36 protein-coding genes (2 of these 36 only partly in view) are annotated in these 57,671 nt (G+C 63.7%); 18 read left to right on the plus strand and 18 right to left on the minus strand.

Annotation, left to right across the window (positions count from 1 at the left end):
* A protein-coding gene (locus OSC50_RS14010) for a TonB-dependent siderophore receptor (RefSeq protein ID WP_181077077.1) crosses the window boundary here: on the plus strand, positions 1–406 show its end. The gene continues 2,036 nt to the left of window position 1, outside the view; the window shows 406 of its 2,442 coding nt (coding positions 2,037–2,442); its start codon lies off the left edge, out of view; the stop codon is at positions 404–406.
* A gap of 144 nt (positions 407–550) precedes the next feature.
* Here the strand turns inward: OSC50_RS14010 and OSC50_RS14015 are convergent, their stop codons facing one another.
* Both OSC50_RS14015 and OSC50_RS14020 read right to left on the minus strand, forming a co-directional pair.
* Entirely contained in the window at positions 551–12,403 is an 11,853-nt protein-coding gene (locus OSC50_RS14015; RefSeq protein WP_267165218.1) for a non-ribosomal peptide synthase/polyketide synthase, read from the minus strand.
* A 3-nt stretch (positions 12,404–12,406) separates the two neighbouring features.
* Complete coding sequence (locus tag OSC50_RS14020) at positions 12,407–26,434, minus strand: non-ribosomal peptide synthase/polyketide synthase (RefSeq protein ID WP_266248928.1); 14,028 nt, start codon at positions 26,432–26,434, stop codon at positions 12,407–12,409.
* A 209-nt stretch (positions 26,435–26,643) separates the two neighbouring features.
* On the opposite strand from OSC50_RS14020, the gene OSC50_RS14025 reads away from it, so the two are divergent.
* Both OSC50_RS14025 and OSC50_RS14030 read left to right on the plus strand, forming a co-directional pair.
* Positions 26,644–26,895 (plus strand): type II toxin-antitoxin system HicA family toxin, encoded by a 252-nt coding sequence (locus OSC50_RS14025; RefSeq protein WP_034096965.1) that lies wholly within the window; start codon positions 26,644–26,646, stop codon positions 26,893–26,895.
* Positions 26,892–27,254, plus strand: a complete 363-nt coding sequence (locus tag OSC50_RS14030; protein WP_181077070.1) for a type II toxin-antitoxin system HicB family antitoxin — start codon at positions 26,892–26,894, stop codon at positions 27,252–27,254. The genes OSC50_RS14025 and OSC50_RS14030 overlap by 4 nt, the downstream gene beginning before the upstream one ends.
* A 148-nt stretch (positions 27,255–27,402) precedes the next feature.
* Here the strand turns inward: OSC50_RS14030 and OSC50_RS14035 are convergent, their stop codons facing one another.
* From OSC50_RS14035 to OSC50_RS14045, 3 genes are all read right to left on the minus strand, one after another.
* Positions 27,403–28,758, minus strand: coding sequence for an MATE family efflux transporter (locus tag OSC50_RS14035; RefSeq protein WP_181077068.1), 1,356 nt, complete (start codon positions 28,756–28,758; stop codon positions 27,403–27,405).
* Between the two features lie 150 nt (positions 28,759–28,908).
* Positions 28,909–30,102 (minus strand): hypothetical protein, encoded by a 1,194-nt coding sequence (locus tag OSC50_RS14040; protein WP_267165219.1) that lies wholly within the window; start codon positions 30,100–30,102, stop codon positions 28,909–28,911.
* 229 nt (positions 30,103–30,331) lie between these two features.
* The gene (locus tag OSC50_RS14045) at positions 30,332–31,162 is read right to left on the minus strand and encodes an IclR family transcriptional regulator (protein ID WP_253506786.1); all 831 of its coding nucleotides are present in this window, start codon (positions 31,160–31,162) and stop codon (positions 30,332–30,334) included.
* Between the two features lie 243 nt (positions 31,163–31,405).
* Here OSC50_RS14045 and OSC50_RS14050 point away from each other — a divergent pair, with 243 nt between their 5' ends.
* The 7 genes from OSC50_RS14050 to OSC50_RS14080 are packed head-to-tail and all read left to right on the plus strand — an operon-like array spanning position 31,406 to position 37,842.
* The gene (locus tag OSC50_RS14050; RefSeq protein ID WP_266248924.1) at positions 31,406–32,434 is read left to right on the plus strand and encodes an ABC transporter ATP-binding protein; all 1,029 of its coding nucleotides are present in this window, start codon (positions 31,406–31,408) and stop codon (positions 32,432–32,434) included.
* Complete coding sequence (locus OSC50_RS14055; RefSeq protein ID WP_181077063.1) at positions 32,431–33,276, plus strand: ABC transporter permease; 846 nt, start codon at positions 32,431–32,433, stop codon at positions 33,274–33,276. The genes OSC50_RS14050 and OSC50_RS14055 overlap by 4 nt, the downstream gene beginning before the upstream one ends.
* Before the next feature lie 4 nt (positions 33,277–33,280).
* Entirely contained in the window at positions 33,281–34,075 is a 795-nt protein-coding gene (locus OSC50_RS14060) for an ABC transporter permease (protein WP_266248922.1), read from the plus strand.
* Positions 34,075–34,365: a (2Fe-2S)-binding protein gene (locus tag OSC50_RS14065; RefSeq protein WP_181077059.1), complete on the plus strand. Its 291-nt coding sequence runs from the start codon at positions 34,075–34,077 to the stop codon at positions 34,363–34,365. The genes OSC50_RS14060 and OSC50_RS14065 overlap by 1 nt, the downstream gene beginning before the upstream one ends.
* Positions 34,362–35,705: an FAD/NAD(P)-dependent oxidoreductase gene (locus OSC50_RS14070; protein ID WP_266248920.1), complete on the plus strand. Its 1,344-nt coding sequence runs from the start codon at positions 34,362–34,364 to the stop codon at positions 35,703–35,705. Before OSC50_RS14065 ends, OSC50_RS14070 begins: the two co-directional genes overlap by 4 nt.
* A complete protein-coding gene (locus OSC50_RS14075; protein WP_266248919.1) occupies positions 35,702–36,799 on the plus strand; it encodes an NAD(P)/FAD-dependent oxidoreductase in 1,098 nt (365 codons plus the stop codon). Before OSC50_RS14070 ends, OSC50_RS14075 begins: the two co-directional genes overlap by 4 nt.
* 11 nt (positions 36,800–36,810) lie before the next feature.
* On the plus strand, positions 36,811–37,842 hold the full coding sequence (locus OSC50_RS14080) for an ABC transporter substrate-binding protein (RefSeq protein WP_266248917.1): 1,032 nt from the start codon (positions 36,811–36,813) through the stop codon (positions 37,840–37,842).
* Positions 37,843–39,146: 1,304 nt separating this feature from the next.
* Here the strand turns inward: OSC50_RS14080 and nadE are convergent.
* Genes nadE through OSC50_RS14095 form a run of 3 tightly spaced genes read right to left on the minus strand, consistent with a single transcriptional unit; the run spans position 39,147 to position 41,840 of the window.
* The gene (gene nadE, locus OSC50_RS14085) at positions 39,147–39,962 is read right to left on the minus strand and encodes an NAD(+) synthase (RefSeq protein WP_266248915.1); all 816 of its coding nucleotides are present in this window, start codon (positions 39,960–39,962) and stop codon (positions 39,147–39,149) included.
* Between the two features lies 1 nt (position 39,963).
* The gene (gene pncB, locus OSC50_RS14090) at positions 39,964–41,181 is read right to left on the minus strand and encodes a nicotinate phosphoribosyltransferase (RefSeq protein ID WP_266248914.1); all 1,218 of its coding nucleotides are present in this window, start codon (positions 41,179–41,181) and stop codon (positions 39,964–39,966) included.
* Positions 41,182–41,192: 11 nt separating this feature from the next.
* Positions 41,193–41,840, minus strand: a complete 648-nt coding sequence (locus tag OSC50_RS14095; RefSeq protein ID WP_266248912.1) for a nicotinamidase — start codon at positions 41,838–41,840, stop codon at positions 41,193–41,195.
* A gap of 145 nt (positions 41,841–41,985) precedes the next feature.
* Here OSC50_RS14095 and OSC50_RS14100 point away from each other — a divergent pair, with 145 nt between their 5' ends.
* Positions 41,986–42,678 carry an NUDIX hydrolase gene (locus tag OSC50_RS14100; protein WP_266248910.1) on the plus strand — a complete coding sequence of 231 codons (693 nt, stop codon included), beginning with the start codon at positions 41,986–41,988 and terminating at the stop codon, positions 42,676–42,678.
* Positions 42,679–42,697: 19 nt separating this feature from the next.
* Here the strand turns inward: OSC50_RS14100 and OSC50_RS14105 are convergent, their stop codons facing one another.
* Together OSC50_RS14105 and OSC50_RS14110 are read right to left on the minus strand one after the other, a co-directional pair.
* Positions 42,698–43,471 carry an L-iditol 2-dehydrogenase gene (locus OSC50_RS14105; RefSeq protein WP_181077044.1) on the minus strand — a complete coding sequence of 258 codons (774 nt, stop codon included), beginning with the start codon at positions 43,469–43,471 and terminating at the stop codon, positions 42,698–42,700.
* A gap of 16 nt (positions 43,472–43,487) precedes the next feature.
* On the minus strand, positions 43,488–44,792 hold the full coding sequence (locus tag OSC50_RS14110) for an ABC transporter substrate-binding protein (RefSeq protein WP_266249716.1): 1,305 nt from the start codon (positions 44,790–44,792) through the stop codon (positions 43,488–43,490).
* A 230-nt stretch (positions 44,793–45,022) separates the two neighbouring features.
* Between OSC50_RS14110 and OSC50_RS14115 the strand changes: the two genes are divergently transcribed.
* The 3 genes from OSC50_RS14115 to OSC50_RS14125 all read left to right on the plus strand — a co-directional run bounded on the left by OSC50_RS14115 (position 45,023) and on the right by OSC50_RS14125 (position 48,100).
* Positions 45,023–45,943 carry an AraC family transcriptional regulator gene (locus OSC50_RS14115; protein WP_266248909.1) on the plus strand — a complete coding sequence of 307 codons (921 nt, stop codon included), beginning with the start codon at positions 45,023–45,025 and terminating at the stop codon, positions 45,941–45,943.
* A gap of 172 nt (positions 45,944–46,115) precedes the next feature.
* Positions 46,116–47,063 (plus strand): nucleoside-specific channel-forming protein Tsx, encoded by a 948-nt coding sequence (locus OSC50_RS14120; RefSeq protein WP_266248908.1) that lies wholly within the window; start codon positions 46,116–46,118, stop codon positions 47,061–47,063.
* Positions 47,064–47,077: 14 nt separating this feature from the next.
* Complete coding sequence (locus tag OSC50_RS14125) at positions 47,078–48,100, plus strand: purine-nucleoside phosphorylase (protein ID WP_181077037.1); 1,023 nt, start codon at positions 47,078–47,080, stop codon at positions 48,098–48,100.
* A gap of 58 nt (positions 48,101–48,158) precedes the next feature.
* On the opposite strand, the gene OSC50_RS14130 is transcribed toward OSC50_RS14125, so the two are convergent.
* The 3 genes from OSC50_RS14130 to OSC50_RS14140 all read right to left on the minus strand — a co-directional run bounded on the left by OSC50_RS14130 (position 48,159) and on the right by OSC50_RS14140 (position 50,173).
* Positions 48,159–49,118: a quinone oxidoreductase family protein gene (locus OSC50_RS14130; RefSeq protein WP_266248907.1), complete on the minus strand. Its 960-nt coding sequence runs from the start codon at positions 49,116–49,118 to the stop codon at positions 48,159–48,161.
* A gap of 27 nt (positions 49,119–49,145) precedes the next feature.
* Positions 49,146–49,319: a DUF1427 family protein gene (locus tag OSC50_RS14135; RefSeq protein WP_181077033.1), complete on the minus strand. Its 174-nt coding sequence runs from the start codon at positions 49,317–49,319 to the stop codon at positions 49,146–49,148.
* A gap of 89 nt (positions 49,320–49,408) precedes the next feature.
* Positions 49,409–50,173 carry an AraC family transcriptional regulator gene (locus OSC50_RS14140; protein WP_266248905.1) on the minus strand — a complete coding sequence of 255 codons (765 nt, stop codon included), beginning with the start codon at positions 50,171–50,173 and terminating at the stop codon, positions 49,409–49,411.
* A gap of 115 nt (positions 50,174–50,288) precedes the next feature.
* On the opposite strand from OSC50_RS14140, the gene OSC50_RS14145 reads away from it, so the two are divergent.
* Together OSC50_RS14145 and OSC50_RS14150 are read left to right on the plus strand one after the other, a co-directional pair.
* Positions 50,289–50,531: a DUF6555 family protein gene (locus OSC50_RS14145; protein ID WP_181077030.1), complete on the plus strand. Its 243-nt coding sequence runs from the start codon at positions 50,289–50,291 to the stop codon at positions 50,529–50,531.
* Between the two features lie 16 nt (positions 50,532–50,547).
* The gene (locus OSC50_RS14150; protein WP_253506742.1) at positions 50,548–50,820 is read left to right on the plus strand and encodes a hypothetical protein; all 273 of its coding nucleotides are present in this window, start codon (positions 50,548–50,550) and stop codon (positions 50,818–50,820) included.
* A gap of 63 nt (positions 50,821–50,883) precedes the next feature.
* Here OSC50_RS14150 and OSC50_RS14155 read toward each other — a convergent pair whose 3' ends face one another.
* From OSC50_RS14155 to OSC50_RS14165, 3 genes are all read right to left on the minus strand, one after another.
* Entirely contained in the window at positions 50,884–51,054 is a 171-nt protein-coding gene (locus tag OSC50_RS14155; RefSeq protein WP_181077026.1) for a metallothionein, read from the minus strand.
* 89 nt (positions 51,055–51,143) lie between these two features.
* Positions 51,144–51,596 carry a DMT family transporter gene (locus OSC50_RS14160; protein WP_181077024.1) on the minus strand — a complete coding sequence of 151 codons (453 nt, stop codon included), beginning with the start codon at positions 51,594–51,596 and terminating at the stop codon, positions 51,144–51,146.
* A gap of 4 nt (positions 51,597–51,600) precedes the next feature.
* Positions 51,601–52,089, minus strand: coding sequence for a DMT family transporter (locus OSC50_RS14165; RefSeq protein ID WP_181077022.1), 489 nt, complete (start codon positions 52,087–52,089; stop codon positions 51,601–51,603).
* Between the two features lie 117 nt (positions 52,090–52,206).
* On the opposite strand from OSC50_RS14165, the gene OSC50_RS14170 reads away from it, so the two are divergent.
* Positions 52,207–53,139, plus strand: a complete 933-nt coding sequence (locus tag OSC50_RS14170) for a LysR family transcriptional regulator (protein WP_266248901.1) — start codon at positions 52,207–52,209, stop codon at positions 53,137–53,139.
* 1 nt (position 53,140) lies between these two features.
* Here the strand turns inward: OSC50_RS14170 and OSC50_RS14175 are convergent, their stop codons facing one another.
* Positions 53,141–54,460 carry an Nramp family divalent metal transporter gene (locus OSC50_RS14175; RefSeq protein ID WP_181077018.1) on the minus strand — a complete coding sequence of 440 codons (1,320 nt, stop codon included), beginning with the start codon at positions 54,458–54,460 and terminating at the stop codon, positions 53,141–53,143.
* Positions 54,461–54,501: 41 nt separating this feature from the next.
* On the minus strand, positions 54,502–56,055 hold the full coding sequence (locus OSC50_RS14180; RefSeq protein WP_266248899.1) for a DUF726 domain-containing protein: 1,554 nt from the start codon (positions 56,053–56,055) through the stop codon (positions 54,502–54,504).
* A gap of 291 nt (positions 56,056–56,346) precedes the next feature.
* On the opposite strand from OSC50_RS14180, the gene OSC50_RS14185 reads away from it, so the two are divergent.
* On the plus strand, positions 56,347–57,671 hold the 5' portion of the coding sequence (locus OSC50_RS14185) for a monovalent cation:proton antiporter-2 (CPA2) family protein (protein ID WP_266248897.1). It continues 484 nt past the right edge of the window; 1,325 of the gene's 1,809 nt are visible here — the first part of the coding sequence; its start codon is at positions 56,347–56,349; its stop codon lies off the right edge, out of view.

Below are 57,671 nucleotides of genomic sequence, written 5' to 3' on the forward strand. Positions count from 1 at the left end.
GGCCCCTGGCTGGCAGGTCCAGGGGGGCTACACCCACAAGATCGTGCGCGATGAAGACGACAAGAAAATCTCCACATTCGAGCCGGAACATCAGGTCAACCTGAACACCACCTACAAGCTCAAGGGCGACCTGGACAAATTCACCATCGGCGGTGGCCTGCGCTGGCAGAGCAAGGGCTGGTACGAGATCTACAACTCGCCGCTGGACCGAAACCAGGACATCACCCAGAAAGCCTACTGGCTGGTGGACCTGATGACCCGTTACCAGGTAACCAAGAGCCTGTCGGCGACCGTCAACGTCAACAACATTTTCGACAAGTCCTACTACACCAACGTGGGTTTCTATAATTCGGCCGCCTACGGCGAGCCACGCAACGTGATGTTCAGCACCCGTTGGGACTTCTGATGTAATGCCTTGATCGCCCCCAGTGGTCAAACCAAGCCCGATGAGCGCCTTGCTTTCATCGGGCTTTTTCATGCCTTGCGCTCGTCCAAACCAGACGAAAAAAACCCGGATCCAAGGACCCGGGTGTTTGGCTCAGTCGCAACGTTACGTCATGGCGGCCACCAGGCTGGCGATGAACTCAGCGCTGTCGACGATCCCGTCATGATCGGTCTCGATCATCACTGAACGCTCGACGCGCCCCTGGCCGTGGATGCTCGCCATATGTTGCTCGATCAAGTCCTTGCAACGACCGGCCCGGCTTAACGAGGCCCACCAGCAACTGAGCGGCGCGTTGATCGGCTTGAAGTCGGCGGCCAGCATGCGTTCACTCAGGGCGCGGTCCACTTCCCAGGAAATCTGCGCCTCATTGCCGCGTAACAGCTCTTGCTTGATCGCAGTAAAGGCCTCGCCCAATGTCTGCTCGGCCCAGCCCACGAACGCGTGCAATTGCGCGTGTTCATCGTCGGTAAGCCGCTGGCATCGCAGCCAGGCATCGTGGATCTGCTCGGCATACGCCGGGAACATCACACCGAGCAGGGCGGCGCGGCGTTCATGGGTCGATACCGGGCGTTCCTCCTCGGCTACTACAGCCTCCCAGTAGGCCTTGAGCCATTGCGGCGGCGCGGCGTCGATCCAGCCGACGAACTCGACCGCGCGCCCCGCCTGCTCCAGCCCATAAGCCACTTCCATCGCCAGATTACCGCCCAGGGACCAGCCTGCCAGGCGGAACGGCCCTTGGGGCTGGGCTATCAACAGCTGCGCGGTGTAGTCCTCGACCATTGCTTGCCATTCGGGCACCGCAGTGCCCTCTTCGGCCAGGGCACGGCACATCACGCCGTACACCGGACGCTGCTCACGCAGGGCCAGGGCAATCGCGGTGTAGCAGTGCACCGCGCCGAAGCTGGGGTGGAACATAAACAGCGGCGTGCCTTGGGCCTGGCTGTTGAGTTTGACGATCGTGGAGCGCCGCGCCTCACCGTGCAGGCAATTGACCTGTCCACGCACGGTCGGGTTAAGCATCAACTGGCTGACCGACAAACCGACGCCGCTGATCTTGCGCAGGCGCTCCTTAAGCATCAGCACCAGCAGCGAATGGCCACCCAGCTCGAAGAAGTTGTCGTTAAGCCCTACTTGCTCAACCCCCAGCACGTCACGCCAGATCGCCGCCACCTGGCATTCGATCTCACTGTGGGGGGCCTCGAACGCCTGTGCCGCGTGGACCTCAGGCTTGGGCAACGCCTTGCGATCCAACTTGCCGTTGGGGCTCAACGGCATGTGTGTCAGCAGCACCCACTGCGTGGGAACCATGTAGTCCGGCAAGTGCGCCGCCAGATGCGCGCCGATCAAGGCTTTCCAGTCTTGCGGCGGCTGATGCAGCACCAGGTAACCCACCAGGTGCGTGCCGTCCACCGCCAGCACGGCGGCTTCGCGCACCCTGTCGTGCTCCAGCAGGCGTGCCTCGATTTCGCCCAATTCGATACGCAGCCCACGCAGCTTGACTTGATGATCAATGCGCCCGGCGTACTCGATGACGCCGTTGTCGCGATAACGCGCCAGATCGCCGGTCCGGTAGAGGCGTTCGCCGCTGCCGAACGGGTCGGTCACGAAACGTTCGGCCGTCAACCCGGCACGACGCTGATACCCCCGCGCCAAGCCGGCACCGCCCAGGTACAGCTCACCCAGTACGCCTATCGGGGTCGGTTCCAGATTGTCGTCCAGCACGTAGCACGTCAGGTTGGCAATCGGCCGGCCAATCGGCACCGCATCGGCGCCGTCATCAACACAGGTCCAGTGGGTCACGTCGATAGCGGCTTCGGTCGGTCCATACAGGTTGAACAACCCGGCCTGGGGCAGCTTGGCGAACACCTGCTGTTGTGTGTCTGCCGGCAGTGCCTCACCGCTGCACACGATGCGTTGCAGGCTGTGGCACGTCACCGCCGTGGGGTCCTGCAGAAATGCTTGCAGCATGGACGGCACGAAGTGCAGCGTGGTGATGCCCCGGGCATTGATCAGGTTGACCAGCCTGGCCGGATCGCGATGATCCCCAGGCGCCGCCACGACCAGACGCGCACCGGTGAGCAAAGGCCAGAAGAACTCCCATACCGACACGTCGAAGCTGAACGGAGTTTTCTGCAACACACTGTCGCCGGCGTTCAGGCCATAGGCCTGCTGCATCCAGCACAGCCGGTTGGTGAGCGCCGAATGCCGATTGCCGGCGCCCTTGGGCTGGCCGGTGGAGCCCGAGGTGTAGATCACATAGGCCAGGTTTTCGCCGTCGACCACGACCTGCGGGTTGTGCGCCTGGCTGTCTTGCAACCAGGCATCGCCTGGCTCCAGCACCCAGTACTGCACGCCGTGGGGAATCGGCAGGTCCTCAAGCAGGTGCGCCTGGGTCAGCAATAGCTTGACGCCACTGTCCTGCAGCATGTACGCCAGCCGCTCGCGCGGATATTCCGGGTCCAGCGGCACGTAAGCGCCGCCGGCCTTGAGCACCGCCAGCAGGCCAACGACCATCTCGACGGAACGTTCCACCGCCAGCCCGACCAGGACGTCCGGCCCTACCCCGGCAGCTATCAAACGATGGGCCAGGCGGTTTGCCCGCTGGTTGAGCTGGGTATAAGTCAGAGACTGCTCGGCGAACACCAGGGCCTGGGCATCGGGTGTACGTTCAACTTGTGCTTCGATAAGCCGATGCACACTGTGGTGCAACGGATATGTCTCGTGCGTGGCGTTCCAGGCCTGCACCACGCGCTGGCGTTCATCCTGGGCCAGCGACGGCAGCGCGCCCAGACACCGGGACGCGTCTTGCGCCAGTGCTTGCAGTAATTGCTCAAAGTGCTCGGCCAGACGCTGGATCTGCGCCGCATGAAAAGAGTGCCGACTGTAATTGAACTCAAGCCCCAAGGTGTCACCGATGCCCAGCAGCACGGTCAACGGGTAATGGGTCTGCTCCAGGCTGTGCACCGCACCAAAGCGCAACCCCGACGGCGCACCCTGTTCCAGCGCTTCGGACACCGGGTAGTTTTCAAACACCAGGATGCTGTCAAACAGCGCCTCGCCGCCCAGCCCGGCCCAACGCTGGATCTCGAACAGGGGGGTGTGTTCCTGCTCGCGCAAGCGCACATTCTGGGCCTGGATGTGGTGCAACCATTGGCTCACCGTCATGCGTGCATCGGGCGTCGCCACCACCGGTAGCGTGTTGATGAACAACCCGACCTGTTGCTCGATCCCTCGCAGCTCCGCCGGGCGGCCGGCCACCGGGGCGCCGAACGCCACGGTGGCCTGCCCGGTGTGATGCCGCAACAGCAACAGCCAGGCCGCTTGCACCAAGGTATTGAGGGTCACCTTGTTGCTTTGGGCGAACGCCTTGAGATGCGCGGTGCGCGCGGCATCGAGCTGCAACCGATGCTCACCGTTCACCGTCAAGGCCGGGTCGCTGGCCAGGACCGCGCGGGCCAGGCGTGTGGGCTCTTGCAGGTCTTGCAGTTGCGCCTTCCAGAAGGCCTCGCTGACCGACCTGTCCTGCGCCTGCAGCCAGGCAATGTAATCGCGATAACGTCCCAGCGGTGCACGCAGCGGCTCACCCGCATAATGCTGCAACACCTCACCGAACAGCTGCGAACCGCTCCAGCCGTCCATCAGGATGTGATGATTGGTGTAGATCAGGTGGTAGTCAGACGTGCCGGTTCGCACCACCGTCAGGTTCAACAGCGGCGCCTGCTCCAACACGAAACCCCGCGCTCTGGCCGATTCGGCGAGATGATCGAGGGCATTGCCACAGTCGCTGCGGCCTTGCCAATCCAGCTCGGCGAACGGCAGGCGTACCTGCTTGTAGACCACTTGCAACGGCTGCTCCAGCTCGGTCTGCCAGAGGAAACCGCTGCGCAGGATCTCGTGGTTGTCCACCGCCGCCTGCCAGGCCTGGCGGAAGCGCGCTACGTCCAGCCCTTGAACATCGATCCGCATCTGGTTGATGTAGTCACCGCCGCCTTGTGTGTAAAGCGATTGGAACAGCATGCCCTGTTGCATCGGCGACAGTGGGTAAAGGTCTTCGACTTCGGACGCAGCCAGCGGCAACGCGTCCAACTGCGCCTGGGACAACTGTGCCAACGGGAAATCCGACGGTGTTACGCCGCGGTTGGCCGGTTCGCAGCAGTGCGCTATTACCGCCTTGAGTTCCTCGGTGTAGTCATCCGCCAAGCGTTGCACGGTCGCCTCAGCAAACATTTGCCGACTGAAACTCCAATTCAGCTTCAGTTCACCGCCGTACACCTGGCCATTGATTTCCAGCCAGTTGCCCAGCGGCGCGTCGGCGCTTTGCTCCGCACCGCTGGCGTCTGCGCACGGCGCGAATAAACCGGTCTCTTGGCCCGCATCAAAATTGCCGTCGAACTGCCCCAGGTAATTGAAGGTGATGCGTGGTTGCGGCAGTTCGCTCAGTGTTTGGCGAGCCTGGGGCGTGCCCAGATAACGCAGCGCACCGAAGCCCAAGCCTTTGTCGGGCACCGCGCGCAGTTGCTCCTTGATGTGCTTGAGCGAATCCGCCAACGAATCAGTCGGCACCAGTTGCAGCGGATAGAGACTGGTGAACCAACCGACGGTGCGGGTCAGGTCGATGTCGTCGAACAAGTCTTCGCGGCCATGCCCTTCCAGGCGTAATAACATTGACGACTCACCACTCCACCGCACGATGACGCGCGCCAGGGCGGTCAGCAGCAGGTCGTTGATCTGGGTGCGGTAAGCACTGGGCGCGTCCTGCAGCAAGCGGCGGGTGAATGCCTGATCCAGGTGCGTGGTCACGCTCAGTGCATGACGATTGCTCAAGCTGGCCTGCGGGTCGGCACCCGGTAAGCCGACCGGGCTGCCGTCCAACTGTGCCTGCCACCAGGCCAGCTGTTGCGCCAGTGCGGCGCTGGCTGCGTAAGTTTGCAGGCGTTCGGCCCAAGCCCTTGTAGCGCTGGTCTTGGCCGGCAGTACCGGCGTGCGCCCTTCGGCGATCTGGCGATACGCCGTCTGCAAATCCTCCAGCAGGATGCGCCAGGACACGCCATCGACCACCAGATGGTGGATCACCAGCAATAAACGCTGGGTGCCATCGGCCAGATCAACCAGCACCGCACGCAGCAGCGGGCCGTTGCTCAGGTCCAGGCTGCGCTGGGCTTCTTCGCCCAATGCATCCAGCTCATCGGCGCTGTCCAACGCGGTCTGCCACAGCACCTGTTCAGCCTGGTGCTGCTGCGGTTCGCGATAGGCAGCGGTCCAGCCGACCGGTCCCTGGGTAAAGCTGCAGCGCAATGCATCGTGGTGCACGATCAACGCCTGCAGCGCAGCCACCAGCAGCGGAGCCTGTAACGGCTGATGCGCGTGCAGCACCACCGACTGGTTCCAGTGCTGGCGCTCAGGAATATCATCGGCAAAAAACGCCTGTTGCACCGGTAACAGCAACAACTCGCCGCTCAGTGGCGACTGGTCCAGCAGGGTCACGCCTTCGCCTTGCCGGGCTACCGAAGCCAGGCTTTGCACGGTCTGGTGCTGAAACAGGTCTTTAGGCGTAAACCGCACGCCGGCCTGGCGCGCGCGACTGACCACCTGGATCGAAATGATCGAATCCCCACCCAGTTCGAAGAAGTTATCGTGCAACCCAACCTGGGGCAGGCGCAGCACGTCCGCCCAGATCGCTGCAATCTGCTGCTCCAACTCACTCTGCGGCGCCACATACACCTGCTGCATCTGGCTCACGTCCGGCTCCGGCAGGCCCTTGCGGTCGAGCTTGCCGTTGGGGGTCAGCGGCATGTGCTCCAGGAACATCAGGTGCGTGGGCACCATGTAGTCCGGCAGGCGCGCTTTCAGGGCCCGGCGCAGGTTCTCGCGGCAGGTGGCTTGGGCCACGGCGTCGCTCAGCAAATGCGCATCCAGCGGCACCACATAGGCGACCAGCTGCTTGCCGTGCGGTCCTTCCTGGGCCACCACCACGGTTTCGCCGACACTGTCCTGTTCGCGCAGGCGCGCTTCGATCTCGCCCAGTTCGATACGGAAGCCTCGGATTTTCACTTGATGATCAACGCGGCCCAGATAATCCACCACCCCATCCGGGCGGCCACGGGTCAGGTCGCCGCTGCGGTATACGCGGCTGCCGGGCTTGCCGAACGGGTCCGGCACAAAGCGTTCGGCGGTCAGCGCCGGGCGGTCCAGATAACCGCGCGCCACGCCCTCGCCGCCCAGGTACAGCTCGCCGGCCACGCCGATCGGTTGCAGGTTGAGTTGCGCGTCCAGGACGTAGCCGCTGCGGTTGCCCAGCAACGTGCCGATCGGCGCATACACCGCGCCGCAGGGGTCGCCTCGGCGGGCCTTCCATAGCAACGGCGTGACCACGGTTTCGGTCGGCCCGTAGCCGTTGAACAGGTAGGTCGGTTTGAGCGCGCGCCAGGCCAGGTCATAGCTGGCCTGGGCCACTGCATCGCCGCCAAAGCAGTACACGCGTACATTCGGCGGGTTGCCGTCGCGCTCGGCATGCTCGGCCAGCTGTTGCAGGTACACCGGCGGGAACACCGCCATGGTCACGTGGTGGCGGTGCATCTGCTCGTAGGTGTACTCCGGCAACCATAGGCTGTCGTCGCGGATCAGCACGCTGGCGCCGTTGATCAGCGGGTGCATCCAGCCTTCGTGGGAGCCGTCGAAGGCGAACGACATAAAGTGCAGCTCGCAGTCGTCGGGGCCTGTTTCGTAGCGCTCGCCGGTGGCGATGATATGCGCCACCAACGGGCCGTGCGCCACCGCCACGCCCTTGGGCAGGCCGGTGGAGCCGGAGGTGTAGATCACGTAGGCCAGGTTGTCGCCGTCCAGTGCGACGTCTGGCGCGGTGGCGCGGTTGTCGGACCAGACCTGTGTCTGATCGATTGCAAGAACATGCAAGCCGTCCGGGATCGGCAAGCGTTGTTGCACCGACGAATGAGTCAGCAGCAACTGCGCACGGCTATCCTGCAGCATGTACAGCAGGCGGTCGCGCGGGTATTCGATATCCAGCGGCACATACACACCACCGGCTTTCATGACCGCCAGGAACGCCACCATGCTCTCGGCACTGCGCGGCATGGCGATGGCTACGCGCACTTCCGCGCCGACGCCACGGGCGATCAGGGCGTGGGCCAGGCGATTGGCCTGGCTGTCCAGCTCGCCATAGGTGAGGGTCTGCGTAGAGAATTTCACCGCCACGGCGCCGGGATTTTCCCGCGCACGATCGGCGAACAACTCATGCACCAGGCGTCGGGACGAGAAGCCGGAATCGGTGCGGTCCCACAACGCCAGGATCTGCTGCCGCTCGTGGGCGTCCAGCAGGTTCAATTGGCTCAGGCTTTGCTGCGGGTCGGCCACCATCGCCTGCAACAGATGCTGCCAGTGACGCGCCATGCGTTGCACGGTGCCGGCTTCAAACAGGTCCAGGGCATACCCCAAAGTGGCCCAAATGCCTTCGGTGGACTCCTGAATATCCAGGTCCAGGTCGAAATGCGCAGTCTTGCTTGCCCATTCAAGCCCTTCGACGCGCAGGTGCGGCAACTGGTGCTGCGCTTGAGCCTGACCCACATCGGTCTGGTGGTTGAACATGACCTGGAACAGCGGGTTATGGCTCAGGCTGCGCTCGGGCTGCAGTGCTTCTACCAGTTGTTCAAAGGGCAAGTCCTGATGGGCCTGGGCTTCAAGTGCCCGTTGCCGGGTCTGCTGCAGCAATTGTGTGACGCTCATCTGGCCATCAATGTCCGCCGTGAGCACCTGGGTGTTGACGAAGAAGCCGATCAGTCGCTCGGTCTCGCTGCGATTGCGGTTGGCAATCGGCACGCCGACGCGGATTTGCGCCTGGCCGCTGTAGCGGTGCAGCAAGGTCTGGAACGATGCCAGCAACAGCATGAACACGGTCACGCCTTGCTGCTGGGCCAGGGCCTTGAGGTCGCGGGTCAGCGTCGGCGCCAGTTCGAAGGCCAGGCGCGCACCACGGTGGCTCTGCACCGCCGGGCGTGGGTGGTCGAACGGCAACTCCAGCACGCTCTGCTCGCCGCCGAGCCTGTCGCGCCAGTACGCCAGTTGGCGGTCTTTCTCGCCCGCGTCCATCCAGTGACGCTGCCACACGGCGTAGTCGGCGTACTGGATCGGCAACGCCGGCAGTTGCGGGGTCTGGCCATGGCTGCAGGCGGCATACAATTGCACCAGTTCCTCGACCAGCACTTGCATTGACCAGCCATCGGAAACGATATGGTGCTGCACCAGCACCAGCACATGCTCATCCTCGGCCAAGCGCAGCAACGACACGCGCATCAACGGCCCTTGTTGCAGATCGAAGGGCTGCGCGATCTCGGCCTCGATCCAGGCCTTGAGCGCTTCCTCATCGACATCGGCACGGGCAATCTGCAGCGCCCTGCGCGGTTCAATCACTTGAACCGTACGCGCGTGCTCTTGGCGCAAATGGGTGCGCAGGCTTTCATGGCGCGCCAGCAGGGCGTCGAAGCTGCGTTGCAGCGCCGGCACATCCAACGTGCCTTTCAAACGCAGGGCGCTGGGGATGTGGTACGCCGCACTCTGCGGCTCCAACTGCCAGAGAAACCACTGGCGCTCCTGAGCATAGGACAGCGGCAACGGTTGGTCGCGTGGGGCCGCGACCAGCGGCGGTGCTGTTGATACAGCAGGGGCCTGCGCGTCGAGCGCGGCGACAAACCCCTCCAGGCGCGGCTGCTCGAACAGCGTCTTGAGCGGCACCTCCAGGTTCAGCTCGCTGCGAACGCGCGAGACCACCTGCATCGCCAGCAACGAATGCCCACCGGATTCGAAGAAGTGCTGGTTCAGGCCAATGCGCTCCATGCCCAGGATAGACGCCCAGATGGCTGCTACCTGCTGCTGCAGGGGCGTCACCGGCGCCTGCCACGCCGGCTGCATGGACGTCGCATCAGCCTTGGGCAGCGCCTGGCGGTCGAGCTTGCCGTTGGGGTTCAACGGCATGCGTTCGAGGAAGATCAGATGGGCCGGCACCATGTAATCCGGCAACTGATCGCGCAGGCTGGCCTTGAGCTGCTCGGCGACTTCAACCTGCTGCGCGGCAGATAAGGGCTGCGTCGGCACCAGGTACGCCACCAGTTGGTTATCGGCTGCCAGCAGCAACGCTTCGCGCACCGGGTCCTGCGCCAGCAGCAACGCTTCGATTTCACCCAGCTCGATGCGGAAGCCGCGGATTTTGACTTGATGATCGGCCCGCCCGACATACTCGATCACGCCATCGGCGCGGTAACGCGCCAGGTCGCCGGTGCGGTACAGACGCTCGCCCAGGCGGCTGAACGGGTCGGCGACAAAGCGCTCGGCGGTCAGGTCCGGCCGTTGCAGGTAAGCGCGGGCCAAGCCGCTGGCACTGGCGATATACAACTCGCCTACCGCGCCGATCGGCAACAGATTGAGGTTGCCGTCGAGCACATACAGGCCACGACCGCGCAACGCCCGGCCGATAGGGCTGGCGCTGTTGCCAATCACAACGTTGTCGGCGCTGCAGTCGAGGGTGCTTGAGACCACCGTGGCTTCGGTCGGCCCATAGGTATTGAGCAGGCGTACGGCCCCCAGCCCGGCCTGGCGCCACAGGGCCGGGCCGTCCAGCGGCATGGCTTCGCCGCCGATATGGACCTGGCGCAAGGCACCGTAAGAACGTGGCCCGGCCGCCAGGCAGTCGTGCAGGAATAACTTCCAATAAGCTGTCGGCAAGTCGGCCAGGGTAATGCCCTGGTCGATGATCTGGCGATACAGCTGCGCACCGTCCCACAGTTGCGGGCCGCGCAGCACCACGGTGGCGCCAAGGGTCAGGGCCGGGTACAGCTGCTCGACAAAACCGTCGAAGTTCAGGGTGGCGAACTGCAACACTCGGTCCTGCGGCACCAGGCGCGAATACTCGGCCGCGATACCGGCGAACTCACTGAGTGCCGCATGACTGATGGCCACGCCCTTGGGCTTGCCGGTGGAGCCCGAGGTATAGATCACGTACGCGAGGCTGTGGGGTTCGAACGTGACTGCGGGGTTGTGCTCGCCAAAGTGCGCCAATTGCGCCTCGGCCTGGTCGATATCCAGGGCGGTCACCCCGTGCGGCAGCGGCAGACGCTGACGCAGGTGCGAGTGAGTCAGCACCCTCTGTACGCCACTGTCCTGGAGCATATGCACCAGGCGCTCGCGGGGATAATCGGGGTCGAGCGGCACGTAGGCGCCGCCGGCCTTGAGCACCGCCAACAGGCTGACCACCATGGCCAACGAGCGCTCGACCGCGATCCCCACCAACACTTCCGGGCCAACGCCCTGGGCGATCAGATAGTGCGCCAATCGGTTGGCCTGGCGGTTCAGCTCGCCATAGCTGAGAGCCTGCTCGTCGAGGACCAGAGCCTGGCGTTCAGGCTGCCGGAAGGCCTGGGCCTCGAACAGATGATGCACGGCCTGCAAGCTGCCGACGGTGGCCGGGGCGTTCCAGTCCCGCAGCAGCACCTGGTGCTCGGCTGTGCCCAGCATCGGCAACGCACTCAGACGGTTGCCGGGCTCGTTCACCAGCGCCTCGAGCAGGTGTTGCCAGTGCTGCGCCAGGCGCTCGATAGTGGTTGCGTCGAACAGGTCAGTGGCATAGGTCAGCGCGGCCCAGATGCCTTCGGCGGACTCATGGGTGTCCAGGCTCAGGTCGAAATGGGTGGTGGGGCTGTCCCACTCCAGCTCAGTCACACGCAGGCCGGGTAACTGTTGGCCGCCGCGCCCGCCCTGGGCATCGGTCTGGTGGTTGAACATCACTTGGAACAGCGGGTTGTGACTCAAGCTGCGCTCGGGCTGCAACGCCACCACCAACTGTTCGAACGGCAGATCCTGGTGCGCCTGGGCTTGCAGGGCGCGTTGCTTGGTCTGCTGCAGCAGTTGCGTAAACGTCATCTGCCCGTCGAGGTCGGCCTTGAGCACCTGAGTATTGACGAAAAAGCCGATCAACCGCTCGGTTTCGACCCGATTGCGGTTGGCGGTCGGCACGCCGATGCGAATATCCGCCTGGCCGCTGTAGCGAAACAGCAGGGTCTGGAAGGACGCCAGCAACAGCATGAACAACGTCACGCCTTCTTGCTGCGCCAGGCGCTTGAGCGCTGTCACCCGCTGCGCACCGAGGTGGACCTGCAGGCCCGCGCCTCGATGGCTTTGCCGTGCCGGACGAGGATGATCCAGAGGCAGTTCCAGTACGGGTTGCTCGCCCCCCAGCAGCGCCTGCCAGTACGCCAGTTGCCGGGCTTTTTCACCCGCCTCCATCCACCGCCGCTGCCACAGTGCGTAATCGGCGTACTGGATCGGCAGCTCAGGCAATGCCAGGTCCTGGCCCTGGCTGTAAGCGGCATATAGCTGCACCAGTTCCTCGACCATCACCTGCATCGACCAGCCGTCGGAAACGATATGGTGCTGCACCAGCACCAGCACATGCTCATCCGCCGCCAGTTGCAGCAGGCTGACGCGTAGCAGCGGGCCCTGCTGCAGATCGAAGGGCCGCGCGACGTCCTCGGCAACCCTTGCCATCAGGGTTTGTTCGCTGACACTGTCGCACTGGATGTAAATGCGCGCCTCGGGCGCTGCGGTCTGCAGCAGGTGCTCGCCGTCCTGAACCAGATGCGTGCGCAGGCTTTCATGTCGGGCCAACAGCGTATCGAAACTGCGTTGCAGGGCTGGCAGGTCCAGGTGCCCCTGCAAGCGCAGGGCACCTGGGATGTGATAAGTGCTGTTGTGCGGGTCCAGTTGCCACAGGAACCACTGACGTTCCTGGGCATAAGACAGCGGCAGGTATTGGCCGGCCTCGCGAACCGCGGCTATCGGCAGTTGGGCAAAGCTCATGCCGCGACTTTGCAGGCGCTGATAAAACTGCTGGCGCTGTTCCAGCGGCAGGCGAAGAAAGCGCGAGACCAGATCGATATTAGGGTTGGAAAGCATGGGTCAAATCGCCTCTAGTTCGCTCAAGAAGTCACGAAGGTCGTCAAAATCTTCCGCGCTGCCGGCACGGAAGGTGGCTGCGGCCTGGACATAGGCACACAGGGTTTCGGTCTGGAACACTTCCACCAGCGGCACGTCCAGACCCAGCTCGGCCTGCACCCGCGAGGTGATCTGGATTGCCAGCAGCGAATGCCCGCCCACCTCGAAGAAGTTGTCGTTGAGTCCCACCTGGGGCAGGTGCAGCACCTGGGCCCAGATCGCGGCGATCTGCTGCTCCAGTTCGGTTTCGGGGGCTACGTAGGCCTGTTGCATCAGGCTCACGTCCGGCTCCGGCAGGCCCTTGCGGTCGAGCTTGCCGTTGGGGGTCAGGGGCATGTGCTCCAGGAACATAAAGTGCGTGGGCACCATGTAATCCGGCAGGCGCGCTTTCAGGGCCCGGCGCAGGGTGTCGCGCAATGCGCTGTCGTCGGTGGCACGGGTCGGCACCACATAGGCCACCAGTTGTTTACCGGACGGGCCGTCGTGGGCCACCACCACGGTTTCGCCGACACTGTCCTGTTCGCGCAGGCGTGCTTCGATCTCGCCCAGCTCGATACGGAAGCCTCGGATTTTCACCTGATGGTCAACGCGGCCCAGATAATCCACCACCCCATCCGGGCGGCCACGGGTCAGGTCGCCGCTGCGGTATACGCGGCTGCCGGGCTTGCCGAACGGGTCCGGCACGAAGCGTTCGGCGGTCAGCGCCGGGCGGTCCAGATAACCGCGCGCCACGCCCTCGCCGCCCAGGTACAGCTCGCCGGCCACGCCGATCGGTTGCAGGTTGAGTTGCGCGTCCAGGACGTAGCCGCTGCGGTTGCCCAGCAACGTGCCGATCGGCGCATACACCGCGCCGCAGGGGTCGCCTCGGCGGGCCTTCCATAGCAACGGCGTGACCACGGTTTCGGTCGGGCCGTAGCCGTTGAACAGGTAGGTCGGTTTGAGCGCGCGCCAGGCCAGGTCATAGCTGGCCTGGGCCACTGCATCGCCGCCAAAGCAGTACACGCGTACATTCGGCGGGTTGCCGTCGCGCTCGGCATGCTCGGCCAGCTGTTGCAGGTACACCGGCGGGAACACCGCCATGGTCACGTGGTGGCGGTGCATCTGCTCGTAGGTGTACTCCGGCAACCATAGGCTGTCGTCGCGGATCAGCACGCTGGCGCCGTTGATCAGCGGGTGCATCCAGCCTTCGTGGGAGCCGTCGAAGGCGAACGACATAAAGTGCAGCTCGCAGTCGTCGGGGCCGGTTTCGTAGCGCTCGCCGGTGGCGATGATATGCGCCACCAACGGGCCGTGCGCCACCGCCACGCCCTTGGGCAGGCCGGTGGAGCCGGAGGTGTAGATCACGTAGGCCAGGTTGTCGCCGTCCAGTGCGATGTCTGGCGCGGTGGCGCGTTGATCGGCCCAGGCGTCGGTATGGTCGATAGCCAGTGTTTGCAAACCCTCGACCATCGGCAACTGCGGCAACGCGCTGCTGTGAGTCAGCAGCAACTGCGCATGGCTATCCTGCAGCATGTACAGCAGGCGGTCGCGCGGGTATTCGATATCCAGCGGCACATACACACCACCGGCTTTCATGACCGCCAGGAACGCCACCATGCTCTCGGCACTGCGCGGCATGGCGATGGCTACGCGCACTTCCGCGCCGATGCCACGGGCGATCAGGGCGTGGGCCAGGCGATTGGCCTGGCTGTCCAGCTCGCCATAGGTGAGGGTCTGCGTAGCGAATTTCACCGCCACGGCGCCGGGATTTTCCCGCGCACGATCGGCGAACAACTCATGCACCAGGTGCCCGGCCGAGAAACCGGAATCGGTGCGGTCCCACAACGCCAGGATCTGCTGCCGCTCGTGGGCGTCCAGCAGGTTCAATTGGCTCAGGCTTTGCTGCGGGTCGGCCACCATCGCTTGCAACAGATTCAGCCAGTGGCTGGCCATGCGCTCAATGGTTGCAGGGGCAAACAGGTCAGTCGCGTAGCTCAGGGAAGCACGCAGCAGGGTCGAACTTTCTTCCACGTCCAGCGCCAGGTCGAATTGGGCCACGTGTTCGTCCCAGCTCAGTACGTCGACCTCCAATTCGGTGAGGCGCTGCAGATGGCGCTCGGCAGCGCTCATGCGGTGGTTGAACATCACTTGGAACAGCGGGCTGAGGCTCATGCTGCGTTCAGGCTGCAAGGCTTCCACCAGTTGCTCGAACGGCAGGTCCTGATGGGCCTGAGCTTCCAGGGAACGCTGACGAGTCTGTTGCAACAGCTGCGCCACGCTCATTTGCCCATGGACATCGGCCTTGAGCACCTGGGTATTGACGAAAAAGCCGATCAGCCCTTCGGTTTCCAGGCGATTGCGGTTGGCAATCGGCACGCCGATGCGCACATCTTCCTGGCCACTGTAACGGTGCAGCAAGGCTTGGTAGGACGCCAGCAACACCATCGGCAAGGTTGCTGCACTGCGTTGCGCGAGGCTGCGCAGGCCCGCCAGCAGCGGGCCCGACAGCGCAACGCTCAGGCGCGCGCCGCGATGGCTTGGCAGCGCCGGGCGCTGATAGTCAAACGGCAACTCCAGCACCGGCTGCACGCCGCCCAACTGCTCGCGCCAGTACGCCAGTTGGCGGTCTTTCTCGCCTGCGTCCATCCAGCCGCGCTGCCACACGGCGTAATCTGCGTACTGGATCGGCAATGCCGGCAACTGCGCGGTATGGCCCTGGCTGAAGGCGGCATACAGCTGAACGAGCTCCTCGACCAGCAGTTGCATCGACCAGCCATCGGAGACGATATGGTGCTGCACCAGCACCAGCACATGCTCCTGCGCCGCCAGGCGCAGCAATTGCACGCGCAGCAGCGGCCCACGCAGCAGGTCGAACGGCCGTGCGACGGTCTCGGCGACCCGTGCCGTGAGCGCGGCTTCATCGATATCGACCCGCTCGATTTCAATCCGCACCCGCGCCTCGATTACCTGCACGGTGCCGGCGGCGTCCTGGCGTATATGGGTGCGCAGGCTTTCATGCCGCGCCAGCAAGGCGTCGAAACTGCGTTGCAGCGCAGCCAGGTCCAGCGCGCCTTTCAAACGCAAGGCACTGGGGATGTGGTACGCCGCGCTTTGCGGATCCAGTTGCCAAAGGAACCACTGGCGTTCCTGGGCGTAGGACAGCGGTACTGGCTGCTGGCGGTCGGCGGGCAGCAACGCCGGAGCGCGTACGCCCTCCTCGCCCAGTGCATTCACGAAGTCACTCAGCACGGGCTGTTCGAACAGCCGCTTGAGCGCCACTTCCACCCCCAGCGCCTGACGCACCCGCGAGACCACGCGAGTGGCCAGTAATGAGTGCCCACCCGATTCGAAGAAGTGATCGTCCAGGCTCACCCGAGGCAGTTCCAGCACCTCAGCCCAGATCGCCGCGATTGTCTGCTGGCGTGCGGTCACCGGTGCGACGTAGGCACCGCCCGACAGACCGGCGTCAGCCTTGGGCAGCGCTTTGCGGTCGAGCTTGCCGTTGGGGGTCAGAGGCAGGCTGTCGAGGAAGACCAGGTGCGCGGGCACCATGTAGTCCGGCAAACGCGTGCGCAACGCTGCCTTATAAACCTCGGCCGGCTGTGGCGTCGCCGTCACCAGATAAGCGATCAGACGGTCGTTATCGGCCAGCACCACGGCCTCGCGCACGGCCTCGAAATCGCGCAGGCACGCTTCGATTTCACCGAGTTCGATACGGAAACCCCGCACCTTGACCTGATGATCGACCCGGCCGATATACGCCACCACGCCGTCGGCGCGATAGCGCGCCAGATCGCCGGTGCGATACAGGCGTTCGCCCGGCGCACCATAGGGGTTGGGCACAAAGCGTTCGGCCGTCAGCGCCGGCCGCGCATGGTAACCGCGTGCCAGGCCCGCCCCGCCGATCAGCAGTTCGCCGGGGGCACCGACCGGGTTGGGCGACAGCCCGGCATTGAGGATGAACAGCTGGGTGTTGGCGATGGGCCGTCCAATAAACGGCTGCGCCTGCAGCAGGCGATGCGCCGCCGACCAGATGGTGGTTTCGGTGGGGCCATACAGGTTCCACACCGGGCCCTGCAGGTCGAGCAGGCGCTGGGACAGATCGGCCGACAACGCTTCACCGCCGCACAGGCTCTTGATGCCGCGCAGCAGAGGCGCGCGCGGGCTTTCCAGCAACATGCGCCACGTCGATGGCGTGGCTTGCAGCACGTTGGCGCGCTGGGAGTGCGCCAGGTCGAGGATCGCCTCGGGATCGAGCGCCAGGGCCTGTTCGCCCAACAGCAGCGTGGCGCCGACGCTCAACGGCACGTACAGCTCCAGGGCAAAAATGTCGAACGAGAACGTGGTCAGCGACAGCATTCGCGCGTCGGCCGCAATTTCCAGCGTGCCGGCCATGCCGCAGGTAAAACTGCACAGGGCCTCGTGTCGCACCATCACGCCCTTGGGCTTGCCGGTGGAGCCCGAGGTGTAGATCACGTAGGCCAGGTGTTGCGGTGTGACGTGAACCGTCGGGTTGTGCTCGGCACCGCCGGCGTCGTCGACCAGCAGCACCTGCAGGCCCTGGGATTGCGCCAGGCGATCGTGCAAGTGCGCCTGGGTCAACAACACCCGGGCGTGGCTGTCTTGCAGCATAAAGGCCAGGCGTTGCGCCGGAAATTGCGGGTCCAGCGGCACATAGGCGCCACCGGCCTTGAGGGTCGCCAGCAGGCTGACCACCATCTCCGCGCAGCGCTCCACATGCACCGCCACCAGCACGTCCGGGCCGACGCCGGCGGCGATCAGGCGATGGGCCAGGCGGTTGGCGCGACGATTGAGCTCACCGTAGCTCAGCGTCTCGTCGTTGAACTGCAGCGCGATGGCCGCCGGCTGTGCCTGGGCCTTGGCTTCGAACAACTGATGCACACACTGCGTCCGCGGGTAGTCGACCGCGCTGTGATTCCAGTCCTCGATGCTCTGCTGCCATTGAGGCGCGCTGAGTATCGCCAGGTCGTCCACGGCCTGGGAGACATCGCGCACGACCGCGCGCAGCAGGTTCTGCCAATGTTCGGCCAGGCGCTCGATGGTGGCCGCCTCGAACAGATCGGTGGCGTACGTGAGCGACGCCCAGAGCCCGGCAGCCGACTCCTCGGTTTCCAGGTTCAGGTCGAACTGGGTCGTGTGACCGGCCCAGTCCAACGGCTGCAGTTCCAGGCCGGGCAACTGCGGCGGGCCGGCGCGCAGGCTGTCCTGATGATTGAACATCACCTGGAACAGCGGGTTGTGGCTCAGGCTGCGCTGCGGTTGCAGGGCCTCCACCAGTTGCTCGAACGGCAGATCCTGATGGGCCTGGGCTTCCAGCGCGCGCTGCTTGACCTGGGCCAGCAACCGGTCGAACCCCATCTGCCCCTGCACCTGGGCCTGCAACACCTGGGTGTTGACGAAGAAGCCGATCAGACGCTCGGTTTCCAGGCGATTGCGGTTGGCGATCGGCACGCCTACGCGAATCTCGGATTGGCCGCTGTAGCGGTGCAGCAACGCCTGGAACGCGGCCAGCAACAGCACAAACAGGGTAACGTCCTGACGCTGTGCGAGGGCCTTGAGATCGGCCACCAGCGCGCGGTCGAGCGGCACCTGTCGCCGAGCGCCGCGATGGCTCTGCACCGCCGGGCGCGGATGGTCCAGCGGCAGTTCCAGCAGCGCGTGTTCGCTGCCCAGGCGGCGGCACCAGTAATCGAGTTGACGTTGCTTTTCGCCGGCCGCCATCCAGTCGCGTTGCCACGCGGCGTAGTCGGCATACTGAAGCGGCAGCGCCGGTAATGGGGCCTGACCCTGATACAACGCGAGCAGTTCGTCGACCATCACCTGCATCGACCAGCCATCGGAAATGATGTGGTGTTGGGTGATTACCAGCACGTGGTGATCGGGGTCGACTTGCAGCAGTTTGACGCGCATCAACGGACCATCGACCAGGTCAAAGGGCCGTTGAATTTCCTGCGCGACGCTGTGTGCGAGCGACGCCGGCGCAACGCGCTGGTGTTCGACTGCAACCCCAGCCTGCGGGTGGATGACTTGCCACACCTGCTCGCCCGCCTCCCGAAACGTCGTGCGCAACGGTTCATGCCGCTGCACCAGGGCCAGGCACGCGCGCTCCAGCGCCGGAGTATCCAGCTGGCCACGCAGGTGCAGGGCCATCGGCACATGGTAGGCCGCGCTGGTCGGGTCCAGTTGCCACAGGAACCATTGCCGCTCCTGGGCATAGGACAGCGCCAGCGGCCGCTCACGCGACACCGCAACCATCGGCGGCGCGGTATCGGCCTGCACGCCCGCGCACGCCACGGCGAACGCTTCCAGCGTCGGCTGTTCGAACAGCACGCGCAGCGGTACTTCCAGCTTAAGGTCATGGCGCACCCGGGAAATCACCTGGGTGGCCAGCAAGGAGTGCCCGCCGCGTTCGAAGAAATGGTCATCCAACCCCACCGCCTCGACCTGCAGCACTGCCTGCCAGATCGCGGCCAGTTGCATTTGCAGCGCGGTCTGCGCGGCGCGATAGGCCTGGCGCGATGGGCTCAGGTCCGGGGCCGGCAACGCGCGGCGATCGAGTTTGCCGCTGGGGTTCAGGGGCAGCGCGTCGAGCACTACCCAATGCGCCGGCACCATGTAGTCCGGCAGCGACCGTTGCAGGATCGTCGCCAGGGCCTGGGTATCCAGCGCCTGCGCCAGGGCGGGCACCACATAAGCGACCAACTGCGCACCGGTCGCGCTCGGCCGGGCGATCACGGCGGCCTCGCGCACCTGCGGCAGGGCTTGCAGGTGAGCTTCGATCTCGCCCATTTCGATCCGGAAACCGCGCACTTTGACTTGATGGTCGATACGCCCCACATACTCCAGGTCACCCGCTGCGTTGCGGCGGGCCAGGTCTGCGCTGCGGTAGAGCCGCGCGCCCGGCGTGCTGGAAAACGGGTCCGGAAGGAAGCGCTCGGCGGTCAGCGCCGGGCGGTCGAAGTAGCCCTGGGCCAGGCCGGCTTCGGCGCCGATGCACAGCTCGCCGACGCCTTCACCGCCGAGCAGGTCGAAGGCACTGTCGAGCACATACAGTGCGCGCCCTTCGGTGGCGCGGCCAATCGGCACGCCGTACGCTTCGTTGGCATCCGCAAGGTGGCAGGTGTGCACGCTGGACACCACCGTGGCCTCGGTCGGCCCGTAGGTATTAACCAGGCGCACCTGCCCCAGCCCGGCGGCGTGCCAGGCGCGCAGCCCTTCCACCGACATCGCCTCGCCGCCCACATGCACCTGGCGCAGCTTACCCAGCGTGCGGCCATCCATGGCGCACTCCTTGGCCAACAAGTACCAGTATGCTGCGGGCAGGTCGGCCAGGGTCACGTCCTGCTCGACGATTTCCCGCGCCAGTTGTCCGGCATCCCACAACTCATCACCACGCATGATCAGCGCCGCGCCCCTGCACAGCGGCGGGTAGCACTGCTCGACAAACCCGTCGAAGCTGAACGTGGCGAACTGCAGCACACGATCATCGCGACGCAACTGGCTGTAGACCGAGGCGCTGTCGCAGAACTGGCCGAGGGCGGCATGATCGATGGCCACGCCCTTGGGTTGGCCGGTGGAACCGGAGGTGTAGATCACATAGGCCAGGTCGGCGGCAGCGGCATGGTTGGGCGGATTGACCGCCGGGTAGCCCGCCAGCTCCGCCCCTTCGGCGCTGAAGTCCAGGCGGGTCAGGCCCTGGGGCAGCGGCAGGTCGGCCAGCAGCCCGGTTTCGCTGAGCAGCAGGTTCAAGCGACTGTCGGCCAGCATATAGGCCAGGCGTTCGGCGGGGTATTTGGGGTCCAGCGGCACGTAGGCCGCGCCGCTCTTGAGCACTGCCAGCAGGCTGACGATCAGTTGCGGACCCCGGCGGCACGCCAGGCCCACGCGCTGGCCAGGGCCGACGCCAAGCGCCAGCAGACGATGGGCCAGGCGGTTGGCCCGCGCGTTGAGTTGTGCGTAGCTCAACCGCACATCGCCCGCCTGCACTGCCAGTGCGTCAGGGGTGCTGGCGGCCTGGACGGCGATGCGTTCGTGCACGCGCGCGCTGCACTGCGCGGCGGCAGGCGATCGGCTGCAGGCGAGCAGTTCGCGCCGGGTGTCGGGCGCCAGCAGGTGCAGGCTGCCCAACGGTGCCCGGGCATCGGCGAGCAGTTGCACCAGCAGGTGCCGCAGGTTGGCGCCGAGTCGGCTGACTTGCTCGGCACTGAAACGCGCGCGGTCGTAGCTGAACTCCAGACGCAGGCTCGCGCCCAGCTCGATGCCAAGGGTCAGCGAGTAATGGGTCCGCTCGTGGTTATGCAACGGGCCGAAAGTCAGCCCGGCGGGCGCACCCTGCTTGAGGGCGTCGGCCACCGGGAAGTTTTCGAACACCAGCAGCGTGTCGAACAGCGCGCCCTGCTGGCCGGCCCAGCCTTGAATGTCATAGAGCGGTACGTGTTCGTGATCGCGCAGGCTCAAGTTGAGGGTTTGCAACTCGCTGAGCCAATCGGCGGCCGACTGTGCCGGCGACGCCGCGCTGACCATCGGCAACGTATTGATAAACAGGCCCAACTGCTGCTCGATCCCCGGCAACGGCGCCGAGCGCCCGGCGACCGTGGCGCCGAAGGCGACGCAGGCCTGGCCGGTATAGCGCTGCAACAGCAAGGCCCAAGCCCCCTGCAGCAGGGTATTGAGGGTGATTTTATGAGTGCGGGCGAACTCGCCGAGGGCGCGGGTGAAGTCGGCGTCCAGCACCATGGGGTAATCGGCCATGCCGCTGCCGTTGACGGGCACACGCAGCGCATCGGCCAGCAGAGTCGGCGCCTCAAGAGGTGCCAAGGCCGCTTTCCAGAACGCTTCGCCGCTGGGTTGTTGCTGCAGCCAGCCGAGGTAATCGCGGAACTGCCCCGTCGGCGCAGGCACTGCGTGGCCGGCATAGTGAGCGATCACTTCGGCGAGCAATTGGGCGTTACTCCAGCCATCCATCAGGATGTGGTGACTGGTGAAAATCAGGTGCCATGCATTGCCGGCGCCGCGCACCAGCATCAGGCGAAACAGCGGCGCCGCGTCGAGGGCAAAGCCCCTGTCGCGTTCAGCATCGGCCAATGCATCCAGGTCGGCGCCCGTGTCTTCGATCACCTGCAACTGCAGGTCGACCTGACGCTGGATCAGTTGATGGGCACTGTCCAGGCCCAGCCAGTGAAAGCTGCTGCGCGGGATGTCATGGCGGTCCAGAGCGGCCTGCCAGGCGCGCCCGAAGGCCAGCAGGTCCAGGCCTTGGATATCCAGGCGCAATTGGTTGATGTAGGCCTGGGCCTGGGGCTCGTACAAGGTATGGAACAGCATGCCCTGCTGCATCGGCGACAGCGGGTAGAGATCGGCAATCTGCGGCCCCGCCACGGGCAACGCCTCCAGTTGCGCCTGGCTCAGGCGCGCCAGTGGGAAGTCGGACGGCGTGACCTGCCCGGCCGGCGTGGCACAGCATTGTTCGATCACGGCCTTGAGTTCGACGGCATACTCGTTCGCCAGACGCTGGATGGTCGCCACGTCGTACATGTCGCTGCTGAAGCCCCAGCGCAACGCCAACTCACCGCCGTACACCTGCCCTTCCACGGTCAGCCAGTTGGCCAGCGGGGCCTCGGGGTCCTGGGCCTGACCGCCGCCCTGCGTCGAAGGGACGAACAGCGCCGACGCATCGAACTGGCGGTCGAATTGGCCCAGGTAGTTGAACGTGATGCGCGGCGCGACCTGGCTCGCCAGGCTTTGGCGCGCGGCCGGGGTGCCGAGGTAGCGCAGCAGGCCGTAGCCGATGCCTTTGTGCGGCACGGCGCGCAGTTGCTCCTTGACTGCCTTGATGGCGCTCGACAACTCGCCGCCGGCCTGCAGGCGCAGTGGGAACAGACTGGTGAACCAACCGACGGTGCGGCTCAGGTCGAGATCGTCGAACAGGTCTTCGCGGCCATGACCTTCCAATTGGATCAGCGCCGCAGGCTGCTGGCTCCAGCGGCTGATGACCCGCGCCAGGGCGGTCAGCAACAGGTCGTTGACCTGGGTGCGATAGGCCGCCGGGGCATCCTGCAGGAGTCGCCGGGTGTGCTCGGCGTCGAGGCGGATTTCGAGGGTGCGGCCCAGGCGGTTCTGCAGGCCGCCATGAGGGTTGTCGCAGGGCAGATCCGCCGCCATGGTCTGCGCCTGCCAGTACGGCAGTTGCGCGTCGAGGGTCAGTGCATGGGCCTGCAATTGCTGCGCCCAGCGTTGGTAGGCGCTGGTCTTGGCCGGCAGTGCGGCGTGGCGATAAGCCTGTTGCAGATCCTCCAGCAGCACGCGCCAGGACACGCCATCGACCACCAGGTGATGGACCACCAGCAACAGCCGCTGCGTACCATCGGCCAGCGTCGCCAAGGTGGCGCGCAGCAAAGGGCCGTGTTCCAGCTCCAGGCTGCGCTGGGCTTCATCGCACACGGCGGCCAGTTCGCTGTCGTCGGCGACCTGGGTTTGCCATAGCGCCGCATCAGTGACCGGCGCGGCATGCCATTGCAGCCACTGGCCGTCCCGCTCGACGAAGCGCAGGCGCAAGGCATCGTGGTGATTGATCAACTGGGTCAGGGCCGCTTCCAGGCGTGCCGGTGCCAAGGCTTCCCGTGGGGTCAGCAGCAGCGATTGGTTCCAGTGATGACGCGCCGGGATCGCCTGCTCGAAGAAGCCGGCCTGCACTGGGGTAACGATCACGTCGCCGCTGACAGGCCCTTGGTCGATCAGCGCCAATTGCTCAAAGCTCGCCACGCGCGCGAGACTGCGCACGCTCTGGTATTGGAACAGGTCGCGCGGGCTGAGGCGGATGCCGGCCTGACGGGCGCGGCTGACCACCTGAATGGAGATGATCGAATCGCCGCCCAGTTCGAAAAAGTTATCGTCCAGGCCGACCTGGGGCACGCCGAGCACGTCGCTCCAGATTGCCGCCAGCGCCTGTTGCAGAGGGTTTTCCGGCGCGCTGTAGACCTGCTGCGGCGCAGCATCCGGCTGCGGCAAGGCTTTGCGGTCGAGCTTGCCGTTCGCGGTCACCGGCAGCTTGTCCAGGTGTACCCAGTGGGTCGGCACCATGTACTCCGGCAGGCTGTTGAGCAACCAGTCCTTAAGATCGTCCGGCGCGTCACCTTGGAGAACCAGATAGGCCACCAATTGCTTGCCGCCCTGCACCAGCACCACGGCTTCACGCACCGATGGGTGCTGCAACAGGCGCGTTTCGATTTCCCCCAGTTCGATCCGCAGGCCGCGCAGCTTGACCTGATGGTCGAGACGCCCCAGGTATTCGATCACCCCGGTGGCACGCTGGCGCACGCGGTCGCCGGTGCGGTACAGACGCGTGCCGTCGCCGAACGGGCTGGGCACAAAGCGCTCGGCGGTCAGCGCCGCACGGCGATGGTAACTGCGGGCCAGGCCGGTGCCGCCCAGGTACAGCTCGCCGGACACGCCGGCGGGCACCGGGTTGAGTTGGGCGTCGAGCACATAGGTGCCGAGATTGGCGATGGGACGGCCGATGGGCACGCAGTCGGCGCCTTCATCGACGCAGGTCCAATGGGTCACGTCGATGGCGGCTTCGGTCGGGCCGTAGAGGTTGTACAGATTGGCCGCCGGCAGCTTGGCGAACACCTGTTGCTGCGCCTCCAGCGGCAAGGCTTCGCCGCTGCACACGATGCGCTTGAGGCTCGCGCAGGCCTGCACGCCCGGCTCGTGGATAAACGCCTGCAGCATCGACGGCACGAAGTGCACCGTGGTGATGGCGTGACGGCCGATGGTTTCGATCAAGCACGCCGGTTCGCGGTGCTCGCCAGGAGCCGCGACCACCAGGCGCGCGCCGGTCATCAGCGGCCAGAAGAACTCCCACACCGACACGTCAAAGCTGAACGGGGTTTTCTGCAGGACCGCGTCACTCCCATCCAGCCCGTAGGCTTGCTGCATCCAGCACAGACGGTTGACCAACGCGCGATGGCTGTTACCGGCCCCCTTGGGTTTGCCGGTGGAGCCGGAGGTGTAGATCACGTAGGCCAGGTTCAGCGCGTGCACGCTCACTTCGGGCGATGCGCTGCTGTAGTCCTCCAGCCACTCGGCAGGCTGATCGAGGGCAATCGCTCGGATACCCGCAGTGGGCAACGACGGCAGCAGGCTCTGCTGGGTAAGCAGCAGTTGGACGCCGCTGTCTTCAAGCATGTAGGCCAGGCGCTCCTGGGGGTATTCGGGGTCGAGCGGCACATAGGCGCCGCCCGCCTTGAGAATCGCCAGCAGGCCGATGACCATTTCCATCGAGCGCTCGACGCAGATCCCCACCAGCACATCGGGACCGACGCCCTGCTCGACCAGCGCGTGGGCCAACTGGTTGGCGCGGCCATCGAGCTGGGCATAGCTCAGGGTGGTATCGCCGAACTGCAAGGCCGGCGCATCAGGGGTGGCGCGTACTTGATCTTCGATCAGGTGGTGGATGCCGCGCTCGGTGGGATAGGTTTGCGCGGTCTGGTTCCAGGTGTGGATCACGCGTTGGAGTTCGTCGGCGTCCAGCATCGGCAACTCGCCGATACGCTGCTCGCCATCGCCCACCATGGCGTGCAGCAGGCTGATCCAGTGGCGGGCCATACGCTCGACGGACGGCGCGTCGAACAGGTCGTTGGCGTAGGTCAGCGCGGCGTGCAGGGTGCCGGATTTTTCAAAGGTGTCCAGGGTCAGGTCGAACTGGGTGGTACGGCCTTGCCACTCCACCAGGGCCAGCTCCAGGCCCGAGGCAGTGCTGACCGAAGCGATGTCGGCCACCACCGGTTGGTGGTTGTACATCACCTGGAACAGCGGCGTATGGCTCAGGCTGCGTTCGACGTGCAGCGCTTCCACCAGGCGTTCGAAGGGCAATTCCTGGTGGGCCTGGGCGCCGAGGGCATGTTCCTTGATGGCTTGCAGCAGTTCGGCGACGCGGGTTTGCCCGGTCAATTCGGTGCGCAGTACCTGGGTGTTGACGAAGAAGCCGATCAGCCCTTCGACTTCCGTGCGGTTGCGGTTGGCGATCGGCACGCCGACGCGGATATCGCCCTGGCCGCTGTAGCGATGCAACAGCACGTTGAACGCACCGAGCAGCAGCATGAACAGGGTCACGTTGTGCTGTTGAGCGCAGCGACGCAATTGCGCGGCAAGGTCCGCATCAATCGCGAAGTGATGGCGAGTGCCCTGATAGCTGGGCATGGCCGGGCGCGGACGGTCGGTGGGCAGTTCCAGCACCGGGTGCTCATCCCCCAGGCGCGCCTGCCAGTAATCCAGTTGCCGCGCCTGCTCCCCCGCTTCCATCCAGCGGCGCTGCCACAGGGCGTAGTCGCTGTATTGGATCGGCAGCGGCGGCAGTCGGGGTGTTTCGTTGCGTTCGTAGGCGTCGTAGCTGCGGATGAATTCGTCGATCAGCACGTTCATCGACCAACCGTCGGAGACGATATGGTGCAGGGTCAGCAGCAGCACATGCTCCCGCTCGGCGAGCTTCAGCAGTTGCACGCGCAGCAGCGGACCGTGTTCCAGATCGAACGGTAACAGCGACTGGCGCACCGCCGCGGCGCTCACCGCCTGCTCCCGCTCGGCCAGCGGCAGGTCGCTCAGGTCGAGCTGCTCCACCGCCACCGAGGGCTCGATGCCCACCTGCGACAAGCGTTCATCAGCCTGACGCTGAAACACCGTGCGCAGGGTTTCGTGGCGCTCGACCAGACTGGCGAACGCCTGTTCCATGGCCCGCAGGCTCAAGGCCCCCGTGAGCCGCACCGCGCCCGGCAGGTTGTACGCGCCACTGGTCGGGTCCAATTGCCAAAGAAACCACATGCGCTGCTGCGCGTAGGACAACGCCTGGCGATCTTCCGCCTGCACCCCGGCCGGAATCGGAAACCGCGAAAACTCCACGCCTTCTGTCTGTAAGGCCTGCAGGAACCTCTGGCGTTTTTCCAGGGGCAACCCGATAAACCGGCGAGCAAGTTTCAAGGAGTCTTCAGCATTCATTTCTTGGGATCCGGAGCAATAGGCAGGAAGCACAAAGGCACGTCGTCCCTATAAAACGAATCGCGAAAGGAAAAATTAGCGAGGGGATGCAGGCGCGAAACCGAGCGTCATCAAGGGTTACACCTGTGACGGGAAAGATGCACGTAACCGAGCTAGCATTGACGGAAACCACTTTATGCAACTACATTTAGTTACACGCAAGGACCGCCGTGTCCAAAAATGAAAAGCTGCTGGCCAAACTGCTCAATGAGCAAATGGCATTTACATGGCCCGAACTCGTCACGCTGCTGCGTCGCCTGGGCTACACACAGATCGAAGGGGCTGGAAGCCGCGTCAAGTTCGACAGTGGCGACCCCACTGCAATGATCACGCTGCACAAGCCTCACCCTGGCAACGAACTGAAGCACTACATTCGACGCCAGATCATCGAACAATTGAAATCAGGAGAACTGATTCAGTGAACAACCAACTCAAACACAAAGGCTACATCGGCTCTATCGAGGCCAGCCTTGAAGACAACTGCCTGTTCGGCAAGATCCTATTCATCAAGGCGCTGATCAGCTACGAAGGAAAAACCGTGGCTGATTTGGATGCCGCTTTTCAGGAGGCCGTGGACGACTATCTCGTGACGTGCCAGAACCTTGGTCAAACCCCGGAAAAACCCTGCAAGGGATCTTTCAATGTGCGGGTCGGACATGACCTGCATTTAGCTGCGGCGCTGGCGGCGACCCGCAGGAAAGTCACGCTCAATGACCTGACGCGTCAGGCGCTGAATGAGTTCCTGCAACATCACTTCGCAGAACTTCACCCCAGCGCATAGCAAACTACCCCAACCGCCGACACCCCAGTCATGCGCGCAAACATGCCCGCCAGCACAAAGGCGCGGGCGCCGGGAACCTGAAATAAATCCGCGTAAGGGTTTGCCATGACTCAGACGCCGCCTGTGCCGAATGTGCGCATTTTTTCTATCACACCAACCGTTTGATCTGCTTATGCCGCCATACCAACCGGTAATACGCGGTCTGCAGCCCGAGCATCGCCAAGTAGGTGACCGGGAACGCCATCCACACCCCTTCCAGACCGAAATGGGCATTGAACAGGTAGGCCATCGGCAACTCGACGCACAACACGCAGAAAATCGAAATCGCCACCGGCATCAGCACCACGCCGCTGGCGCGCATGATGCCGCCCACCACCGCCTGAAAGCCGAACACCAGGATGCTCCACAACATGATGTGCAGCAGGTGTTCGGCGTTGACCCGTGCCGCCGCGTCGGTGATGAACAGACCGAGCAGCCAGTGCGACAGTGCATAACCCAGCACGATCAACCCGCCGGTCAGGCAGGTATTGATCAGCAGCCCGGTGCGCAGGATCGGCCCGATGCGCTCCAGGCGCCCGGCGCCGATGGCCTGGGCGCCGAGGATCGAGGCGGTGATGGCAATGGACAAGGCCGGGAACTGCACGTAGTTGACGATCTGCGTCACCGCGCCATAAGCCGCCGTGGCCTGGGAGCCGTGGCCGTTGACCAGGGCCAGGATGACCAATTCCGACAACGACAACACCACCATCTGCAGGCCGGTGGGCAAGCCGATACGCAGGACTTTGCCGAGAATCGCGCGGTCCAGGCGTAACGCTGCAAGCAACTCGCGGTCCGGTGCCATTACATGATTTTTACCGCGCAGGCGCAGGATCAAAAACAGCATCGCCGCAGCGTTACCCACCAGGCCGGCGTACACCGCGCTCTGGATGCCCAGCGGTGGCAGGCCGAGCCAGCCGCGTATCAATGCCGGAGTCAGCAGCAAGCCGACCAGGGTCGAGACCATCAGCGCCAGCAAAGGTGAAATCGTGTCGCTGACCCCGCGCAACAGTTGGGTGTAGAGGATAAACACCAGCAGCAACGGCATGATCAGCATCATCATCCGCGCATAGCCGACCGCATCGTCGAGCACATCCAGCGGTGTCCCCAGTGCCTGCAACGCCGAGCGCGCGAACAGGCTGCCAAGCACCGCCGCAATCAACCCCACCAGTGCGCCCAGGGTCAACGTGGCGCCGGTAATCGACTTGACCATGCCCGTTTCCTGGGCACCCCAGGCCTGGCCGATCAATACCGACGCGCCAGCGCCCAGGCCGATCACCAGGGCAATGAAAAAGAACACGATGGGAAACATCCCCGAGACCGCTGCCAACGCCTGGGTACCGAGCATCTGCCCGACATAGATGCCATTGAGGGTGCCGGAAAAGCTCTGCAGGAAGTTGGACAGCACCATGGGTGCGAGAAAGATCAGGTAGACCTGCCACAGCGGGCGTTGCAAAGGGCTTTGCATGAAAAACGGGGCCTCGGATCACAAAAGCGTTCGAGGGTTATACCGTAATTGGATCCGACCTTCCCGAGGTTTGTCCTTTATCGAGATGATGATCAGCCGAGCTGCCTTGCTAACCGCCATAGCGGCTCGAGCTGACCAGACCACGCGATCTCAGTTGGCGTCCGGCTTTCGTTTTCCCATCATGTAGTCGATGTTGATCATATCGAATCGGCGGTCTTCAGCGCCCGGACCGTTGTCGCCAATGCCGATATCCGTTTCACGCAACAAGCCTGGGCGTCTCAGCAGTTCAGCCGCCAGTTGGCGCGCCTCTGGAGTGAACGTTCGAGTTGACGGCCTCTTACCTGCTGCCTCTTCCAGTTCGGAGACGTTGATGAACCTGTCGTTGGCGCCCGCCGTATATTGCCTGAAGTTATCCTTGATACCTTTAAGCAGGTCGTAATCGCTCATTCCCTTATCGTTATCGGAGAGGTAAACAAGGTCGTCTCGGGAGAAACGGCCATCCACCGAACCGCTTTGACCACGGTCGAGCGACTTGAACAAGTCACCCCGATTCTGCACCTCCCTGGCGATGTTCACTTCATCCCGGGTCGCTGGCCGCCCATCCAAGTGAAAGCCGCCGGCGACGGAACTCAGTGATTTATCGGTGATAAACCCTGGGGCATCCGGATCTTCCAGCGCGCTGAAACGGGCCAGTACTTTATTGGAAAGGGCTTCGTTGCTGTCGTTGGCATAAGGCTTGGCGTCATATCCCGAAGCCTTACCGCCCAAGGTGTCGCCTGTAGAGGAAGGCCACGGCGCAAAAACCTGGTTCATTCGTTGTTGCCGCATTCCCCCGGGCATGCCTGCAGGACCGACCTCCCGCATGGCTGACGAGAAGGCGGTGGACGCGTTTCGCGCGCTGGACAGAACCGTATTCGCGAGCTGATCGTCTGCGTTCATAAGAGAGGACGTATTTGGGGCGCCGTACACCGCCATACTCTCGAGCACATCGTCCGGACTGATAAGACCATCCTGCTGACCACCATTGGTGATGCCATCCAGCATGTCAGCCATTTCAGGATTGCGGGAAATCTCCCTGGCGAGCATGGTCATCCGGTCATGGTAAGGGTCGCCGGTCATTGGACGTTCAGCTACATGCTCAAGCGTGTCACGCGAAACGAAAGGAGAACCTGGGGTTCTGAAATAGTCGAAGTTGTTTGCAAACTCTCCCAAAATACGCACAGGAGGAAGCGCTCCACCGCTCAGTGCAGGTTGACCTGCACCACGCCACTGACCTTGGCTGACTGGCATCGCGTTATAGGAAGCCTCGTTTCTCATGCAATTTGGCGCAGGCGGATAAAACATGCTCATCATCATTCCTCGTTAATGGAGTCCTACACTGTCAACCCAGGCAAACCCTGCGCTGGATCACTTTCCCTGTGTGGCGGCCTACGACTTAACGGTTCCAGCACCCCGCAGTAACAGTACAATCCCCTGAAAGAACATGACATTTGCATGCTCGGACCACGGCCCGAACGCAGTGAGAAAAGTATCCCCGCCAAAGTAGGCCTTGCCCTCCGATTCAGCCCCCAGGTCAATCGCCAAACGTCTTCGACGGCCTGCGCAACGTCGGATCAAACGGATTGATCCTCGGCCCGATGGCCACGGCCTCGCGCTTGAGCAATTCCACCACCATCGGCAGGCGGCTCGGCCCCAACCGGTCACTGATGGTCGCCACACTCAATGCGGCCACCGCGTGCCCATCGCGATCGAGGATCGGCACCGCCAGGCCCGCCATGCCTTCCAGCACCCCGGTGTTACGCGCCGCGTAGCCCAGGTTGCGCACATTCTCCACTTCCGAACGCAGCAGCACTTCGTCGTACAGGTGAAAATCCTTGAGCCGAGGCAGGTTGTAGCGGATCACGGTTTCGCGCTCTTCCTCCGGCAGGAACGCGAGGATCGCCAGGCTGCCCTGCCCCACGCCAAGAGCGACGCGCCCACCGATATCGCCGGTGAAGGTGCGGATCGGGTACGGGCCTTCGCTGCGGTCCAGGCAGATCGCATCGAAGCCGCTGCGCGCCAGTAAAAACAGCGAATCGCCCAAGGAGGCGCTCAGGCGCAACAGGCTCGGTCGTACCAAGTCGCGCAGGTTACCGGTCTTGCCCGCATTGGCCGCCAGGGCGAAGAACTCCAGGCTCAGGCGATAGCGCTTGCTGCGCGCGTCCTGCTCCACCATCCCCTCCTCCATCAGGCTGCGCAGCAGGCGGTGGGTGGTGGGTTGGGACAGGCCGACCTGTTGCGCAAGCTGGGTCACACGTTCGCCGTCTTGCGAAACCTCGCCCAACGTACGCAGCAGCGCAAACAACCGTGATACGCCGCCAGCACCGACTTCCTTGAGGTTTTCATTCCGCTCAGTGGAATCCATATCGCCTTTCATCTCTTTTAATTCTGGTGAGTGAATAAAACTGAAAAAAGTAGTCCGTTCAGTGAAATTCCATCTTCCACGCATCCTAGTCTTCGTCCTAATCTGCGTCCACAGGGGCGAAAACGAACAACACACGGCAGCCGACTTGAGATCGAGCGCCAACGCACCCGCAACATTCTTTTCGCATCTGCCCAAAACAAAAAAAGCGCGTTTCGACGCGACTGAAAAAGGTGGAACGCAGACATGGCATTTCTCCAACTCATCGCCTTGAGCAAACGCTACGGCGCCGTCGACGCAGTGGTTGCCACCGACCTGGCCGTGGAAAAAGGCGAGTTCGTTTCCCTGCTCGGCCCATCGGGCTGCGGCAAGACCACCACCCTGCAAATGATCGCCGGCTTCGTCGAGGTGACCAGCGGCCAGATCCTGCTGGATGGGCGCGACATTACCCATGCCAAGCCCGCCAGCCGTGGCCTGGGCGTGGTGTTCCAGAGCTACGCGCTGTTCCCGCACATGAGCGTGTGCGACAACGTCGCCTTCGGCCTGAAGATGCGCAACGTGCCCGCCGCCGAGATCGCCGGCAAGGTCAAGACCGTGCTCGATCTGGTGCGCCTGGCCCCGCACGCCGAGCGCTACCCGCGTGAGCTGTCCGGCGGCCAGCGCCAACGCGTGGCCCTGGCGCGCGCCCTGGTGATCGAACCGCCGGTGTTGCTGCTGGACGAACCGCTGTCCAACCTCGACGCCAACCTGCGCGAAGAGATGCAGTTCGAGATCCGCCGCATCCAGTGCGCCGTGGGCATCACCACGCTGATGGTCACCCACGACCAGGCCGAAGCGCTGTCCATCAGCGACCGCGTGGTGGTGATGGAGGCCGGCCGCGTGACCCAGATCGACGCACCCTATACCCTCTACGAACACCCGCGCACGCGCTTCATTTCTGACTTCGTGGGCAAAGCCAACCTGTTGCCCGGCGATTACGACGCCCTCGGCATGCCGCAAGTGCGGCATGAAAGCGGCGACGGCGAACTGACCCTCAGTCTGCGCCCGGAAAAAATCCAACTGGTGAACGCCGGCAGCGGGCGCCTGCAAGGCCAGGTGCTCGACCGCTTCTTCTTTGGCAGCCAATGGCTTTACCGCATCCACACTTCGTTGGGTGAAATCACCGTGGTGCGCGCCAACGACGGCAGCGCGCCGCTGGCCAAAGGCGCGGCGGTCGGCCTGGAATGGCCGGCTGAGCTGCTGCGCGTGCTGGCCACCGACGAGGTGCGCCCATGAGTCGGGGCTACCTGCTGTCGCTGCCGGCGCTGCTGCTGTTCAGCGGGCTGCTGATCCTGCCGCTGGGGCTGACCCTGGTGCTGTCGTTCAACGTGTTCGATTATCAGGTAGGGGTGAAAGCCGGCGAGTGGACCTTGGCCCATTACCTGGCGCTTTTCAGCGACGCGTACTTTTACGAAATCTTCTGGCGCACCTTCTGGATCAGCGCGCTGGTCACCCTGCTGTGCGTGGTGATCGGCGTACCGGAGGCCTACATCCTCAGCCGCATGGGCACGCCGTGGCGCTCGATCTTTCTGATCCTGATCCTCACCCCGCTGCTGATTTCAGTGGTGGTGCGCGCGTTTGGCTGGAGCCTGCTGCTCGGCGCCGACGGCCTGATCAACCAGTTGATCCAAGTGCTCGGCGGGCGCCCGGTGAAGCTGTTGTACACGCCGTTCGCGGTGATCATCGCGCTGGTGCATGTGATGCTGCCGTTCATGATCATTCCGGTGTGGACCTCGCTGCAAAAACTCGACCCGTCGGCCGAACAGGCGGCGCTGTCCCTCGGCGCCAGCCAGGCCACGGTGATGCGCAGGATCGTGTTGCCCCAAGTGATGCCCGGGGTGCTGTCCGGCACCCTGATTGTGTTCGGCCTGGCCGCCAGTTCGTTTGCGATCCCCGGCCTGCTCGGCGGGCGGCGTCTGAAAATGGTCGCCACCGTGGTGTACGACCAGTACCTCTCGGAACTCAACTGGCCCATGGGCGCGACCATCGCGGTGGTGTTGCTGCTGGTCAACCTGCTGATCATGTTGAGCTGGAACCGCCTGCTCGAAAGTCGCTACAAAAAGTCCCTGGGGGTTTAGACACATGTCCAGAAACGGTCCTTTGGCGCTCGGTTTCCATGGCCTGGTGGTGCTGTTCATGATGGCGCCGCTGGTGGTGGTATGCCTGGTGGCGTTCACCCCGGAGAACACCTTGAGCCTGCCTACCCAGGGGTTCTCCCTGCGCTGGTTCCGCGCGGTGTTCGAACGCGCCGACTTTATCCAGGCGTTCTACAACAGCCTGATCCTGGCGTTCAGCGCTGCGACCCTGGCCACGCTGATCGCGGTGCCGGCGGCGCTGGCGATCAGTCGCTACTCGTTTGTGGGGCGCAACTTTTTCAGTGCCTTGTTCCTGTCGCCGATCATCATCCCGCACCTGGTACTGGGGGTGGCGATGCTGCGCCTGTTCGCCCTGATGGGGGTGAACGGCAGCTTCACCTGGTTAATGCTGGCCCATGTGGTGATCATCACCCCGTACGTGCTGCGGCTGGTGCTGGCGGCGGCCATCGGTATCGACCGCAGCGCCGAACAGGCGGCCGAGTCCCTGGGGGCTGGTCGCTTTACGCTGTTCCGCCTGATCACCCTGCCGATGATCCTGCCCGGCGTGGCCGGTGGCTGGCTGCTGGCGTTCATCAACAGCTTCGATGAAGTGACCTTGTCGATTTTTGTCAGCTCGCCGGCCACGCAAACCCTGCCGGTGCGCATGTACGTGTACGCCACCGAATCCATCGACCCGATGATGGCGGCGGTGTCGGCGCTGGTGATCGCGCTGACGGCGGCGACCATGATTCTGCTCGACCGGGTCTACGGCCTGGACCGCGTGCTGGTGGGGAAACATTGATGGCCCTGTTCAAACGCTTGGCCGACACCGCACGCCCTGCCATCGCGTTTACGCTTGACGGTCAACCGGCCAGCGCCCTGCTCGGCGACACGCTGCTGACCGCCGTGCTGACCTGCGGCGAACATCTGCGCGGCAGCGACTTCAGTGCCGAACGCCGTGCAGGGTTCTGCCTGATGGGCGCCTGTCAGGATTGCTGGGTGTGGCTGGAAGACGGTCGGCGCGTACGCGCCTGTTCGACGCTGCTGGAAGCGGGCCAGGCGATCCGCCGCGATCCGGGGCGCACAGCATGAAGCCGGTAGTGATTGTGGGCGCAGGCCCGGCGGGGATCAGCGCGGCGCGCACCCTGCTCGACCATGGCATCCGAGCCTGCCTGGTGGACGAAGGCCTGCGCGGTGGCGGGCAGATTTATCGGCGCCAACCCGAGGGCTTCCAGCGCACCGCCCGGCAACTCTATGGCTTCGAAGCGAGCAAGGCCGAAGCCGTGCATCGCACCTTGGATGAACTGGCGCCGTTGATCGACTATCGGCCACGTACCCTGGTGTGGAATGCCGAGGACCAGCGCCTGGACTTGCTCACGGACGACCACGCCGACAGCCTCGAGTACTCGCGGCTGATCGTCGCCACCGGCGCCACCGACCGTATCCTGCCGGTGCCTGGCTGGACCTTGCCCGGCGTGTACAGCCTGGGCGCGGCGCAGATCGCCCTGAAGTACCAGGGCTGCGCCATCGGTGAGCGGGTGGCGCTCTGTGGCAGCGGGCCATTGCTGTATCTGGTGGCGTATCAATACGCCAAGGCCGGCGCAACGGTGGTGGCGGTGCTCGACAGCGCGCCGTTCAGTGCTCAATGCCGGGCGTTGCCGGCGCTGCTCGGGCAACCGGCGACCCTGGCCAAGGGCTTGTACTACCGCGCTTGGCTGACGGCTCACGGAGTGCCCGTACACCAAGGCGCGACGCTCGCGCAGATCGACGGTGAACAACGCGTCAGCGGCATTCGCTGGGGCACGCACACCCTCGCCTGCGACGCGGTCGCTTTCGCCCATGCCCTGCGCAGCGAAACCCAGCTGGCGGACCTGCTCGGTTGCGCTTTCGCCTGGAACCCCTTGAACCGTGCCTGGCTGCCCACCCGCGACAGCGCCGGGCGCAGCAACGTGGAAGGCGTCTACCTGGCGGGCGACGGTGCCGGGATCATGGGCGCGGATGCTGCCCAGATGGCCGGCGAACGCGCGGCGCTGGCGTTGCTGGAGGACGCCGGTATTGCCATCGATCAACAACGCCCCGCCGCTCTGGAACGCCAATTGGCGCGCATCCAGCGCTTTCGCCTGGGCCTGGAAAGCGCATTCCCCTTTCCTGAACACTGGGCGGCGCAGGCGCCGGACCGCTTGATGGTGTGCCGCTGCGAAGAAGTCAGCGCCGGCGATATTCGCGCGGTGGTGGATGAGGGGCACTGGGAGATCAACCGGGTCAAAGCCCACTGCCGGGTCGGCATGGGCCGTTGCCAGGGCCGAATGTGCGGGTTGGCGGCAGCGGAGATTGTCGCCGAGCGCAGTGGCCGCAACGTTGAAGACGTGGGCCGTCTGCGTGGCCAGGCCCCCATCAAGCCGCTGCCGTTCGGCGTGCAGGTGCAGCCATGACCGATGTGATCGTACTGGGCGGCGGCATTGTCGGCGCTTCGGCGGCAATGATGCTCGCCCATAAAGGCCAGCGCGTGGCGCTGCTGGAGCGCGACTTTTGCGGCTCGCATTCCAGCGGCGTCAATTACGGCGGCGTGCGCCGCCAGGGTCGGCCCTTGCATCAATTGCCGCTGTCGCAACGCGCCCATCAATTGTGGGGCGAGTTGCCGGGGCTGATCGGCATCGACGGCGAATACGTGCGCTGCGGGCATTTGAAGCTGGCCCGCAGCGCCGCCGATTTCGACGCGCTGCACGCCTACGCCGAGCGCACCCGCGAGTTTGATCTGGGCCTGCAACTGCTGGACCGCGTCGAACTGCGCGCGCGTTTCCCATGGGTAGGCGACGTGGCGGTCGGCGCCTCGCTCTGCCCGGAAGACGGGCATGCCAACCCGCGCCTGGTATCACCGGCCTTTGCCCGCGCCGCGCAACGGCACGGCGCGGTGGTGCACGAGCAGGCTGAGGTGGTGCACATCGAGCATGACGGGCAGGCGTTCCAGGTGCACTGCGCCAACGGCCTGCAGCTACGCGCACCCTGGTTGCTTAACTGCGCCGGAGCCTGGGCCGGCAGCGTGGCCGCACAGTTCGGCGAGCCGGTGCCGATCACCTCGGCGCACCCGGCGATGCTGGTCACCGAGCCGCTGCCGGTGGTGATGAACGTCAGCACCGGCGTTGAAGGCGGCGGAATCTACGCGCGCCAGGTCGCGCGCGGCAATTGCATCCTCGGTGGCGGGCGCGGCTTTGCCCTGGGCCCGCGCCAGGCTCGCCCCGGACAGGCGGCGGTGCTGGAGATTCTGCGCAATGCCGCCGAGCTGTACCCGTTTCTCCAGGGCGCCCAGGCGATCCGCACCTGGAGCGGCACCGAAGGTTACCTGCCCGATCACGAACCGGTGATCGGCCCCAGCAGCACCACACCGGGTTTGCTCCACGGTTTCGGCTTTGCCGGCGCCGGGTTCCAGCTCGGTCCCGCCGTCGGCGAAGCCCTGGCAGAGCTCGTCTGCTCCGGCCGCAGCCGCCAGCCCATCGAAGCGTTTTCCATCCGTCGTTTCCAAGCCTGAGAGGAACAACCATGAACCCACGCAATGCGCTGTCCTGCTTGACCCTCGCCCTGTTCGCCGCCGGCGCCCATGCCGCGCCGACGCTGTACCTGGGCATGAACGGCGGCACCATGGAACGGGTGTATGCCGACAAAGTACTGCCTGCGTTCGAGAAGGCCAACGACGTCAAGGTGGTGATCGTGCCCGGCACCTCGTCGGACATTCTCGCCAAGGTCCAGGCCAACAAAGACAACCCGCAGATGCACGTGATGTTCCTGGACGACGGCATCATGTACCGCGCCATTTCCATGGGCCTGTGCGACAAACTGGCCCCCAGCCCGACCCTGGAGCAGATTCCGCCCAAGGCGAAAATCAAGGACGAAGCGGTGGCCGTGACTTTGGGCGTCACCGGCCTTGGCTACAACGCCAGGCTGTTCAAGGAAAAAGGCTGGGCCGCGCCCACTTCATGGATGGACCTGGCCGACCCGCGTTTCAAGGACAAAGTGGTGTTCCAGTCCCTGGCCTCCTCCACCTTCGGCCTGCACGGTTTCTTGATGTTCAACCGTTTGCAGGGCGGCGACGAGACCAACGTCGACCCCGGCTTCAAGGCCTGGCCGAAAACCATCGGGCCCAACGTGCTGGAATACATCGCCAGCTCGGCGAAAATCTCCGAGATGGTGCAAACCGACGAAGCCGCGATCTTTCCCCTCACTCCAACCCAGGTCGCCACGCAGAAACTGCTCGGCGTACCGATGGAATATGCGCAACCGAAGGAAGGCGCGGTGGTGCTGAACGTCGCCGAATGCGTAATTGCCCGCAACGACCAGCCGGAGCTGGCGCAGAAACTCGCAGCCTACCTGCTGACCGCCGAGGCCCAGGCACCGGCGCTGGAGGAAGGTGACCAGATCCCCTCGAACCCAACCACGCCGACCACCGACAAGACCCGCGCGCGGGTGGAAGCGATGCAGGGGTATTTGCAGACGGCGATTTCAATTGACTGGGACCAGGTGAACCAGGCGCGGCCGGAGTGGAATGCGCGGTGGAGCCGGTCGATTGAGCGGTAGAGCGCGGGGCCAGCCCGCTCACCACGGAGTTATTTCAGCCTTTGAAACGTGTGTAGATATCTATGGCTATCGGGGCCAGATTCACCGAGTTGCCGTGGGGTGGCCCAGAGGATTTTAAATGTGGGAGGGGGCTTGCCCCCGATGGCGGCCTGACAGCCGACCAGAATGTTGGATTAAACCGAGTACATATCCGTTGCTGCGGTTACGGCGGCTATGGGTTCCGCCCTTACGGCGGGTCACTTTTGGAAGAGCGCCAAAAGTAACCAAAAACGCTTTGCCCCACCACTCGGCACCTCGCCTTGGCTCGGTGTGCCCGTAATCCGACATTGATTTGGAGGGCCGCCGCCACGCGCCATCCATGGCGCGGGGCGGCTAAACCGGCATCCCTGCCGGTTTACCCCCCAAATCAATGCCGAATTCCGGCCAGCGTGGTTAACGGGGCGCCTGAGATCAAAAGCAAAAGCGAGAGCAAGAGCGGCTCGCTTCGCATCGTGGTTAGGGTTGGTGGCTGCATATCTTCGGTGACATAGCCTGAGAAAATGAGGTTCTCGTGGTGAGCGGGCTTGCTGTGGTGAGCGGGCTGGCCCCGCGCTGGGCTGCGAAGCAGCCCCAAACCCAGGCACCTCGGTGTGTCAGCTAAACCCCATCGCCTGGAATGGGTCCGCTTCGCAGCCCAGCGCGGGGCCAGCCCGCTCACCACAGAGTTATTTCAGCCTTTGAAACGTGTGTAGATATCTATGGCTATCGGGGCCAGATTCACCGAGTTGTCGTGGGGTGGCCCAGAGGATTTTAAATGTGGGAGGGGGCTTGCCCCCGATGGCGGCCTGACAGCCGACCAGGATGTTGGATCAAACCGAGTACATATCCGTTGCTATGGTTACGGCGGCTATGGGTTCCGCCCTTACGGCGGGTCACTTTTGGAAGAGCGCCAAAAGTAACCAAAAACGCTTTGCCCCACCACTCGGCACCTCGCCTAGGCTCGGTGTACCCGTAATCCGACATTGATTTGGAGGGCCGCCGCCACGCGCCATCCATGGCGCGGGGCGGCTAAACCGGCATCCCTGCCGGTTTACCCTCCAAATCAATGCCGAATTCCGGCCAGCGTGGTTAACGGGGCGCCTGAGATCAAAAGCAAAAGCGAGAGCAAGAGCGGCTCGCTTCGCATCGTGGTTAGGGTTGGTGGCTGCACATCTTCGGTGAAACATAGCCTGAGAAGATGAGGTTCTCGTGGTGAGCGGGCTCGCTCACCACCTGCGAGCCTGTTCACCATAAGCAAGCCCACTCGTCCCGGACAGGGTGCGAGGTTAGACGGGAACGATGGGCAGCGCGCGTTTGTGTGCGGTCTTGTGGTAGGCGTTCTCCACTATCGTGCGTACCTGCTCACTGACGGGTTCGCCCATCAGGTAGGCATCGATATCGTCGTAGGTGCAGCCGTAAGCCACTTCGTCGAGTTTGCCCGGCGCCAGTTCTTCGAGGTCGGCGGTGGGGGCTTTTTTGACCAGGTTGGCCGGCGCGCCCAGCGCGGTGCCGAGCAGGCGTACCTGGGTCTTGGTCAGACCGGACAGCGGCGCCAGGTCGCAGGCGCCGTCGCCGAATTTGGTAAAGAACCCCATCAGCGCTTCGGCGCCATGGTCGGTGCCCACCACCAGCCCGTTGTGCAGGTTAGCCACGGCGTACTGCGCGATCATGCGGGCGCGGGCCTTGACGTTGCCTTTGATGAAATCCACCTGCGCGGCGCTGGCTTCGCTGGCCTCCAGGCTGGCCATCAAGCCGTCGACACTGGCGGCGATGTTCAGCGTGTCGATCTGGTCCGGCTGGATGAAGTCCAGGGAGGCCTGGGCATCGTGTTCATCGGCCTGGCTCTTGTAAGGCAGGCGCATGGCGATAAAACGCGCGGCATAGCCATCGTCACGCAGTTGCTCGGCGGCCAGCTGACACAAGCGGCCGGCGACCAGCGAGTCGACACCGCCGCTGATGCCCAGCACCAGCGCTGTGCAGCCGGACTGGCGCAGCGTGTGTTTGATGAAATCGATGCGCCGCTGGATTTCCTGGGGCTCGCCGCCCTGGCCCAGCGCGCGGTTGATGTTCAGTTCCTGAGCGATGCGGTCCTGGGTTTGCATGTCACACCTCCACTTTGCCAACGTTGAAGACTTGCGCGGCGTACTGCAAAAACGAGGCGTCTTCGCAGACGTTTTTCACCGGGTCATCGGAGAACTTCACCACCGGTTCGCCATGGACCCGCACCAGTTTCATCACGATGCTCAGCGGCTCTACGCCGTCCACATCGCACGCCAGGCTGGTGCCCATGCCGAAACCGAACCGTGCCTTGCCGCGAATGTGGCGCAGGATCGGCACGCATTTTTCGAAGTTCAGCCCATCGGAAAACATAAGGTCTTTGGTCATCGGGTCGATGCCGAGTTCCTTGTATCTGGCCAGCACTTTGTCGGCCCACACAATGGGGTCACCGGAGTCCTGGCGCAGGCCGTCGTAGAGTTTGGCGAAGTACAGGTCGAAATCCTTGAGGAAGAAATCGGTACTGATGCAATCGGTCAGGGCGACACCGAGGCGTCCCCGGTATTCACGCACCCAGTTTTCCAGGGCGGCGTTCTGGCTCTCGCGCAGGCGCCCCAGTTGCTGGTGCACCATCAGCCATTGGTGAGCCATGGTGCCGATCAGCGGCAAGTCGAACTCATAGGCCAGGTGTGCGTTGCTGGTACCGATGAACTGGCCGGGGAAATCGCGGCGCATGATGTCGACCACTTCGCGCTGGGCCTTGAACGACAGGCGCCGGCGGGTCGAAAAGTCCGAGACGCGCAAATCGGCAAGTTCGTCGCGACTGAGGTTTTTCTCCAGCCAGTCGAATTTCTGATAGAGCTTGCGGGTGACGTCTTCGAGGGTCACGTCGGGGTATTTATCGCGATTGCGCAGTTCGCTGACCAGCGCCAGCACCGGTTGTTCGAACATGATGCAGTGCAGCATCGGGCCGATCACGCGGACGTTGAGCTGGCCGTCCACTTCGCTGACGTGGATATAACGCAGGTTGAAGCGGAACAGCCCGAGGAAGCGCTCGTAATCCGGGGAGAGGTACTCGCGAAAGCGCGGGTTGAACAGAAAGCGCAGCTCGCCCTCGCGCATCTGCAGGTCGGCGAGTTTCTCAAGCTCGGCGCGCAGTTCAGGGATCAGGTGGCCGAGTTTTTCCTTGGACCGCACGATGAAGTTGTACTCGACATCGACGTTGGGGTGCTGGTGCAACACCGCCTGCATCATGGTGAAGGTGTAGTAATCGGTGTCGAGCAGGCCCTGGATCACCGGGGCTTGGTAGTCGTATGCACTTTCCATGGTGTCTCTCCTTAACGCGTGGCCATCGCGGCCAGTTCTTCGCGGGTGCGGCTGACAGCGGCACCGGCCTTGAGTAACTCATTGACGGCCTGCTCGCCGCCCTCCTCGCTGATCCCGCGGCACGCCGGCAGGTGCAGGACCACCTCCAGGCCGGCCCTGAGCAGTTGCAAGGCAGTGGTCTTGACGCAGAAGTCCAGGGCCAGGCCACCGACGATGACTCGCAGCACGCCTTGGGCTTTCAAATACTCGATGACGCCGGTGGACAGTTTGTCGTGCAGATCGTGGTAGCAGGCGCCGTAGGGGTGCAGGTCAGGCTCGACGCCTTTCCAGACGAAGTAATCGTAGTCATAGGGAGTGGGCAATTCGTCGAGCAACGTAAACCCTTCGGTGCCCGGCACGCAGTGGCTGACCCAGGTGAGATCGGCGTGGACCAGGCCGGTGGCCTGCATCATCTCGGCCTGCTCCCGGACCACCCACGGAGCGTTGGGGGTGTGCGCGTCTTTACTGCCGATGCGGTGCCCGGCCAGGCTGGCCATGTAGTTGAGTTCGGCGCCGATCCGGTCACCGCCTGCCACAGGCAACTCGTTGGGGCACAGCGGCGTAAAGCTCTTCTGAGCATCGACGTCGAATGAAGCAATGGCAGTTTTCGAAAGGGTCATGGCGTTTCTCCTGTGGCCTGGAAACAAAAGTACACGTCATGTACTTTCAAAGCAAGAAACATTTATTTATATGTGCCAACGCGAGTACATGACATATCGCTTCGATCCGTTAGACTGTACCCATCGTTGTTAGGAAGGATGTCCCATGTCACTGAGCCCGTACCTGCACACCGTCGATCTGTGCGTGCTGTTTTACTGCCGCGCCTCGGGAGAACTCAAACTGCTGCTCAACCAGCGCGATGCGCAACCGTTCGCCGGTCACTGGGCATTGCCGGGGGTGGTGGTCAATGGCGGCGTGCAAGATCTGAGCCTCAAGGATGCGGTGGAGCGATTGCGCGCCAGTGACAAGGTCGGCCTGGAGCTGGCCTGGTGCGAACAGGTCGGCACGGTGGGCGATGCCTTCCGCGACCCGCGCTGCTGGTCGTCGTCGACGTATTACCTGGCAATCGTGGCGCAGGAAGTGAGCCTGGGGGAGCGTCAGGGCTGGTTCTCGTTGAACGCCGTGGCGGATGGCAGGATCAGGCTGCCGTTCGATCACAACCTGATCGTTGCAGCCGTGCTCGAGCGGCTCTTGTCCAAGTCGTTATACAGCAGCTTGCCGTTGATGTTCCTCGGGCATGAATTCAGCGCGCCGCAAGCGACGTCGATCTTTTCCCTGGTGTTGGGCAGGCCGGTGCTCAAGACCAGTATTCGTCAGCGTCTACTGAAGCTGACCGAGGCGGGATACCTGCGCGAGACCGGGCGTAAAAAGCCGGGTGAAGGCGGCCGGCCCCAGGCCACGCTGGAACAGCTGAAGCCTGGGTCGGTGTATTTTTTCGATCGCAGTTTTGCCGAGTAGCCTTGCTGCCCGGCAGGGCTCAGTTCATCCAGTTACCGCCGTCGACGTTGTAGGTCTGGGCCACCACGTAGTCAGCTTCCTTGGACGCCAGGAAGATCGCCATACCAGTGAGGTCCTGCGCGGTGCCCATGCGCCCGAACGGCACCTCGGCCCCTACGCGTTTTTTCTTCTCGCCCGGCGCCAGGCCTTCATGCCGGGCGAACAGCGCGTCCACGCCGTCCCAATGCTCGCCGTCCACCACGCCGGGGGCGATGGCGTTGACGTTGATGCCCTGTTTGATCAAGTTCAATCCCGCTGATTGGGTCAGGCTGATCACCGCCGCCTTGGTCGCGCAGTACACCGCCACCAGCGGCTCGCCGCGTCGACCGGCCTGGCTGGCCATGTTGATGATCTTGCCGCCGTGGCCCTGGCGGATCATCTGCCGCGCAGCGGCCTGCAAGGTGAACAGCGTGCCGCCGACGTTGATCGAGAACAGCCGTTCGAAGCTTTCGCGGGTGATGTCGACGATGGGCGCCAGGTCGAACAACGCCGCGTTGTTGACCAGGATGTCCAATTTGCCGGCGTGGGCCACCACCGCATCGATCGCGGCGTCGATGGAGCCTTGGTCGGTCACATCCATCGCTACCGCGTAGGCCTGGGGCCCCAGCTCGGCGGCGGTTTCACGAGCCTTTTGCAGGTTGATATCGGCGATGGCCACCGTGGCGCCTTCTGCGATGTACGCCTGGGCAAAGGCACGGCCGATGCCTCGCGCCGATCCGGTGATCAGCGCGCTCTTACCGTCGAGTCGTTTCATGGTGATGTCCTGAGGATTATTTGGGATAGCCGGCGCGCTTCATCTCGCGCTCGGTGCTGGTCTGCGCCTGCTGCAGGGCCTGATCGACCGACATGCCGCCCGTGAGCGCGGCCGAGAACAGCTTGCCGACCGAGGTGCCGATGGCCTGGAACTCGGGGATGGTCACGTACTGGATGCCCACATACGGCACCGGTTTGAGCGATGGGTGCGCAGGGTCGGCATGGCGCATCATCTCCAGCGTCACCTGGGCAAACGGTGCAGCCTTGAGGTATGCCGCGCTATAGGTGGACTGGCGCGTGCCCGGCGGTACGTTGGTGATGCCTTCTTTGTCGGCGACCAGTTGGATGTAGTCCTTGGACGTGGCCCAGGCGATAAAGGCCTTGGCGGCATCCTTGTGCCTGGAGGTGGCCGGGATTGCCAGCGACCAGGCGTACAACCAGGAGGAGCCTTTGTCGGTGACTTCGGTCGGGGCCGCGGCAAAGCCGACGCTGTCAGCGACTTTACTCTGGCTCTTATCGGTCGTGAACGAGCCGGCCACGCTGGCATCGACCCAGATCACGCATTTGCCGCTGTTGAATAGCGCCAGGGTTTCGTTGAAGCCGTTGCTGGACACCCCCGGCGGACCGTATTGCTTGAGGGTGTTGACGTAGAAGTTGGCCGCCGCCGTCCACTCGGGGCTGGTCAGCTCAGGCTTCCACTGTTCGTCGAACCAGCGCGCCCCGAATGCGTTGGCCAGGGTGCTGAGCAACGCGACGTTTTCGCCCCAACCGGCCTTGCCGCGCAGGCACATACCGTATTGGCCCTTGTCCTTAACGGTGAGTTTGGCGGCGAATTCGCCAAGCTGGCTCCAGGTCGGGTGCGCGGGCATGCTCAGGCCGGCCTGCTGGAACAGGTCGGTGCGGTAGTAGGTTACGGTGCTTTCGCCGTAGAACGGCAAGGCGTACAGGGTGTTGTTGACCGACAGGCCCTGGCGCACCGACGGGAAGATATCGTCGGCGGCGTAATCGGCCGGCAGTTGCGTCAGCGGCTCCAGCCACTGCTTGGCGCCCCACAGCGGCGTCTCGTAAGTGCCGATGGTCAACACATCGAACTGCCCGCCCTGGGTGGCGATGTCGGTGGTGAGGCGCTGGCGCAGGACGTTTTCTTCGAGGACCACCCAGTTGAGCCTGATGTCCGGGTGCTGTTGCTCAAACACCTTGGACAGGCGTTGCATGCGGATCATGTCGCTGTTATTGACCGTGGCGATGGTCACGGTGTCCGCGGCCTGGCTGGGCAAAGCCAAGGCCAGACCGGTAAGCCCGAACAGCACGTGTGCAAGCATGGTTTTGCAGGTTGGGAGCATGACGGTTTCCACCTGTTGTTTTTGTTGTTGAGCGCCGATTACAGCAGCTTGGTTACGCCCTCACAAACCCGTGGCGGATGCGCCACTGGTACTTTTTTAACCCTTGGCAACGCTGCAAAAAAGTATCGGCGGCGGGCGCAAGCGCGGGTAGCGCGCGGGTGCTCAGCGGCGTATTTTGAGGCGTTCCCACAACGACAAGAGGCATCGCCATGCCCGTCAGCCGCGCCGCTCTGTTCGAACACCGCCCTGCCGAGCGCGAAGTAATCCTGCCCGAGCCCGACCACTGCTTTCGCTGGTTCGAACACGACTATCCCTATGACCTGGCACGCTGGAACCACCATCCCGAGTTTGAGATCCACCTGATCCGCCAGGGCAGCGGCAAGCTGGTGGCGGGCGACTACATTGGCGCGTTCAGCGCCGGGCACGTCGCACTGATCGGCCCCGACCTGCCCCACGACTGGATCGGCGACCTCGCCCCCGGCGAGTACCTGGCCGGCCGTGACGTGGTGCTGCAATTCGACGGCGCCGCCCTGCTCGCTCTGCGCAATACCCTGCCGGAACTCGGCGACGTGCAGCGCTTGTTCGAACAGGCGCGGCGCGGCCTGGCTTTCAGCGGCGACACCGCCGTGCGGGCCGCGAGCCTGCTGGAAGACATCGGCCGCGCCCAGGGCCTGCAGCGGCTGATCCTGTTCCTGCAGCTGCTCGACACCCTCAAGAACGCCCCGCCCTCGCAGGCCCAGGCCCTGGCCAGCCCGTGCTACGCCCCCACCCTGGATGCGCGCAGTGCCGAGCCCATCAACAAGGCGTTCGACTACCTGATGCGCGAACTGACCGGCGATGTGCGCCTGTCGGAGATCGCCCGCCAGCTGGACATGAGCGAGCCGGGGTTTTCACGTTTCTTCAAGCGCAACACCGGCCATGGGTTTATCGACTTGATGCGCAAATTCCGGGTGCAGCGCGCTTGCCGCTTGCTGCTGCACAGCCAGATGTCGGTGGCGGATATCTGCTTTGAAGTGGGCTACGCCAACCTGTCGAATTTCAACCGACACTTTCGCATCGAGATGCAGCAGACGCCGAGCGAATATCGACGCGAGACGGCGATTCACCTGTTCAACCGCAGCAGAAAATGACACCCAGCCAATGTTGATCAATGGGTCGACTATTGGCTGAATTTTCCAGCCATTTCAGTCCTGTAAACGAAGTTGGTACATCCTGTGCAAACGTTTGCGATACGAACTTGCCAGCCAAGCTCCTCGCTGCCCGAGCAATCGGGTTTAAACCGCGTAAGAACAGGGATTTTCAATGCAACCCACCTCCAGGCTCCCCGCCCCCTTTGCTGTTTCCGTGCTACTGGCCGCCGTTACGGGACTACTCAGCGCACCCATTTTGGCGCAGACCACGCCATCCGATGACTCAGCACAGGGCGAAACCCTCGCCCCCGAAGCCAGCCCGCCGAAGAAAGGCGCGTACCTGTCGGAGTGGTTCAACCAGGACCTGACGCTGATCGGCAGCAAAGACATCAGTTTCGGCCCCAAGCCACAGGACGATGTCTACCTGGAATACGAGTATTTCGGTCGCAAGGGCCCGTTCGAGCTGTACGGCTATATCGATGTGCCGAAGATCCTCACCATCGGTAACAGCAATGACAAAGGCGTGTGGGACCATGGCTCGCCGGTGTTCATGGAGCATGAACCGCGCATTTCCATCGACTACCTGGCCGGACGCAGCCTGGCCATCGGGCCATTCAAGGAATGGTACGTGGCGTTCGACTGGATCTACGATCACGGCAGCAACAAGGAAAACCGCGCCAATACGCTGTACAGCGGCCTGGGCACCGACATCGAGACCCACTCGCGGGTCAACCTGTCGGCCAACTTCTATGGACGCTACCAGTGGGAAAACTACGGGGCGAGCAACGAGTATTCCTGGGATGGCTACCGTGCACAGATGAAGTACATCGTGCCTATCGGCAAGTTCGACAACGGTGCCTCGCTGACCTACATCGGCTTCACCAACTACGATTTTGGCTCGGACCTGCACAAGGACAACCCGGCGCGTACCGCCAACGCCCTGGTCGCGACCAACGTGCTGCTGTATTCGTTCACGCACCTGCGCTTCACTCTGGTTGGCCGTTACTTTCACAACGGCGGCAACTGGGAAGACGGCAGCGAGTTGAATTTCGGCGAAGGCAACTTCCGCGCGCGCTCCGACGGCTGGGGTTACTACGCCGGCGTGGGCTACCAATTCTGATCAAGGAGCAACAGATGAACGCATTCAACCGTCTTTCGATTGCCATCGGCCTCGCCCTGCTGCCCCACGTGGCGCTGGCACAGGCGCCGATCAAGCCCAAGGTAATGCTGGTCACCATGTTCGCCCCCGAGGCGCAAACCTGGATAGACCGCCTGGCGCTCAAGCAGGAAGTGCGCGTGCCGGGCCTGTCCGCCGAGTACCCGGTAATCCGCTGCAACACCCAGGACGTGTGCCTGCTGGTCACCGGTATGGGCCAGACTAATGCCGCCGCATCCACCCTGGCCCTGGCGCTGTCACCGCAGTTCGATCTGCGCCAGAGCTACTTTCTGGTCGCGGGCATCGCCGGTATCAGCCCCAAGCACGGCACCCTCGGCACCGCTGCGTGGGCTCACTATCTGGTGGAGTTCGGCACGCAGTGGGAGTTGGATTCGCGGGATGCGCCCAAGCAATGGCCGACCGGTTACCTGGGCATCAACACCAAGGGGCCCAACGAGAAACCGCCGCTGGACTACAAAACCGAGGTGTTCGAGCTCAACCCCAAATTGCAGGCCAAGGCCTTCGCTTTGTCGCACCAGGTCGAACTCAGCGAAAGCAAGGAGTCGGCCGCCTGGCGCAAACACTACCCCGCCGCGCCCGCTAACCAGCCGCCGCGGGTCACTCGCTGTGACACGCTGGCCGGCAATACCTGGTTCTCCGGCACGCGGCTGAGCGAGCGCGCCGAGGTGTGGACCAAGCTGCTGACCGACAATAAAGGCGAGTACTGCACCACTCAACAGGAAGACAATTCCACCTACGAAGCCCTGCTGCGCGCCAGCCGCGAAGGTCTGGTGGATATCCAGCGCCTGGCGGTGGTGCGCGCCGGCTCGGACTTCGACCGTCCTTACCCTGGCTACAGCGAAGTGGATAACCTGCTCAAGTACGCCGATCAGGGCGGCTTCGTACCGGCGCTGGAGAACCTGTATCGCACGGGCAACCCGTTGGTGCAGGCGATCCTGAATAACTGGTCGGCGTGGGAGAACGGGGTGCCGGACGCCTGAGACCATGAGGCTTGCGACGGGGCGCTTGCCGTGCTGAGCAGGCGCCCCTCTGCACCTATCAGGGCACCAGAATGATTTTATCCGCGCTGCCCTGGTTCACCGTTTCATAACACCCGACCCCTTCGGCCAGCGCCACCTCGCGCAGGCCAGTCGGCAGCGGCAGCGAACCTTCGTCGAAGAAACACCCGAACTGCTCCAGCATCGCCGCGCATTGTTCGCAGTCATAGAGCAATGAGTTGATGCCCACCACCGAGCCGCCTTTGCGATACAGCGCCAGGGCCGGCAATTGCACGTGGCCGTCCACCGGTGCGGCGATGATCGCGATGCGCCCGAACGCCGCCAGCCCCGCCACGGCCGCCGGCAACCAGAAGCCGGTGGTGTCGAAGATCACATCCGCACCGCCGGCGAACACCTCATGCACCTGCGCGCCCAGCGTTTCAGGCTGGCCCAGGGCAATCGCGGCGAAACCCTCGGCCTGTAACGACTCGACCTGCTCAGCGCGGCGTACCGCCGCCAGCACCTGGGCACCGCGGATTTTCGCGAGGGCCAGGGCCGCGCTGCCCACCGCGCCATTGGCACCGATCACCAGCAACCGCGTGCCGCTGCCCACACCGCTGCGCTCCAGGGCATCCCATGCAGTGGTGTACGGCACCCCGAGGCTGGCCGCCTGGGCAAAGCTCAATTGCGCGGGTTTGCGCGCCACGCCCTTGGCCGAGACGGTCAGGTACTGCGCATGGGAGCCGTCGGCGAAGAAGCCCAGGTCCCGACCGGTGCCCCACACTTCCTGGCCGAGCAGTGCCTGGGGGCCCTGCACCACCACGCCGGCAAAGTCGCGGCCGGGGATACGCGGCAACGTGGTGTAGGGGAAACGCCCGAGCACGTTCTTGACGTCGCTGGGGTTAAGGCCGGCGGCTTTGATCTGCACCAGCACTTCACCCAAGGCCGGAACCGGCGTGGGGACATCAACCAGGCGCAGCGCGGCGAGGTCGCCGGTGGTGGAAAATTGCAATGCGTTCATGCGTGCTCTCCCGCAGAAAAAAAGGGTTCAGGACAGCCAGCCGCTGACCAGTTGCCGGCCCATGGGCCAGAGTTTTTCGCCGAGCAGCATGCCCATCAGGCCCACCAGGGCGATGGCCGGCGGTGCGGGCGAGCGAAAATCCAGGGCGCCGTAGAGCACGCCGACCAGCAGGCCGATGGCCAGGGAAATCAGATAATCCATGGGGGTTACGCCGTGTCAGTTGAGAGCGCCAGTCTAGGCAGCGCGCCGCGCCGACATCGGCCAAGAGCTTCAGGATATCGGCCAACCCTTCAACCCACGTACTGCGACGGTGCTACCCCCAGCTCGCGGCGGAACATGTCGCTGAAACTGCTCGGCGAATAACCCAGTGCGCGGGCAATTCCACTGACCGACTGGCCCTGGATCAGCGCCGCCACCGCCGTGGCCAATTGCACCTGGCGCCGCCATTCGGCGAAACCCATGCCCAGGTGACTCTGGAACAGCCGCGCCAGGGTGCGCACGCTGGCACCGGCCGCTTCGGCATGCTGCTCGAACGGGATCGCCAGGGACGGCGCCGCCATCACCGCCTGACACGCGTTCATCAGCCGGCGGTCGGCGCCCACCGGCATGGCGATGCGGATCGACGAGCGGCGCGCACGGTGCAACTCCAGCAGGGCCAGGCCGACCACCGCGTCGTAGTAGGCGCCATCGCCGCTGTCGCCCTGCTCCACCAGCGTGACGATCAGCTCGCGCAGCAGCCCACCGACATCGATCACCTGCACCTCGGCATCCAGCGTGGCCGCCAGTGCCGGGCGCAGGTAGATGTTGCGCATCTGCAAATCCGACACCACGCGAATCCCGTGTTCCACCCCCGGCGGCAGCCAGACCGCGCGCTGGGGCGGTACCACCAGGGCCTCGCGCGGGGTTTCAACCCACATCACGCCGCTCATGGCGTAGAGCAACTGGCCCCATTCATGGCAATGGGGCTCGATGTAAAGCCCGCGCGGATACGTGCGCGCCAGGGGCTGCACGGGGACGGCGGGATCGGTCAGGTCGGGGGGCGCTGCCAGGGCCATGGGCGGTCGTCTTGGGTGGATGAGCGGCCATGGTAATGAGCACCGCTCGACAATCCGAGTGAATTTTCAGCGCCGCCGGGGATCACTTGCTTATACCACCAGGGACGATGGCCCCATGACTAACGCAAAACTGTTTGTAATCGACTACACCCTTCATGGCGAAGCCAAGTCATTCATTATTCGTCTGGAAAAACTCGACACTCTGGAAGCCTGGCATTGGGCCAGTTGCGACGCGGGCGTCGGCCGTATTGGGCGCTTCGCACGCGAGCAGGTGAAAAAGACCAGCCCGGCCCAGGCCGAAAAGTACGGCATCCAGAACGTGCAATGGCGCCGCTCGGACGCACGCGCGCAGGCATGAAAGAGGAGAAAACAGCATGGCTTTACCCGAACACGTCACTGGCAAGGCACACATCGACTATACCCAGAACACCTTGTTCGGGCCGTTGGCCAAGCAGGCCGAATGTCAGGTGAGCCTGGAGCACACGTCCGAGCGGCTGGTGCTCAAGGTGTTCCAACCGCTGCCGGAAGATTTGCAGGATGCACAGACCGTAGTGTTTGCGCTGCAAGGCCGACGTACCAGTGCGGTCGTCAGAGACAGCCGGCGCCTGGCCGACCAGAGCCTGCAACTGCAGCTTGAAGCGCAGTAACCCGTACTGAAGAAGCGTGTGGCGGGCCGGCCGGCCCGCCACAACGCCCGCGCTTGCCCTACCTCAGCTTTTAGCCGACTTGGCGCACTCGCATCCCGTGGCCGAAGCACACGGTTCGCCATGAGCGTGGTGCTCGGCACAGCCCGGGCAGCAATAACCCTTACCGTCCTTCATTACCGCATCGACGCCCAGTACACATTTGCAGTGCGGGCAGGCACAGGTTTGATCTGGCATGGTCAGACTCCTCGTTCATGGTCGTCAAGGTGCGGCGAGCGCCGGCACCTTTAGCACTGACTGCGAGCCTGCGCCGATCGTTCAAACCTTCAGTCGCTGCGCGTATTGCTGCGGTACATGAATACCAGCGCGAGGGCCAGGCACACCATGGCCACCAGGCGACTGCCCGACAATTCGATGGCCGGGTTGCCCAACCAGCCGAAATTATCGATCAGCATACCCATGCCCAACTGCCCGACGATCACCGCCACGGTGGCCACCGCCGTGCCGACCACCGGCACCGCGCCCACCATCACCATCATGTACACCACCCCGAACAACGCCCCGGTCAGTTGCCATTTGGGCACGTCCAGCAGGCTTACGGCCTGGGCCGGCTCAAAGAAGAAAATCAACAGCGCGGTGGTCAATGCACCGACCGCGAAGGTCAACAGGCTGCTGCGCAGCACGCCGACTGTCTGCCCCAGGCGGCCATTGATCGCCGCCTGCACGCTGAGAACCGCGCCGGCGGCAATCACCACTATCAGTAAAAAAATCAGATTCATCGCCTTACCCTCGTGCAATCAGAACAAGTGCCGCCACAATCAACGCCAGCGCGATCCAGCGCTCGCCATTAACCCGCTTGCGCGCCGTGCCGAACCAGCCGAAATGGTCAATCAGCACGCTCTTGCCCACTTGCCCGGACAGGATCGCGATCATCGTCATCGCAATGCCGATGTGCGGCGTGGCAAGGGTCAGCACCACCACATACATCGGCCCCAGGAACCCGCCGATCAACTGCCAGCGCGGCAAATCGGTGAGCGCCGGACCCTTTTGCGGACCGCTGAATAACAGCAACAGGAACAGAATCGCCGAACCTACGCCGAAAATGCTCAAGGTCGCCCACAAATGCCCCACCTGAACCCCCAGCGGCCCAAGCAGACCGGCTTCCACCGATAAGCCCATGCCGGCCAGGATCACCAGCGGCAACAGCAGCAAGCGCAACAGATTTCTTTTCGGCCTGGCCTGCGCCACGCCCTCAATGGAACTTGCCTGCATACATCACCTGCGTTTCAACGTTGGAAGAATGGCGCGCATTATCCGGTAGCTGTGCTGTGCGATAAATGGCAGCATGCGGACAACACCTTTGCGCAATGCGCACAGCACGGAGCCGTAATGCAGGGTTTGAATGAATTGAGTTTCAAGGCGTTGCGCCTGTTTGTGGCGGTGCTGGACTACGGCAGCTTTTCCGAAGTAGCGCGCCGCGAAGGTTTGGCGCCCTCTTCGATTTCGCGCCAGGTTCAATTGATGGAGCACGCCCTCAGGCAACAGTTGCTGTATCGCCACACTCGCGCGGTCAGCCCCACCGAGGCCGGGCGCCTGCTCGGACGGCACGCGCGCCTGCTGCTGGAGCAATTGGAAGCCGCTGGCCAGGCCCTGCAGGAGCAGGACAGTGAACCCAGCGGCCTGGTGCGCATTAACGCGCCGATGGTGTTCGGCCAGCGCCACTTGTCACCGTGGCTGGGCGAGTTATGTCGGCGTTACCCGAAGCTGCAACTGGATATCCAGCAAACCGACACCTACGTCGACCCATTACAGGACGGCACCGACCTGCTGTTTCGCATCGGCGTGCTCAACGATTCCAGCATGCAGGCGCGCATTTTCGCGCCGCAACGCTTTCGCATCGCCGCCAGCCCCGCTTATCTGGCCCGACATGGCACACCCCGTCACCCGGACGAACTGGCCGCACACCAGTGCCTGGCCTATAAAGGCGTCACCGGCCAGCAACGCTGGTTCTTCCGCCGCGCCCAGGGCGATTGGACGCCCTACAGTGTCAAAGGCCCCATCACCGGCAACCACGCCGACACCCTGACCCACGCCGCCGAACAAGGCCTGGGGCTGGTGGTGTTTCCCTCCTGGCTGATTGGCGACAGCCTGCGCGCCGGCACCTTGCAGGCGGTGCTGACCGACTACGACGTAGCGACCACACTGGAGCCCCAGCAGATCGCGGCGTTGTGGCCGGGCAGCCGGCGTTTGTCGCTGAAGGTGCGTACGGTGATCGATTACTTTGTGGAGTGTTTTGGCACCGTGCCGTATTGGGATCGCTGACTCAAAACAACCACTGTCCAATCAACCACGCGTTGGCGCCACTGATCAGGGCAAACAGCATCCACGCCAGCAAACGCGTCGGCAGCCGGTTCACAAACGGCCCCATCAGTTGTTTATCACCGGTCATACGAATCAACGGATACAGCGCAAACGGCAATTGCAGGCTGAGCACCACCTGGCTGAGCACCAGCAGCTTGCCGATCGCCTCATCGCCCATCAGCCACACGCCGACAAACGCCGGGATCAGCGCCAGCCCGCGAGTGATCAGGCGACGTTGCCAGCAGGGAATCCGCAGGTTGAGGTAGCCCTCCATGATCACCTGCCCGGCGATGGTGCCGGTAAAGGTTGAACTTTGGCCCGACGCCAGCAGGGCGATGCCAAACAGAACGCTGGCGAAGGCGCCGCCCACCAGAGGGTCAAGCAGGTGATAGGCATCCTGGATTTCCACCACATCGGTATGGCCGGTCTGGTGAAACGCAGCGGCAGCCAGTACCAGAATCGCGGCGTTCACCAGCAGGGCCAGGGCCAGGGAGCCGATGGTGTCGATGCGCGCCAGTTTCACCGCGTCCTGTTTGCTGGCGAGGTCCTTACCGATCAGGCGGGTTTGCACCACGGAACTGTGCAGATAGAGGTTATGGGGCATCACTGTGGCGCCCAGGATGCCGATGGCCAAGTACAGCGGCGCCGCATCGCTGATGGCCGACAGTGACGGCGCAAAGCCGCTGAACACCTCGGGCCAATGGGGCTTGATCAGCACCAGCTCGACAAAGAAACACACACCAATGGTCGCCACCAACGCCAGCATGATCGCTTCCAGGCGACGGAAACCACGGTTTTGCAGGGCCAGGACCAGTAAGGTGTCGAACGCGGTGATCACAATGCCGGTGGTCAGCGACACCCCCAGCAGCAAATGAAACGCCAGGGCGCAGCCCAGCACTTCGGCGAGGTCGGTGGCGATGATGGAAATTTCCGCCAGCACCCACTGGGTGCGCGCCGAGCGTCGGCTGTAGCGTTCGCGGCACAGTTGTGCAAGATCCTTGCCGGTGGCGATGCCCAACCGCGAACACAGGCACTGCACCGCCATGCCCGCCAGGCTGGCCAGCAACACCACGAACAACAGGCTGTAGCCGTAACGCGAACCGGCTTCGATGGCCGTGGCCCAGTTGCCCGGGTCCATATAGCCGATGGAAATCAACAGGCCGGGACCGGCGAACATCAGGGCGCGCTTGAAGAACGAGGCCTTGGGGTCAACGATGACGGAGCCGGCCACTTCCGGCGGGCAGAACGGGGCGGTAGCGATTTTTGGCAGGCTGAATTTCACGCGATATCCCAGGCAAACACACTCGACAGGCACGCAGCTTATCAGTCGGATGCAACCGTGCGCATCACCGTCTCCCGTGGCAGGTCAAAGGCTTCCACCACCTGCACCACCAAGTCCATTTCCTGGTTCAGCGCCTCACGCTCCATGCGTTGGCGAATCGCGCCGATCACCAGCACCGCCAGGGTGGTGACTGAATACGCCGGGCCGGAAAACGCCCGCACTCCGGTCACCAGCAACATCGCGGCAGCCAACGCCTGGCCCACCACCGGGATCGCCGAGGCGGCGCCGCGGCGCAGGATAAAACCGGTCAACCCGGCCAGCGCAGTGCCGCTCAACGCTGCGGTGGCCGAACGCCCCTTGTCGAAACGACGGAAGACGCCCTGCTCTTTCTGCGCGGCCACCTGGAGTTCCGCATCGAACACCAGCCGGTCGGCGTTGCTGAGTTTGCCCTTGTACTGCTCGATCAGTTTTTCCGCGATCAGAGCCTCAAGGTCTGCCAACGCCAGGTTTTCGAGCGGCGCGTCAAATGTGAGGCCCAATCGCCGCGCCACATCTTCGGCGATCTGCCGGTAGGTGACGCCGTGACCACGGGCGAGGTTCATCAAGCTGTCACCGCCCATGCGTTGCAACGCGATGGTCAGCTTGAGCGGTTCACGCACGGTGGCATCGATCGAGGCACTGCGTTTTTGCGCCATCAGCTCGGCCAGAAACTTCAATTCCTCCGGCCGCGCCTGCACCAGGGCCGCAAACAGATCCACGTCCTCCTCGGCAAACCGCACCTCGCTGCTGCGCTGGTCGGCGCGGATCATGCCGCGCCGCTCGTGCAGCAGGTCGGTGTACTGCACCACCGTCTGCAATTGCGGCCAATAGGCCGCGTGATCGAAGGTGGCCAGGTGCACATTACAGACCTTGGCCTTGAGCGCCGGCGTGACCGGGATCGGATAGCGGCCGATGCATCGCTCGGTGTCCGGTTTTATCGCCAGGGCCCAGTCCTTGCTGGAATGACAGTTGATCACCCGGCCACTCAGCAGGCCCGACACCTCTTCCCACGGGCTCGACGTGCAGATCGCCCCGCCCATCAGCAGCAGGTTGTCCAGCGGCAATTGGCGGGCGGTGCCGGGGTTGGCCAGCAGGCTCTTGACCAGAATCCGTGCGCCCAGGGAATGGCCGATCAGGTTGATACGTCGCACCGGCAGCGACTCCTGCCGCAGGTAGCGGGTCAATTCGGGCAGCAAGGTTTTGGCCACTTCATCGACCCGCGCTTCGACACTTTTGTAGTGGTCGAGGAAATAGGCGATTGCCTTACCCACCCCAACCGTCGCCGCGCCCAGGCTGCCGCCGCCGAGCATGGCCGCGATCACGTCCTTGAATGGCGCGAACAGGTTTTCCAGAAAATGCCCCGCCGGCCAGAACAGCATCAGGTTGGTCGAGCCTTCGATACCGGCCAACTGCTGCTTGAAATTGCCCAATTGCTGCCGGTTGAAGAATGCCGAATACCCATGCACGTAGAGATTGAGCACCTCGCCCTGGGGTTCGCCGCACAGCAGAAACGTGGGCTTGCGGGTGCGGTGCATATCATCCCACTGGTGCTGCATGGGCAAGGACTCCGGGTAACGAGGGACGCCGATAGTAACAAACTGTGAGCGACGGCAAGGTGAATCCTGACCGGCGTGGCAGTCTCCAGGTAAAGGCATAATGCTCGGCCTCAACGCATAAGCCCGAGACAGGCGGGCGATGGCAAAACGCTCAACCGGCGAAGTTATCGATTTTCACCTGCCCATCGGGGAAGATCGCGACCTGCCACGCAGCAAAAACACAATTCTCATCCTGTAAAAAGCGCTCTAATACCCGCCTGTTGATTGGCTTTGAAGATTTTGGAGTTCGCAATGCCCCATGAAGGCAACCTGTTACAAGCGGCCGTGGTGTTTCTGCTGGCGGCCGTGCTCACCGTGCCCCTGGCCAAGCGCCTGCAGTTGGGCGCGGTGTTGGGCTATCTGTTCGCCGGGGTGATCATCGGCCCGTCGGTGCTGGGCCTGATCGGCAATCCGCAAAGCGTGGCGCAGTTTTCGGAACTGGGGGTGGTGCTGCTGCTGTTTATCATCGGTCTGGAACTGTCGCCCAAGCGGTTATGGGTGATGCGCAAGGCGGTGTTCGGCGTAGGCCTGGCTCAGGTACTGTTGACCGGCCTGGTGATGGGCGTGGTGGCACTGTGGCTATTTGGCCAGCCGTGGAACAGCGCAATCGTGCTGGGCCTGGGCCTGGCGCTGTCGTCCACGGCGTTCGGCCTGCAGAGCCTGGCCGAACGCAAGGAGCTGAACCAGCCCCACGGTCGTCTGGCTTTCGCGATCCTGCTGTTCCAGGACATCGCCGCGATCCCTCTGATCGCCATGGTGCCGCTGCTGGCCGGCAGCGATCACCCCACTACCGAAGCTCAGGGCCTGCAGCATGTGTTGCAGATCCTGGGCAGCATCGCCGTGGTAATCATCGGCGGACGCTATCTGCTGCGGCCGGTGTTTCGCATCGTCGCCAAGACCGGCTTGCGCGAAGTGTCCACCGCCACCGCGCTGCTGGTGGTGATCGGCACCGCGTGGCTGATGGAGCTGGCGGGCGTGTCGATGGCCCTCGGCGCGTTCCTCGCCGGCCTGCTGCTGGCGGACTCGGAATACCGCCACGAACTGGAAGCGCAGATCGAACCGTTCAAGGGCCTGCTGCTGGGGCTGTTCTTTATCAGCGTGGGCATGGGCGCCAACCTCGGCCTGCTGCTCAGTTCGCCGTTGATCGTGATCGGGCTGACCCTGCTGTTGATCGGTCTGAAATTGCCGCTGCTTTACGCAGTCGGTCGGCTGGTGGGCGATCTCAATCGCGAAAGCGCCCTGCGCCTGGGCGTAGTGCTGGCGGCCGGCGGTGAGTTCGCGTTCGTGGTGTTCAAGATCGGCCGCGACCAAGGCCTGTTCGAGCCGCACCTCTACGATGTGCTGGTGCTGACCATCACCTTGTCCATGGCCGTCACGCCGCTCTTGTTACTGGTGTGCCCGAAGCTGTTCAGGCCCAAGATCAAACCGGTGGAAGTGCCCGAAGAGTACCGGGCCATCGAAAGCGACGCGCCGCGCGTGGTGATCGCCGGCATGGGCCGCATGGGCCAGATCGTGGCCCGTATTCTGCGTGCGCAGAACATCTCCTTTATTGCCCTCGATACTTCGGTGGAAACCAT

It is taken from the genome of Pseudomonas quebecensis, assembly GCF_026410085.1.
Classification (GTDB): domain Bacteria; phylum Pseudomonadota; class Gammaproteobacteria; order Pseudomonadales; family Pseudomonadaceae; genus Aquipseudomonas; species Aquipseudomonas quebecensis.

Excerpts from the sequence above, each read along its gene's own strand:
- OSC50_RS14060 (WP_266248922.1), top strand. The coding sequence starts at position 33,281 with ATGTCCAGAAACGGTCCTTTGGCGCTCGGTTTCCATGGCCTGGTGGTG.
- OSC50_RS14080 (WP_266248917.1), top strand. The coding sequence starts at position 36,811 with ATGAACCCACGCAATGCGCTGTCCTGCTTGACCCTCGCCCTGTTCGCC.
- OSC50_RS14120 (WP_266248908.1), top strand. The coding sequence starts at position 46,116 with ATGCAACCCACCTCCAGGCTCCCCGCCCCCTTTGCTGTTTCCGTGCTA.
- OSC50_RS14130 (WP_266248907.1), bottom strand. The coding sequence starts at position 49,118 with ATGAACGCATTGCAATTTTCCACCACCGGCGACCTCGCCGCGCTGCGC.
- OSC50_RS14070 (WP_266248920.1), top strand. The coding sequence starts at position 34,362 with ATGAAGCCGGTAGTGATTGTGGGCGCAGGCCCGGCGGGGATCAGCGCG.
- OSC50_RS14095 (WP_266248912.1), bottom strand. The coding sequence starts at position 41,840 with ATGACCCTTTCGAAAACTGCCATTGCTTCATTCGACGTCGATGCTCAG.
- OSC50_RS14150 (WP_253506742.1), top strand. The coding sequence starts at position 50,548 with ATGGCTTTACCCGAACACGTCACTGGCAAGGCACACATCGACTATACC.
- OSC50_RS14100 (WP_266248910.1), top strand. The coding sequence starts at position 41,986 with ATGTCACTGAGCCCGTACCTGCACACCGTCGATCTGTGCGTGCTGTTT.
- nadE (WP_266248915.1), bottom strand. The coding sequence starts at position 39,962 with ATGCAAACCCAGGACCGCATCGCTCAGGAACTGAACATCAACCGCGCG.
- OSC50_RS14135 (WP_181077033.1), bottom strand. The coding sequence starts at position 49,319 with ATGGATTATCTGATTTCCCTGGCCATCGGCCTGCTGGTCGGCGTGCTC.
- OSC50_RS14140 (WP_266248905.1), bottom strand. The coding sequence starts at position 50,173 with ATGGCCCTGGCAGCGCCCCCCGACCTGACCGATCCCGCCGTCCCCGTG.
- OSC50_RS14145 (WP_181077030.1), top strand. The coding sequence starts at position 50,289 with ATGACTAACGCAAAACTGTTTGTAATCGACTACACCCTTCATGGCGAA.
- OSC50_RS14105 (WP_181077044.1), bottom strand. The coding sequence starts at position 43,471 with ATGAAACGACTCGACGGTAAGAGCGCGCTGATCACCGGATCGGCGCGA.
- OSC50_RS14125 (WP_181077037.1), top strand. The coding sequence starts at position 47,078 with ATGAACGCATTCAACCGTCTTTCGATTGCCATCGGCCTCGCCCTGCTG.
- OSC50_RS14035 (WP_181077068.1), bottom strand. The coding sequence starts at position 28,758 with ATGCAAAGCCCTTTGCAACGCCCGCTGTGGCAGGTCTACCTGATCTTT.
- OSC50_RS14040 (WP_267165219.1), bottom strand. The coding sequence starts at position 30,102 with ATGTTTTATCCGCCTGCGCCAAATTGCATGAGAAACGAGGCTTCCTAT.
- OSC50_RS14055 (WP_181077063.1), top strand. The coding sequence starts at position 32,431 with ATGAGTCGGGGCTACCTGCTGTCGCTGCCGGCGCTGCTGCTGTTCAGC.
- OSC50_RS14020 (WP_266248928.1), bottom strand. The coding sequence starts at position 26,434 with ATGAATGCTGAAGACTCCTTGAAACTTGCTCGCCGGTTTATCGGGTTG.
- OSC50_RS14045 (WP_253506786.1), bottom strand. The coding sequence starts at position 31,162 with ATGGATTCCACTGAGCGGAATGAAAACCTCAAGGAAGTCGGTGCTGGC.
- OSC50_RS14110 (WP_266249716.1), bottom strand. The coding sequence starts at position 44,792 with ATGCTTGCACACGTGCTGTTCGGGCTTACCGGTCTGGCCTTGGCTTTG.
- OSC50_RS14180 (WP_266248899.1), bottom strand. The coding sequence starts at position 56,055 with ATGCAGCACCAGTGGGATGATATGCACCGCACCCGCAAGCCCACGTTT.
- OSC50_RS14155 (WP_181077026.1), bottom strand. The coding sequence starts at position 51,054 with ATGCCAGATCAAACCTGTGCCTGCCCGCACTGCAAATGTGTACTGGGC.
- OSC50_RS14065 (WP_181077059.1), top strand. The coding sequence starts at position 34,075 with ATGGCCCTGTTCAAACGCTTGGCCGACACCGCACGCCCTGCCATCGCG.
- OSC50_RS14015 (WP_267165218.1), bottom strand. The coding sequence starts at position 12,403 with ATGCTTTCCAACCCTAATATCGATCTGGTCTCGCGCTTTCTTCGCCTG.
- OSC50_RS14050 (WP_266248924.1), top strand. The coding sequence starts at position 31,406 with ATGGCATTTCTCCAACTCATCGCCTTGAGCAAACGCTACGGCGCCGTC.
- OSC50_RS14075 (WP_266248919.1), top strand. The coding sequence starts at position 35,702 with ATGACCGATGTGATCGTACTGGGCGGCGGCATTGTCGGCGCTTCGGCG.
- OSC50_RS14170 (WP_266248901.1), top strand. The coding sequence starts at position 52,207 with ATGCAGGGTTTGAATGAATTGAGTTTCAAGGCGTTGCGCCTGTTTGTG.
- OSC50_RS14160 (WP_181077024.1), bottom strand. The coding sequence starts at position 51,596 with ATGAATCTGATTTTTTTACTGATAGTGGTGATTGCCGCCGGCGCGGTT.
- OSC50_RS14165 (WP_181077022.1), bottom strand. The coding sequence starts at position 52,089 with ATGCAGGCAAGTTCCATTGAGGGCGTGGCGCAGGCCAGGCCGAAAAGA.
- OSC50_RS14115 (WP_266248909.1), top strand. The coding sequence starts at position 45,023 with ATGCCCGTCAGCCGCGCCGCTCTGTTCGAACACCGCCCTGCCGAGCGC.
- pncB (WP_266248914.1), bottom strand. The coding sequence starts at position 41,181 with ATGGAAAGTGCATACGACTACCAAGCCCCGGTGATCCAGGGCCTGCTC.